Origin of the sequence: Pseudomonas sp. xss_2, from assembly GCF_043104195.1 — a bacterium.
GTDB classification, from domain to species: domain Bacteria; phylum Pseudomonadota; class Gammaproteobacteria; order Pseudomonadales; family Pseudomonadaceae; genus Aquipseudomonas; species Aquipseudomonas urmiensis.
In genome coordinates this window covers 283,743-338,501 of sequence record NZ_JBICKL010000077.1, presented here as the reverse complement: position 1 = coordinate 338,501, position 54,759 = coordinate 283,743, and the positions used below count along the sequence as shown (strand labels likewise).

At 62.2% G+C, this 54,759-nt stretch carries 56 protein-coding genes, 2 pseudogenes and 2 riboswitches (2 of these 60 running past the window's edge); of the genes and pseudogenes, 25 read left to right on the top strand and 33 right to left on the bottom strand.

Features of this window, described 5'->3' with window-relative positions; translation table 11 throughout:
- Positions 1-747, bottom strand: the 5' portion of a protein-coding gene (locus ACF8K2_RS20205; RefSeq protein WP_392467229.1) for a type II secretion system F family protein. 444 nt of this gene lie to the left of the window's left edge; 747 of the gene's 1,191 nt are visible here — the first part of the coding sequence; it begins with the start codon at positions 745-747; its stop codon lies off the left edge, out of view.
- Positions 748-758: 11 nt separating this feature from the next.
- Complete coding sequence (gspG, locus tag ACF8K2_RS20200; protein WP_186554309.1) at positions 759-1,184, bottom strand: type II secretion system major pseudopilin GspG; 426 nt, start codon at positions 1,182-1,184, stop codon at positions 759-761.
- A 185-nt stretch (positions 1,185-1,369) separates the two neighbouring features.
- Here gspG and ACF8K2_RS20195 point away from each other — a divergent pair, with 185 nt between their 5' ends.
- The 4 genes from ACF8K2_RS20195 (at position 1,370) to ACF8K2_RS20180 (ending at position 6,700) form a co-directional block, all read left to right on the top strand.
- Entirely contained in the window at positions 1,370-1,996 is a 627-nt protein-coding gene (locus tag ACF8K2_RS20195; RefSeq protein WP_392467227.1) for a lytic transglycosylase domain-containing protein, read from the top strand.
- A gap of 90 nt (positions 1,997-2,086) precedes the next feature.
- Entirely contained in the window at positions 2,087-3,541 is a 1,455-nt protein-coding gene (locus ACF8K2_RS20190) for an ATP-binding protein (protein WP_186554311.1), read from the top strand.
- 266 nt (positions 3,542-3,807) lie between these two features.
- The gene (locus tag ACF8K2_RS20185; RefSeq protein WP_186554312.1) at positions 3,808-5,301 is read left to right on the top strand and encodes a sensor histidine kinase; all 1,494 of its coding nucleotides are present in this window, start codon (positions 3,808-3,810) and stop codon (positions 5,299-5,301) included.
- On the top strand, positions 5,270-6,700 hold the full coding sequence (locus ACF8K2_RS20180) for a sigma-54 dependent transcriptional regulator (RefSeq protein WP_186554313.1): 1,431 nt from the start codon (positions 5,270-5,272) through the stop codon (positions 6,698-6,700). Before ACF8K2_RS20185 ends, ACF8K2_RS20180 begins: the two co-directional genes overlap by 32 nt.
- A gap of 31 nt (positions 6,701-6,731) precedes the next feature.
- On the opposite strand, the gene ACF8K2_RS20175 is transcribed toward ACF8K2_RS20180, so the two are convergent.
- From ACF8K2_RS20175 to ACF8K2_RS20165, 3 genes are all read right to left on the bottom strand, one after another.
- Positions 6,732-7,025, bottom strand: a complete 294-nt coding sequence (locus ACF8K2_RS20175) for a hypothetical protein (protein WP_392467224.1) — start codon at positions 7,023-7,025, stop codon at positions 6,732-6,734.
- A gap of 131 nt (positions 7,026-7,156) precedes the next feature.
- Positions 7,157-8,509, bottom strand: coding sequence for a GntP family permease (locus ACF8K2_RS20170; RefSeq protein ID WP_186554314.1), 1,353 nt, complete (start codon positions 8,507-8,509; stop codon positions 7,157-7,159).
- Positions 8,510-8,621: 112 nt separating this feature from the next.
- Entirely contained in the window at positions 8,622-9,161 is a 540-nt protein-coding gene (locus ACF8K2_RS20165) for a gluconokinase (RefSeq protein WP_186554315.1), read from the bottom strand.
- A gap of 209 nt (positions 9,162-9,370) precedes the next feature.
- Between ACF8K2_RS20165 and ACF8K2_RS20160 the strand changes: the two genes are divergently transcribed.
- From ACF8K2_RS20160 to ACF8K2_RS20150, 3 genes and pseudogenes are all read left to right on the top strand, one after another.
- A complete protein-coding gene (locus tag ACF8K2_RS20160) occupies positions 9,371-10,390 on the top strand; it encodes a LacI family DNA-binding transcriptional regulator (RefSeq protein ID WP_186554316.1) in 1,020 nt (339 codons plus the stop codon).
- Between the two features lie 85 nt (positions 10,391-10,475).
- Positions 10,476-11,315 (top strand): annotated as a pseudogene (locus ACF8K2_RS20155) (PAS domain-containing protein); the annotation flags it as partial.
- Positions 11,316-11,357: 42 nt separating this feature from the next.
- Positions 11,358-11,852 (top strand): methyl-accepting chemotaxis protein, encoded by a 495-nt coding sequence (locus ACF8K2_RS20150; protein WP_392467266.1) that lies wholly within the window; start codon positions 11,358-11,360, stop codon positions 11,850-11,852.
- Here ACF8K2_RS20150 and ACF8K2_RS20145 read toward each other — a convergent pair.
- From ACF8K2_RS20145 to ACF8K2_RS20115, 7 genes are all read right to left on the bottom strand, one after another.
- The gene (locus ACF8K2_RS20145; protein WP_392467264.1) at positions 11,827-15,093 is read right to left on the bottom strand and encodes a transporter substrate-binding domain-containing protein; all 3,267 of its coding nucleotides are present in this window, start codon (positions 15,091-15,093) and stop codon (positions 11,827-11,829) included. The genes ACF8K2_RS20150 and ACF8K2_RS20145 overlap by 26 nt on opposite strands.
- A 13-nt stretch (positions 15,094-15,106) precedes the next feature.
- Positions 15,107-15,721, bottom strand: a complete 615-nt coding sequence (locus ACF8K2_RS20140; protein WP_392467221.1) for a response regulator — start codon at positions 15,719-15,721, stop codon at positions 15,107-15,109.
- 220 nt (positions 15,722-15,941) lie between these two features.
- Complete coding sequence (locus tag ACF8K2_RS20135; protein WP_264232596.1) at positions 15,942-16,184, bottom strand: DUF1272 domain-containing protein; 243 nt, start codon at positions 16,182-16,184, stop codon at positions 15,942-15,944.
- A gap of 66 nt (positions 16,185-16,250) precedes the next feature.
- Complete coding sequence (gene cobM / locus ACF8K2_RS20130) at positions 16,251-17,003, bottom strand: precorrin-4 C(11)-methyltransferase (protein ID WP_312153719.1); 753 nt, start codon at positions 17,001-17,003, stop codon at positions 16,251-16,253.
- Between the two features lie 30 nt (positions 17,004-17,033).
- A complete protein-coding gene (locus ACF8K2_RS20125) occupies positions 17,034-17,426 on the bottom strand; it encodes a cobalamin biosynthesis protein (protein ID WP_392467262.1) in 393 nt (130 codons plus the stop codon).
- A 17-nt stretch (positions 17,427-17,443) separates the two neighbouring features.
- A complete protein-coding gene (locus ACF8K2_RS20120; RefSeq protein ID WP_186554321.1) occupies positions 17,444-18,133 on the bottom strand; it encodes a CbtA family protein in 690 nt (229 codons plus the stop codon).
- 10 nt (positions 18,134-18,143) lie between these two features.
- The gene (locus tag ACF8K2_RS20115) at positions 18,144-18,329 is read right to left on the bottom strand and encodes a CbtB-domain containing protein (RefSeq protein ID WP_186554322.1); all 186 of its coding nucleotides are present in this window, start codon (positions 18,327-18,329) and stop codon (positions 18,144-18,146) included.
- Positions 18,330-18,427: 98 nt separating this feature from the next.
- A riboswitch (cobalamin riboswitch) is annotated at positions 18,428-18,653 on the bottom strand.
- Between the two features lie 176 nt (positions 18,654-18,829).
- A riboswitch (cobalamin riboswitch) is annotated at positions 18,830-19,030 on the top strand.
- A gap of 99 nt (positions 19,031-19,129) precedes the next feature.
- Between ACF8K2_RS20115 and cobW the strand changes: the two genes are divergently transcribed.
- Genes cobW through ACF8K2_RS20095 form a run of 4 tightly spaced genes read left to right on the top strand, consistent with a single transcriptional unit; the run spans position 19,130 to position 25,657 of the window.
- On the top strand, positions 19,130-20,209 hold the full coding sequence (gene cobW, locus ACF8K2_RS20110) for a cobalamin biosynthesis protein CobW (protein ID WP_392467218.1): 1,080 nt from the start codon (positions 19,130-19,132) through the stop codon (positions 20,207-20,209).
- A gap of 3 nt (positions 20,210-20,212) precedes the next feature.
- Positions 20,213-23,983, top strand: coding sequence for a cobaltochelatase subunit CobN (cobN, locus tag ACF8K2_RS20105; protein WP_392467216.1), 3,771 nt, complete (start codon positions 20,213-20,215; stop codon positions 23,981-23,983).
- Positions 23,976-24,989 (top strand): ATP-binding protein, encoded by a 1,014-nt coding sequence (locus ACF8K2_RS20100; protein WP_392467214.1) that lies wholly within the window; start codon positions 23,976-23,978, stop codon positions 24,987-24,989. The genes cobN and ACF8K2_RS20100 overlap by 8 nt, the downstream gene beginning before the upstream one ends.
- A gap of 53 nt (positions 24,990-25,042) precedes the next feature.
- Entirely contained in the window at positions 25,043-25,657 is a 615-nt protein-coding gene (locus tag ACF8K2_RS20095; RefSeq protein ID WP_225915605.1) for a VWA domain-containing protein, read from the top strand.
- 102 nt (positions 25,658-25,759) lie between these two features.
- Here ACF8K2_RS20095 and ACF8K2_RS20090 read toward each other — a convergent pair whose 3' ends face one another.
- Positions 25,760-26,026 carry a hypothetical protein gene (locus ACF8K2_RS20090; protein WP_003247923.1) on the bottom strand — a complete coding sequence of 89 codons (267 nt, stop codon included), beginning with the start codon at positions 26,024-26,026 and terminating at the stop codon, positions 25,760-25,762.
- A gap of 330 nt (positions 26,027-26,356) precedes the next feature.
- On the opposite strand from ACF8K2_RS20090, the gene ACF8K2_RS20085 reads away from it, so the two are divergent.
- Positions 26,357-27,682, top strand: coding sequence for a sigma-54 dependent transcriptional regulator (locus ACF8K2_RS20085; RefSeq protein WP_186554326.1), 1,326 nt, complete (start codon positions 26,357-26,359; stop codon positions 27,680-27,682).
- 51 nt (positions 27,683-27,733) lie between these two features.
- Here the strand turns inward: ACF8K2_RS20085 and ACF8K2_RS20080 are convergent, their stop codons facing one another.
- The 11 genes and pseudogenes from ACF8K2_RS20080 to ACF8K2_RS20030 form a co-directional block, all read right to left on the bottom strand.
- Positions 27,734-29,935 carry an LTA synthase family protein gene (locus tag ACF8K2_RS20080; protein WP_392467212.1) on the bottom strand — a complete coding sequence of 734 codons (2,202 nt, stop codon included), beginning with the start codon at positions 29,933-29,935 and terminating at the stop codon, positions 27,734-27,736.
- A 136-nt stretch (positions 29,936-30,071) separates the two neighbouring features.
- Entirely contained in the window at positions 30,072-31,352 is a 1,281-nt protein-coding gene (locus tag ACF8K2_RS20075; RefSeq protein WP_392467211.1) for a hypothetical protein, read from the bottom strand.
- A gap of 46 nt (positions 31,353-31,398) precedes the next feature.
- Positions 31,399-32,145 (bottom strand): hypothetical protein, encoded by a 747-nt coding sequence (locus ACF8K2_RS20070; RefSeq protein WP_186554329.1) that lies wholly within the window; start codon positions 32,143-32,145, stop codon positions 31,399-31,401.
- 36 nt (positions 32,146-32,181) lie between these two features.
- Positions 32,182-32,862, bottom strand: a complete 681-nt coding sequence (locus ACF8K2_RS20065; protein WP_186554330.1) for a C39 family peptidase — start codon at positions 32,860-32,862, stop codon at positions 32,182-32,184.
- Between the two features lie 62 nt (positions 32,863-32,924).
- Positions 32,925-34,478, bottom strand: coding sequence for a heme utilization protein (locus tag ACF8K2_RS20060; RefSeq protein ID WP_392467209.1), 1,554 nt, complete (start codon positions 34,476-34,478; stop codon positions 32,925-32,927).
- 50 nt (positions 34,479-34,528) lie between these two features.
- Positions 34,529-35,101 (bottom strand): adhesin, encoded by a 573-nt coding sequence (locus ACF8K2_RS20055; RefSeq protein WP_264232611.1) that lies wholly within the window; start codon positions 35,099-35,101, stop codon positions 34,529-34,531.
- Position 35,102: 1 nt separating this feature from the next.
- Positions 35,103-35,540: a hypothetical protein gene (locus tag ACF8K2_RS20050; protein WP_264232613.1), complete on the bottom strand. Its 438-nt coding sequence runs from the start codon at positions 35,538-35,540 to the stop codon at positions 35,103-35,105.
- 297 nt (positions 35,541-35,837) lie between these two features.
- Positions 35,838-36,389: an AAA family ATPase gene (locus tag ACF8K2_RS20045; protein WP_392467206.1), complete on the bottom strand. Its 552-nt coding sequence runs from the start codon at positions 36,387-36,389 to the stop codon at positions 35,838-35,840.
- Complete coding sequence (gene pnuC, locus ACF8K2_RS20040) at positions 36,386-36,952, bottom strand: nicotinamide riboside transporter PnuC (RefSeq protein WP_392467205.1); 567 nt, start codon at positions 36,950-36,952, stop codon at positions 36,386-36,388. Before pnuC ends, ACF8K2_RS20045 begins: the two co-directional genes overlap by 4 nt.
- 191 nt (positions 36,953-37,143) lie before the next feature.
- Positions 37,144-37,878 (bottom strand): methyl-accepting chemotaxis protein, encoded by a 735-nt coding sequence (locus ACF8K2_RS20035; RefSeq protein ID WP_392467260.1) that lies wholly within the window; start codon positions 37,876-37,878, stop codon positions 37,144-37,146.
- Positions 37,879-38,016: 138 nt separating this feature from the next.
- Positions 38,017-38,688 (bottom strand): annotated as a pseudogene (locus tag ACF8K2_RS20030) (cache domain-containing protein); the annotation flags it as partial.
- Positions 38,689-39,079: 391 nt separating this feature from the next.
- Here ACF8K2_RS20030 and ACF8K2_RS20025 point away from each other — a divergent pair.
- Both ACF8K2_RS20025 and ACF8K2_RS20020 read left to right on the top strand, forming a co-directional pair.
- Positions 39,080-39,910, top strand: a complete 831-nt coding sequence (locus ACF8K2_RS20025; RefSeq protein WP_186554337.1) for an undecaprenyl-diphosphate phosphatase — start codon at positions 39,080-39,082, stop codon at positions 39,908-39,910.
- Between the two features lie 10 nt (positions 39,911-39,920).
- Positions 39,921-40,358: a DUF1294 domain-containing protein gene (locus tag ACF8K2_RS20020; RefSeq protein WP_392467258.1), complete on the top strand. Its 438-nt coding sequence runs from the start codon at positions 39,921-39,923 to the stop codon at positions 40,356-40,358.
- Here ACF8K2_RS20020 and ACF8K2_RS20015 read toward each other — a convergent pair.
- A complete protein-coding gene (locus ACF8K2_RS20015; RefSeq protein WP_186554339.1) occupies positions 40,351-40,710 on the bottom strand; it encodes an MmcQ/YjbR family DNA-binding protein in 360 nt (119 codons plus the stop codon). The two genes, ACF8K2_RS20020 and ACF8K2_RS20015, sit on opposite strands and share 8 nt — an antisense overlap.
- Positions 40,703-41,605 carry a LysR substrate-binding domain-containing protein gene (locus ACF8K2_RS20010; protein WP_186554340.1) on the bottom strand — a complete coding sequence of 301 codons (903 nt, stop codon included), beginning with the start codon at positions 41,603-41,605 and terminating at the stop codon, positions 40,703-40,705. Before ACF8K2_RS20010 ends, ACF8K2_RS20015 begins: the two co-directional genes overlap by 8 nt.
- Before the next feature lie 132 nt (positions 41,606-41,737).
- Between ACF8K2_RS20010 and ACF8K2_RS20005 the strand changes: the two genes are divergently transcribed.
- Together ACF8K2_RS20005 and ACF8K2_RS20000 are read left to right on the top strand one after the other, a co-directional pair.
- On the top strand, positions 41,738-42,349 hold the full coding sequence (locus tag ACF8K2_RS20005; RefSeq protein ID WP_392467203.1) for an FMN-dependent NADH-azoreductase: 612 nt from the start codon (positions 41,738-41,740) through the stop codon (positions 42,347-42,349).
- A gap of 179 nt (positions 42,350-42,528) precedes the next feature.
- Positions 42,529-43,560, top strand: a complete 1,032-nt coding sequence (locus ACF8K2_RS20000) for an alpha/beta hydrolase family protein (protein ID WP_392467201.1) — start codon at positions 42,529-42,531, stop codon at positions 43,558-43,560.
- Here the strand turns inward: ACF8K2_RS20000 and ACF8K2_RS19995 are convergent.
- From ACF8K2_RS19995 to ACF8K2_RS19985, 3 genes are all read right to left on the bottom strand, one after another.
- A complete protein-coding gene (locus tag ACF8K2_RS19995) occupies positions 43,537-44,718 on the bottom strand; it encodes an MFS transporter (protein WP_186554343.1) in 1,182 nt (393 codons plus the stop codon). The genes ACF8K2_RS20000 and ACF8K2_RS19995 overlap by 24 nt on opposite strands.
- 196 nt (positions 44,719-44,914) lie before the next feature.
- Positions 44,915-46,501 (bottom strand): ABC-F family ATPase, encoded by a 1,587-nt coding sequence (locus ACF8K2_RS19990; protein WP_186554344.1) that lies wholly within the window; start codon positions 46,499-46,501, stop codon positions 44,915-44,917.
- A 32-nt stretch (positions 46,502-46,533) separates the two neighbouring features.
- On the bottom strand, positions 46,534-46,884 hold the full coding sequence (locus tag ACF8K2_RS19985) for an integrase (protein ID WP_392467200.1): 351 nt from the start codon (positions 46,882-46,884) through the stop codon (positions 46,534-46,536).
- Between the two features lie 84 nt (positions 46,885-46,968).
- Here ACF8K2_RS19985 and ACF8K2_RS19980 point away from each other — a divergent pair, with 84 nt between their 5' ends.
- From ACF8K2_RS19980 to ACF8K2_RS19960, 5 genes are all read left to right on the top strand, one after another.
- Complete coding sequence (locus tag ACF8K2_RS19980; RefSeq protein WP_264232627.1) at positions 46,969-47,277, top strand: hypothetical protein; 309 nt, start codon at positions 46,969-46,971, stop codon at positions 47,275-47,277.
- 392 nt (positions 47,278-47,669) lie between these two features.
- Positions 47,670-48,032 (top strand): hypothetical protein, encoded by a 363-nt coding sequence (locus ACF8K2_RS19975; protein ID WP_312154449.1) that lies wholly within the window; start codon positions 47,670-47,672, stop codon positions 48,030-48,032.
- 210 nt (positions 48,033-48,242) lie between these two features.
- Positions 48,243-48,539 (top strand): hypothetical protein, encoded by a 297-nt coding sequence (locus ACF8K2_RS19970; protein WP_392467198.1) that lies wholly within the window; start codon positions 48,243-48,245, stop codon positions 48,537-48,539.
- Between the two features lie 106 nt (positions 48,540-48,645).
- The gene (locus ACF8K2_RS19965) at positions 48,646-49,059 is read left to right on the top strand and encodes a hypothetical protein (protein WP_186554349.1); all 414 of its coding nucleotides are present in this window, start codon (positions 48,646-48,648) and stop codon (positions 49,057-49,059) included.
- Between the two features lie 72 nt (positions 49,060-49,131).
- Positions 49,132-49,632 carry a methylated-DNA--[protein]-cysteine S-methyltransferase gene (locus ACF8K2_RS19960; RefSeq protein WP_392467196.1) on the top strand — a complete coding sequence of 167 codons (501 nt, stop codon included), beginning with the start codon at positions 49,132-49,134 and terminating at the stop codon, positions 49,630-49,632.
- Between the two features lie 28 nt (positions 49,633-49,660).
- Here the strand turns inward: ACF8K2_RS19960 and ACF8K2_RS19955 are convergent, their stop codons facing one another.
- The 3 genes from ACF8K2_RS19955 to ACF8K2_RS19945 form a co-directional block, all read right to left on the bottom strand.
- Complete coding sequence (locus ACF8K2_RS19955; RefSeq protein WP_186554351.1) at positions 49,661-49,903, bottom strand: hypothetical protein; 243 nt, start codon at positions 49,901-49,903, stop codon at positions 49,661-49,663.
- Positions 49,900-50,643, bottom strand: a complete 744-nt coding sequence (locus ACF8K2_RS19950) for a carbon-nitrogen hydrolase family protein (RefSeq protein WP_392467194.1) — start codon at positions 50,641-50,643, stop codon at positions 49,900-49,902. The genes ACF8K2_RS19955 and ACF8K2_RS19950 overlap by 4 nt, the downstream gene beginning before the upstream one ends.
- Before the next feature lie 118 nt (positions 50,644-50,761).
- The gene (locus ACF8K2_RS19945) at positions 50,762-51,277 is read right to left on the bottom strand and encodes a DUF3016 domain-containing protein (protein WP_392467192.1); all 516 of its coding nucleotides are present in this window, start codon (positions 51,275-51,277) and stop codon (positions 50,762-50,764) included.
- Between the two features lie 78 nt (positions 51,278-51,355).
- Here ACF8K2_RS19945 and ACF8K2_RS19940 point away from each other — a divergent pair, with 78 nt between their 5' ends.
- On the top strand, positions 51,356-52,051 hold the full coding sequence (locus ACF8K2_RS19940) for a metallophosphoesterase (RefSeq protein WP_392467191.1): 696 nt from the start codon (positions 51,356-51,358) through the stop codon (positions 52,049-52,051).
- Here the strand turns inward: ACF8K2_RS19940 and ACF8K2_RS19935 are convergent.
- Complete coding sequence (locus ACF8K2_RS19935) at positions 52,029-52,649, bottom strand: LysE family translocator (protein WP_186554355.1); 621 nt, start codon at positions 52,647-52,649, stop codon at positions 52,029-52,031. The genes ACF8K2_RS19940 and ACF8K2_RS19935 overlap by 23 nt on opposite strands.
- Positions 52,650-53,444: 795 nt before the next feature.
- On the opposite strand from ACF8K2_RS19935, the gene ACF8K2_RS19930 reads away from it, so the two are divergent.
- From ACF8K2_RS19930 to ACF8K2_RS19920, 3 genes are all read left to right on the top strand, one after another.
- Entirely contained in the window at positions 53,445-53,669 is a 225-nt protein-coding gene (locus ACF8K2_RS19930; RefSeq protein WP_392467190.1) for a hypothetical protein, read from the top strand.
- Between the two features lie 261 nt (positions 53,670-53,930).
- Positions 53,931-54,407: a YbjN domain-containing protein gene (locus tag ACF8K2_RS19925; RefSeq protein ID WP_392467188.1), complete on the top strand. Its 477-nt coding sequence runs from the start codon at positions 53,931-53,933 to the stop codon at positions 54,405-54,407.
- Positions 54,404-54,759, top strand: the start of a protein-coding gene (locus ACF8K2_RS19920) for a peptidylprolyl isomerase (protein WP_392467186.1). 583 nt of this gene lie beyond the right edge of the window; 356 of the gene's 939 nt are visible here — the first part of the coding sequence; the start codon lies at positions 54,404-54,406; the stop codon falls past the right edge of the window. Before ACF8K2_RS19925 ends, ACF8K2_RS19920 begins: the two co-directional genes overlap by 4 nt.

Sequence of the window (54,759 nt, the reverse complement as noted above, 5' to 3'; positions counted from 1 at the left end):
CCGTATTTGCCGCCCCAGCCAGCGCCGTAATGCTGGGTTACGGCGCATCAGCGCCAGCGCCGTCAGCGCGCCAAGCGTGGCCACTGCCAGCGGCAGCATCTGCGCATGCAGGAACAGGCCAATCTGCATCAATACCCGCGACAGCCAGGGCAGTTCAGTGCCCATGCCCTCGAACACCAAACTGAAGCGCGGCACCACATAGCCCAGCAAAAACAGCACCACGCCACCCCCAACCAGCAGCAACAGCAACGGATACACCGAGGCTCCCACCAGTTTCTGCCGGACCAGGTCCAGCCGCTGGCGGTAGCCGATGTAACGGCCCAGGGCATCGCCGAGGGCGCCAGTGCGTTCGCTGGACTGCACCAGCGCCACATACAGGGTTGGAAAAACCTGCGGTTGCTGGCCTAACGCCTGGGACAGCGAGCGGCCTTCATACAGCTGCCGTACCAATTGCTCGAGCACCTTGCGGGACGACCCGCCAGGGGCTTTTTCGGCCAGGCTTTCCAGGGCATCGATCAGCGGCAGGCCGGCATTGAGCAGGGTGCTCAGTTCCTGACTGAACAGCACCAGGTCGAACGCCGGGGCGCGGCGCCAGGGCAGGCCACGCAGACTGCTGGCCTGGCCGCGCAGGCTGACCACCCGCAGGCCTTGCGCCTGGGCCTGGCGGCGCGCCTGCTCGGCATCCTCGGCGTCGATCTGCAGCTCAACGACGCCTTGGCTCCCCAATGCTTTGAGGTGGTAGCGCATAGTCGCTCTCCTTACTGCCAGCTGGTGACTTCGGCGTTTTCCCCATCGCCTCCGGGCTGGCCATCCTTGCCCATCGACAGCAGGTCGTACTCGCCTCCGTTTTCGCCGGGTTGGCGGTAGATATAGGCGCGGCCCCAGGGGTCTTGCGGCACGGCTTTTTGCAGGTATGGGCCCGACCAGCGTGCCTCGCCGCTCGGCGCACTGACCAGGGCCTGCAAGCCTTGCTCGCTATTGGGGTAGTGACCGACTTCCAGGCGATACAGGTCCAGGGCTTTGCTTAGCCCTTCGATCTGAGCGCGGGCCACTTTCGCTTCGGAGCGGCCGAGTTGGCTGAAGTACTTGGGTGCGACGATGCCGGCCAGCAAGCCGAGCACCACCAGCACTACCAACAGTTCAAGCAGGGTGAAGCCTCTCTGGGCGTTGGATCTGCGCTGCATGGTGAAACCCTCCAGTGCGGTTAGGCAGTTCTCGCCAAGCCTTATGCAACTGTCGTGCACGTCTGCCTCGCGGCCTTGCGCCATGGGCCATGGCAAGCGGCACAGTGCTTGCGTGAGAGGTTCAAACCTCGGGTTTTCCGGGGCATATCCCCCACATCGGGGGCCACGACGGGGAGGTGACCGACATGCGTGGAATTATCCTGGGACTGATCTGGCTAGCGGCGAGTGCTGCTCAGGCCGATGTGTATATCTCCATCGATGCCAAGGGCGGCTATGTGTTATCCAACGTGCATCGGCCAGGACGCCACTATGAACGGGTGATCAGCGAAGTCACGGCGCTGTCCGGGCCGGCCAACGCGCAATTGGTCACCGGCCGGCCTTATGCCGACGAGGTTGCCGCCGCCGCGCGTACCCACGACGTGCCTCAGGCTTTGCTGCATGCCTTGATCAAGGCCGAGTCGGGCTACAACCCCAAGGCACGTTCGCCCAGAGGCGCGGTTGGGCTGATGCAACTGATGCCCGATACGGCCAAGGAGATGGGTGTTAAGGATGCGTTGGACCCGGCCGCCAATGTGCAGGGTGGGGCGCGCTACCTCAAGCGCATGCTCAAGTTGTTCGACAATGACATCACCTTGGCGGTGGCCGCTTACAACGCAGGCCCAGATGCCGTGCTGAGCCGTGGCCGGGTAGTACCTCCGTTTGCCGAAACCCGCCGTTATGTGCCTAACGTGCTGCGTGAATACCGAAAGTTGCAGGGTTTGGCTGATGACGCACCGCTAAACGCCCAGATTGGCCGGCAGCAGGGTCTGTAGCGAGACCGGCGCGAAATCAGTCAATTGCCATCATGGTTTCCCCAACACTGGGCTATAACCTCTTACAGGTGCCCAGTTGTGGAGTCCGCCATGGACCTCGTCCCTCGTCCAGACACGCTTGAAGTGCCCGCAAGCGCTGATGGGGGCGCAAGCCGCAAGCCCTTCGACCTGTTGCGCTGGTATGCCTGGGTAAGCCTGGCGATCATCGTCTCGGTTGCAGCCGGACTTGGGCTGATCTCCAGCCGGTTCATCATTGATGAAAGCGTCGAGCGCGATGCGCTGCTCACCGCCCAGTTCATTACCTCCATCGCCGATGCCGAGGTACGCCATGTTGCGATCCCTAATGTGCGCAGCATGGGCGAATTACTCGATCCACGCACCGACCAGGACATGCCCGATGTCGACCCGGATGCGCGGCGCAAGGCCCGCGGCGAGTTTCTCGATCACATCGCCCACTTGCCAGATGTACTGTTGGCCAACATCTACGCACCCGATCGCACGGTGATCTGGTCGAGCAACCCGGCCTTGACCGGCAAGATCATCGAATCGGACGACGACCTGGAGCGCGCTTTCGAATACAAGATGCGCGTCTCAGCCAGCTACCACGACATTGACGATGCGCGCAGCGAGCAGAAGTTTGTCACCCCGCCACAGCAGCTGTTCATCGAAAACTACATACCGTTGTTCGATGCCGACGGTGAGCGGGTCACCGCCATGGTGGAAATCTACAAGGAGCCGCATGACCTGATCGTGCGCATCGAGCACGGGCTGTTGTTGATCTGGCTGGCCATCGCGGTGGGCGCTGGGCTGGTCTATGTCGGCTTGTACGGCATCATGCGCCGGGCCTCAAAGGTGATGGCGGTGCAGCAAAAGCGCCTGATCAGTAACGAGACCTACGTGGCGCTGGGCGAGATGTCCTCGGCGGTGGCCCACAGCCTGCGCAACCCATTGGCCAGCATTCGCTCCAGTGCTGAGCTGGCCCAGGTGTTCGACGAGGGGCCGGCGCAGAAGAACGTCAACGATATCATCAGCCAGGTCGACCGCATGTCGCAGTGGGTGCGGCAACTGCTGCAATCGTTGCGGCCACTGAATGATGACGCAGTCCCGGTGGATCTAACCCAGGCGCTGCAAGAGAGCCTGCAAACGTTCGCCGTGCCGCTGGTTCGGGCGGGGGTGAGCCTGGAGCTCAAGCCGTTGCCGGCGGTGCGGGTGCTCGGCCAGCCGGCCTTGCTGGGGCAGATCTTCAGCAGCCTGATCGCCAACGCGTTGGAGTCGATGGAGCAGGGCGGGCAGCTGCGCGTTGAGGTCGTACGGCGTGATCGGCGCAGCCTGACCTTGCGTATCTCCGATACAGGCAAAGGCATGAGCGAGCAGCAGCAGCGCCTGGCCTTCCAGCCATTTTTTACCACCAAGCAAGGCGGGCTGGGCGTGGGGCTGGTGTTGGTCAAACGGATCATGGAGCGCTTTGGCGGATCAGTCAGGCTGAGCAGTTACGAAGGCAAGGGCACCCGAGTGTCACTGAGTTTTCGAGTCATCCACGATTGAAGCAATGCCTTAGATTCTCTATATAAAGATATGATTTATAAGGATTAATTAATTTTGGGTGAAAAATACCCATTATTGGGGAATACGACTGATATTTAGCATTAGATATGCATCCTAAGTTACTGAAAATAAACATAATAATGAGTTATGAATTCTTGGCTGATTTCTTGCTGCATGAACGTACCGACCAGCGGCCGCTGCAACGCTAGCGGCAAAGTGATATCACCCTGCTACGCACGGTAGCAGTTCAAGGCGGGAATTACGCGATGCAGACGCTGGAAAACAATGCGCCAGACACGTCTTCGACGCCCTCCAGTGAGCTGGCTGTGCCGCCGCGCGAGTTCAATCTGCTGCGCTGGTTCTCGCTGATCAGCCTGTTGATCATCACCGCGGTGGCAGGCAGCCTGGGTTATGTCTCGACCCGCTTCGTGGTGCGAGACAGCGTTGAGCGCGATGCCATGCTCACCGCTCAGTTCATCCAGGCCATGGCCCAGGCGGAAGTGCGCCATTCGCAGCTACCACCGGGCACCACCATGGGCGAACTGCTTGACCCGCGCCTTGACGATCAGCACCTGCAGGTACCGGCGGCGCTGGCCAAGTCCACTCGTGAAGAGTTTCTCGATCACGTCGAGCACCTGCCTGACACCTTGCTGGCCAATGTCTATGCCCGCGACCGGACGATCGTATGGTCGACCAACCCGCAACTGATCGGCAAGCGCATCGAAGTCGACAGTGACCTGGACCACGCATTTCGCTCGCGCAAACCGGTCTCGGCCAGTTATCACAAGGCCGAAGAAGACCGCGAGGAGCAAAAATTCCAGCGTGAACCGCAATACCTGTTCATCGAGAACTACATCCCCTTGTTCGACAGCCAAGGTGAGCAGGTCTTGTCGATGGTGGAAATTTACAAGGAACCGGTAGATTTGATCCGCCGCATCCAGCGCGGCTACGTGCTGATCTGGGCCTCGACCCTGGTCGGTGGGGCGCTGATCTATTTCGGGCTGTTCTGGATCGTGCGCCGCGCCGCCGGCATGCTGCATCACCAGCAGGAACGCTTGGTCGCCAGCGAGACCTACGTGGCGCTGGGCGAGATGTCCTCGGCAGTGGCCCATAGCTTGCGCAACCCGCTGGCCAATATCCGCTCCAGTGCCGAGCTTGCCCAGGAAATTGCCAACGAGCCGGCACGCAAGAACATTGCCGACATCATCAGCCAGGTTGATCGCATGTCGCGCTGGGTGCGTGACCTGCTGGTATCACTGCGTCCAACCAGTGACGAAGCAGAGCCGGTCGACCTGGTTGCAGCCATCGAAGACACCCGCCTGGCCTTCGCCCAGCAGATCGAACGCAACGGCGTGCAGTTCAGCTACGAGGGCGCGGCGCAGTACTGGGTGGCCAGCCAGTCGTTGCAACTGACGCAAATTCTCAACAGCCTGTTCGCCAACGCCGTAGAAGCCATGCCCAAGGGTGGTCGGCTCAGCGCACAGCTGAGTGAGCTGGAAGGGCAGCAGGTGCAACTGCTGCTCAGCGACACCGGCAAGGGCATGAGCCAGCAGCAGGAGCGGATGGTGTTCAAGCCGTTCTTCACCACCAAGCAGGGCGGCCTCGGGGTGGGGTTGGTCCTGGTCAAGCGCATCATGGAACGATTTGGCGGCTCGGTCAGCCTGAGCAGTCGCGAAGAGGAAGGAACCCGGGTCTGCCTGATCTTCAATATTGCAGTGGGAGAGCACCATGGAGCACAGCATCCTGGTAGTCGAGGATGACGAAATCCTCGCCGACAACATCCGCACCTACCTGAACCTCAAGGGGTTCGAAGTGACGGTCTGCCACAGCGCCGAGCTGGCCCTGGAGCAGATCAGTCGTGCCCAGCCGGACGCGGTGCTCACCGACAACTCGTTGCCGGGCATGAGTGGCCACGACCTGCTGCGTAATCTGGTGGCGCAGGCGCCGGAGCTCAAAGTGATCATGATGACCGGCTACGGCAATGTCGAAGATGCCGTGCTGGCGATGAAAGAAGGCGCCTTTCATTATCTGACCAAGCCGGTGGTGCTGGCTGAGCTCAAGTTGATGCTGGAAAAGGCCCTGGCCACCGAGCGGATGGAGCGCACCTTGTCGTTCTATCAAGAGCGCGAGGCGCAAAAGTCTGGCCTGCAGGCGCTGATTGGCGAGTCGGCACCCATGCACAACCTCAAGCACACCCTGCGCCAGTTGCTCGATGCCGAACGGCGCATGGCCAGCGATGACCTGCCGCCGGTGTTGATCGAAGGCGAGACCGGAACCGGCAAAGAGCTGGTGGCGCGCGCCCTGCACTTTGATGGCATGCGCAGCAAGGGCCCGTTCATCGAGTTCAACTGTGCCTCGATCCCGGCCAACCTGCTTGAGGCCGAGCTGTTCGGCCATGAGAAAGGCGCCTTTACCGATGCCAAGGAGCGGCGGTTAGGCTTGGTCGAGGCCGCCGATGGCGGCACATTGTTCCTCGATGAGATCGGTGAGATGGACCTGGTGCTGCAAGCCAAGCTGCTCAAGCTGCTGGAAGACCGCAGCATCCGTCGGATTGGCGCGGTCAAGGAGCGCAAGGTCGACCTGCGGGTGATCAGTGCCACCAACTGCAACCTGGAGCAGATGGTCCAGCAGGGCAAGTTTCGACGCGACCTGTTCTTCCGCCTGCGCATCATTGCCCTCAAAGTGCCCAGGCTGTATGCGCGCGGCCAGGATATATTGCTGCTGGCGCGACACTTCCTGGCCCATCACGGGCGCCGCTATGGCAAGCCCAACCTGCGTTTCTCGGCCGAGGCCGAATCGCTGATGCTTGGCTACAGTTGGCCGGGCAATGTGCGCGAGCTGCGCAATATGCTTGAACAAACGGTACTGCTGGCGCCCAGCGAAGTGATTGCCGCGCATCAGTTGAACTTGTGCCTGACCTTGATCGACGAGCCACAGGCGCAGCCACAGCCCATGCTCAGCGCCTATGAAGCGCCACGGCATGAGGCCGACCCAGGTAGCAGTCTGCCGGAGATGGAGCGTGACCTGGTGTGCCGTACGCTCGACCGCACCGATTGGAACGTGACCAAGTCGGCGCGGCTGCTTGGGCTGTCACGCGACATGCTGCGCTACAAGATCGAAAAGCTTGGCCTGAGCCGTCCAGACAAGCGTCAGTGGTGATGCCAGCGGGGCGCCAAGCGCCCCTGATCAGTCAGGGCTTGCTGCTGCCGCCTTCGCCCTGGCGGCCGGTACCCTCTGAGCCGGTGTCACCCATTCCGGGCAGATCGCGGTTTTCATTGCGCTCGGCGGGCGGGCTGTCTGGATCGTTACCTTGGATCCGTGGATCGGTATCGCGAGGCACAGGTGTCTCGATGGGGTTCAAGGTGCTGTCGACGCCGGGCACAGGTGCCGGATTGTGAGGGTCGTCGGGGTGGGTCGTGCCGGTGCCAGCTGCCAGGGCCAAAGGGGAGGCGAGCAGGGCTGCGAGTAGCAGGGCGTGTTTCATGGGCAGGCTCCTTTGCATCGAGATAGTGGCTGCCTGGGCCAACGTCATCGCGGGGGCGTCGACGTTCGCCAGGCTTCTACCTCAGTTGGGCCATGCCCGATGGAGCGGGGTGCCATCACCCCGATCAACGGTCACACCACTTGGGCCAACAGCATGATGAAGATGATGCCCACCACCGAAAGGATGGTTTCCATCATGCTCCAGGTCTTGAAGGTCTCGGCAACGGTCATGTTGAAGTACTGCTTGACCAGCCAGAAGCCTGCATCGTTGACGTGAGAGAGGATCAGCGAGCCGGCGCCGGTGGCCAGTACCAGCAGTTCGCGGTTGACCCCGGGCACCAGGTCGACCACGGGTGCGACGATGCCGGCGCCGGTAATGGTCGCCACGGTTGCCGAACCGGTAGCGATGCGAATCACCGCCGCCACCAGCCAGGCCAGCATGATCGGCGAGATTTCTGCCTGCACGGCCATTTGCCCGATCACGTTGCCCACACCAGTATCCACCAGCATCTGCTTGAAACCGCCGCCAGCGCCGACGATGAGCACGATCGCTGCGGTCGGCGCCAGGCTCTGGTCGAGCATCTTCATGATTTGTTGGCGCGAGAAGCCGCGGGCCGAGCCGAAGGTGTAGAACGCCAGCAGCAGGGCAGCGAGCAGGGCGGTGATCGGGTGCCCGATCAGGTCCATCCACTGCCGCACGATGTGTTCGGCGGGCAGCACCACGTCAGCGAAGGTCTTGAGCAGCATCAGCACCACCGGCAGCAGCACGGTGATCAGGGTCACGCTGAAGCTGGGCAGGTTGCGCTGGTCGGACTCCTTGGCGATCTGGTCCATCAGCTCCTGGGACGGGTTGCCGGGGATGTAGCGGGAAATGAAGTTACCGAACAGGGGGCCGGCGATCACCGCCGTGGGCAGTGCCACCAGCAGGCCGTAGAAGATGGTCTTGCCGATGTCGGCGTGGAAGATGCCGATCGCCAGCAATGGCCCGGGATGCGGCGGCACCAGGCCGTGCACAACCGACAGGCCGGCCAGCAGCGGGATACCGATCTTCACCAGCGACACCCCGGAACGGCGGGCGACGATGAATACCAGCGGGATCAGCAGCACGAAGCCGATCTCGAAGAACAGCGGGATGCCCACCAGGAAGGCCGCGAACATCATCGCCCAGTGCACCTTCTGTTTGCCGAAGGCGCGGATCAGGGTCTGGGCGATCTGGTCGGCACCGCCAGAGTCAGCCATCAGCTTGCCGAGCATGGTGCCCAGCGCCAGGACGATGCCGACGAAGCCGAGCACACCGCCAAAGCCGTCCTGGAACGACTTCATGACCTTGGCCACCGGCATGCCTGAGGTCAGGCCGAGAAAGCCTGCGGCCAGGGTCAGGGCGACGAAGGGGTGAACCTTGAAATGGGTGATCAGCAGGATGAGCCCGATGATGGTCACCAGGGCATCGAGTAGCAGGAAGGTATCAGTAGCCAGTCCGAACATGGTTCATGAGCCTCGGTCTTGTCTTTGTTTTTAGGCGGAGCATTGGTGCAACTCTAGACGCCATCAAGCGTCGGGGTAGCGCTGTCTTTGGTGAGCCGGAAAAACCGCCCGCTCAGGCGGTCCGCGCCAATGTCCGCTCACCGCAGGGCTTTAGCCAGTCATTGACGGTTTCAGCCAAGGCGGCGACGGGACGGGTAGCGTCCAGCGGCAAGGTCAGGGGTTCGCCATGGGGCGGCTCAAGGGCGGCAAACTGGCTTTCGATCAGGCTGGCCGGCATGAAGTGGCCAGGTCTGGCGAGCACGCGCTTTTCGGCTTCGGCAGGGGTCAGCTCGAGGAACACGAAGCCCAGGTCCGGCACAGCGTGGCGCAGGGCATCGCGATAGCGGCGCTTGAGCGCAGAGCAGGTGAGGATTGGCCGTTCGCCGGATTTGAGCGTGGCCTGCAGCTCTTCTCCCAGGCGGATTAGCCAACCGGCACGGTCGTCATCGTCCAGGGGAATGCCGGCGCTCATCTTTTCGATATTGGCGGCCGGGTGGAAGGCATCGCCCTCAATCAGGCGGCCGCCGCTTCGCGTAGCAATAGCGGCGCCGATGCTGCTTTTACCGCAGCCGGCCACGCCCATTACCACAATCGCGGACAGGGGAGAGTTCATCAGTACCTCCTGCGGGGTAAGATAGCGCTGTCTCAGCTCTGGCAAGGAGTGATTGCGGGCGCCACCCTCCCGGGTGTTATTAGTCTTGTCTAACGCAGTATGGCCGTTGGACACAGGCTTGCTACCAAAGATTACATTGCCTGTGTCCTGGGACAGCGCTACCTTAGTGGCCGTTCCCTATCCTGGCAAGTAGTAAAATTACAACATTCATGTCCCGCACCGGCTCCCGTACTACAGGTCGCCCGACCCTGGCTGAAGTGGCCAGGCTTTCCGGCGTATCGCCCATTACCGCATCCCGTGCCTTGCGCGGCGTCAGTACCGTGGCCCCAGAACTGGTGGAAAAGGTCCTCAGCGCTGCCGCCAGCCTGGGCTATATCGCCAACCCGGCGGCCCGCGCGCTGGCCTCGGCGCGTAGCCACTCGGTGGTGGTGCTGATTCCGTCGCTGTCCAACCAGCTGTTCATCGATACCCTGGAAGCCATCCATGAGGTGATGCGTCCACGCGGTCTGGAAGTGCTGATCGGTAACTATCACTACGATATTGCCGAAGAAGAGAACCTGATTCGCAACTATCTGGCTTATCAACCCTGTGGGGTGCTGCTCACTGGCTTTGATCGCAGCGAAGCGGCAAGGCAGTTGCTGACCGCCAGCCGAGTGCCCTGCGTGCACATGATGGAGCTTGGTGGTGACGCCGGCGCGGTGTCGGTTGGTTTCTCGCAGCAACAGGCCGGGCGCGCTGCTGCGCGGCACCTGATCGAACGCGGCCGGCGGCGTCTGGCGTTCATCGCTGCGCAGCTCGATCCGCGGGTGCTGCAGCGTGCCGAAGGGTTTCGCCAAGCCTTGGCTGAAGCCGGCATGCAGGCGCCTGAGCTGGAAGTGCTGGCGCCGCAGCCGTCGTCGATTGGCCTAGGCGGGGAGCTGTTTAGCCGCTTGCTGGCCCAGGCGCCGGATGTCGACGGGATCTTCTTCTGTAACGACGACCTGGCCCAGGGTGCAGTCTTGCAGGCATTGCGCCAAGGCATCGAGGTGCCGCGGCAAGTGGCGATGGTCGGTTTCAACGACCTGCCGGCCTCAGCGCATATGGTCCCGCCCTTGACCTCGATTCGCACGCCGCGCGCTGCGGTCGGACGGGCGGCTGCGCAGGCACTGCTGGCCATGCTCGACGGCAAGCGCGTGGCCAGCGAGCAGCAGGATCTGGGCTTCGAGTTGGTGGTGCGCGAAAGCAGCTGATGCGCATGCTCTGCTTCGTTCGGGCTGCGTTGCAGCCCGTTCACGCGGCGCACGGTTAATCCTAAAGTGATAGCAGATTGCTTGCATGGCGTCGGCGCCGATCTATGCTCAGGGCATCCCGTGGATGAAGGAGCCCGGCGTCATGTTCGAATACCATCGCAAGTCCGACCTCGTCGAGATTCAGCGTTGCCGCCAGGCCTTGGCGGGTATGGAGGCGAAGTTGGCGGCGGTCAGCCGTTCCATGGCCATGATCGAGTTCGCCCCTGACGGCACCATCCTCGGCGCCAACGACAACTTCTGCAAAGCCATGGGCTATAGCGCTGAAGAGATCAGCGGTAAACATCACCGCCTGTTCTGCGACCCGACCTATGCCAAAACTGCCGAGTACCAGCAGCTGTGGCGTGAACTGGGCCAGGGCAAGGCGATCAGTGGCACCTTCGAGCGGGTCGACAAGGCTGGCCGCGAAGTGTGGCTGGAAGCCAGCTACATGCCGGTGCTCGATGAGCGCCAACAGGTTACCAGTGTGATCAAGGTGGCGTCCGATATCAGCCGGCGGGTGCAGGAGGAGCATGAAAGCGAAAGCCTGCTCAAGGCGATCGGTCGCTCGATGGCGGTCATCGAGTTCACCCCGCAAGGCCGGGTGATCAAGGCCAACCAGAACTTCCTCGACACCATGGGCTATCGGCTCGAAGAAGTCGTCGGTCGCCATCATGGCCTGTTCTGCCTGGCGCATGAGCGCGAGTCGGCTGAGTATCGGGAGTTCTGGGCCTCTCTGAACCGCGGCGAGTACCACTCCCATCGTTTTGAACGGGTCAACAAGCGCGGCGATACGGTGTACCTGGAGGCTTCGTACAATCCGATTTTCGACAGCAAGGGCCGGCTGTACAAGGTAGTCAAGTTCGCCAGTGATATCACGGCTCAGGTCAGCACCCAGCAGAGTGCCGCCGACGCCGCCCATGCCAGTTCCGTGCAGACCGACGCCTGCGCCCGCAAAGGCAGCGATGTGGTGCAGCAGACCGTGCAGGTGATCGAGCAGATTTCCCAGGAGTTGAGCGATGCCGCGCGCACTATCGATGCGGTGAGCAAGCAGTCGGAAGTGATTGGCCAGATTGTCCTGACCATCCGGGGTATCGCTGATCAGACCAACCTGTTAGCGCTCAACGCCGCGATCGAGGCGGCCCGTGCAGGCGAGCACGGTCGTGGCTTTGCCGTGGTCGCTGACGAGGTGCGCAGCCTGGCGGCGCGCACGAGCAAGGCTACCTTGGAGATCGTTGATGTGGTGCGCCAGAACCACGACCTGTCGCTGACTGCGGTGGCCAGCATGCAGTCGAGCCTGTCGCGCACTGGGCGCGGAGTAGCGTTGGCCAATGAGGCGGGTACGGTGATCCAGGAAATTCAACAGGGATCGCGGCATGTGGTCGATGCCATCAGCCAGATCAGCTCGACGTTGCAATTGCATTAAGGTTTTCGCGCAGCTCTCGTTGCAGCGTCTGCAGGCTGGCCTCCAGGCGCTGGAGCAGCTTCAAGGTGGATTCGTGGTGGCTGATGGCCTGTTCCACGGCCTCGCAATCGCGCACCACGCCCCTGACTTTAAGCATCTTTGCTCCGCCTTTGATCCGGTGCACCAAGGTCCGCACAGCGTCTTCGCGCGGCGCTGGGCCTAAGGCGCGTAAGCCTTGCAGGTCTTCGCTGGCGCTCTGTGCCAGCTGCTCTAACAGGCGTCTGATCAAGGTGGCGTCATCTTGGGTCAGGTGACGCAGTTCATCGAGGTTAAAGCCGCTGCTGCTTAACCCAGGCTCTACCTCGGGCGGTTGGACCAGCGGCAGGTGCGCCTTGATGGTTTGCAAACCGATAGGTTTGAACAGGCAGTCGTCCATGCCACTGGCCAGGCAGCGTTCACGTTCTTCGACCTGGGCATTGGCGGTGACGCCGAGGATCCGGCAAGGAGGGCGGTTAGTGAGTTTTTCCGCAGCGCGTATGCGCTGCGTCAGTTCATGGCCATCCATCACCGGCATGCTGCAGTCGGTGATCACCAGGTCAAACTGGCCTGTCTGCCAGAGGCCGAACGCCGCCTGGCCATGCTCGGCGAGCGTCACCTGATGGCCCAAAGTGGAGAGCTGCTTGTCCAGCAACAGCAGGTTGGCTGGGTAGTCGTCAACCACCAGAATGTTCAGCGGCCCGCCCTGCTCGATGGGTTCAGCTTCGGCTGGCTCGACCTCGGCAGGCGCCTGGGCGGTTGTCAGTTGCAGTGTCACCTCGACTTTGGTGCCCATGCCCTCGACGCTTTGCAGGGTCAACTTGCCGCCCATCAATTCGGCCAGGGTGCGGCTGATTACCAGGCCTAAGCCTGCGCCCTGGCGCGCACGTGGTCCGTCTACCTGGGCGAAGCTATTGAACAACTTGGCCTGGTCGGCGGGGCTGATGCCCACGCCGCTATCTTGCACACAGAGCGTGACCTGTACGGGCTGGTTGGCTTGCCCGGCAGCCGCCGACAGGCGCACCAGAATTTCACCGCGATCGGTGAACTTGATCGCGTTGCTCAGCAGGTTGGACAGCACTTGCTTGAGGCGCAATGGATCGGCCTGCAGCCAAAGCGCCTGCTCGGGCAGCTCGGTGCGCAGGTGCAGGCCCTTGATGCGGGCATTGCCATCGAACACCCGAACCGTTGCGCGGACCAGCTCGACCAGATCGGTCGGTGCCGGTTGCAAGGTCATGTGACCGGATTCGATGCGGGAAATATCGAGGATATCGCCGATCAGCTCGAGCAGGCCGACAGCCGAGTCATGCGCAGTCTGTAAGGTGTGGGGGTCGCTTTGGCCATTTTGGGCGTCCTCCAGTGCCAACTCCAGCAAGCCGATCACCGCATTCATTGGCGTGCGGATTTCGTGGCTCATGGTGGCCAGGAAGGTGCTTTTGGTCTGGCTGGCCTGTTCGGCGTCGTCCTTGGCCTGGCGCAGTTGTTCGAGCAGGCCGCGGCTCAGTGCCAACTGGGCCTGCAGTGCACCTTGAGCCTCGGTACGTTGATGGATCAATTTGCGCAGGTAGCTGTTCCAGAACACCACGCCTGCCAGCAGCAGCGCGGCAAGGATCAATACCTGCAAAGCCAGGGTGCGGTAATTGCGCCACGGGCTGTCACTGACCAGAGTACTGCTGCGCCAGCGGTTGACCAGTTGGTCCATCTCGTCGGGGGGAATGCTGAGCAAGGCTTTGTTGAGGATGCTTTGTAACTCGACCAGCTCGGGTGCGACGGCGAACGAAGCGCTCGCTGGATCGTCGCTTTGCAGGCCGGCAATTCGCAGCTTGCCTTTGAATACCTGGCCAATGTAATAACCGGCATTGATCAGGCTGCTCAAGGCCACATCGGCTTCACCATTGGCTACCGCTTCCATCAAGCCCAATGGGGTGTTCACCTCGACAAAGCGGGCATGGGCATACTGGGCCTGGAGCAAGGCGCGCTGGGGCGAACCGCGGATCAACGCGACCCGCTTGCCTTCCAGCGAGCGCGAACCTGCCGGCCACGCCATATCCGCGCGGGTCACCAAGACCCGCGGGCTGACCAGGTATGGGCGGGTGTAGCGTAGGCGGGCGGCTCGGTCGCCGCCGTAGCCCAAGGCGCCGATCATCTGCGCCTCACCTTGGGCGACCTGTTCGACCATCGCCTGCACCGAGTCGACTTCGACGCAATTGAACTGCAGGCCGGTGCGCAGGCTGATTTGCCGGAGCAGGTCCATGGTGATGCCGGTAGGGCGTTGCTGGCTGTCGTTGAAGGTCAGCGGGGCCAGGGAGGGATTGACCAGCACGCGCACCACCGGGTGGCGGGTAATCCACTCTTGTTCGGCGTTAGTCAGGGCCGCCACCCGGCGCTGCATCAGCAGGCTGGTATTGCCGCTGCTCCAGCGACGCAGAATATTCAGGCGTTCGCTGTCGGTGATTCTATCGAGCGCATTATCCACCAACCGGCGCAACTGGGTGTTTTCATTGGCCAAGGCGAAGGCAAAGAACTCAGCAGGCAGGGGCGAGAAGTGATCTACCCGAATCTGCCCTTGGTAGCTCTTGCCGATCAAGTAGTCGGTGCTGATGGCATCGCCCAGGTAGGCATCCACCTCGCCCAGCGCCACAGCCGAGAGGCCTGCCAGGGTCGAGCGATAGAGCGACAGCTGCGCCTGGGGATAGTGCGCGCGCACCATTTCGGTTGGCAGGTAGTGATCGACCATCGCCAGGCGCAGGCCGGCGAGCGCGTTGCTTTGATTGAGGGTGTGCCCTTGGCGGCTGACGATCACCGGCAAGTCATCGGCATACGGCTGGCTCAGGCTCAGTTGGGCCTCGACCGCTTCGAAGGCATTGGAGCTGCCCAAAAGATCGATGCGCCCTTCATGCAGGGCGGCGATCGCCTCGTCGCGGCTGGGAAAGCGCCGTACCTCGACGGGAATGCCCAGCTGTTCGGCTATAAGTCCCGCGTAATCGGCGCTCAAGCCCTCATAGTCAGCCTGATCAATGTTGATTTCAAAAGGCGGATAGTCAGGGCGAGAGCTGCCCAGCACCAACACCTTGCGCTGATCGAGCCAGTCACGATCTTGCTGATCCAGCACCAGCGGCGGGGCCGCGCTTGCCGAGCGGGCCAGTAGCTGGCGGACTTCGCCTTCGGCATGGGCCAGCGTGGCGAGGCTGATCGCCAGCATCATTGCCAGTAGAGCGCCCCTGATCATGTGCGCAGGTTCAGTTGACGTTATTGCGCTTGGCAAGGTCGACCATCTCAACCAGCGATTCGGATTTGAGCTTGTCCATGATCCTTCCGCGGTAGGTACTGATGGTCTTGGCACTGAGGTTCATGCGTTCGCCGATCGACTTGTTGTTTTCGCCTCGGCTCAAGCGACGCAGAACTTCCATCTCTCGGTTGGAGAGGCTGCCCAGGCGCACGTTTTCGTTTTCCAGCGAGTTGCTGTTGACCGACATCTGCGGAAAGGTCGAATAACCCTTGACCAGTGCCTTGAGGGCGAACACCAAGGACTCGGTGTCTTCATCCTTGTTGACGAAGGCGGCGATGCCTGCATCCAGGCAGCGGCGTACGTAGAGATCGGCGGGTTGTCCGGTCAGCACCAGAATTTTTGGCGCAGGTTCCAGCAACTGCAAACGCTTGATCACTTCCATGCCGTCCAGGCCCGGCAGGCCGATATCGAGAATCACCACTTGGGGCGAGAGTTTGCGCGCTAGTTGGACCGCTTCTATGCCGTTGCCGGCCTCACCGATCACCTGGAAACGTTCACGCTGCAGCAACATGCCTACGGCCATCCTTACGGTTGGGTGGTCATCGACCATCAGCACGGTTGTCATTGGGAAACTCCTGTCGGAAATTTAGTCCGTTTCCTGAATCACCCAGGAATACGTCTGTAGGGCCTGCCCGGCAGCGCGCAAGATACGTCGATTCAGAATCCTTGGTAATGGCGAGTATAGGTGCGTTGAAAAAACGCGGAGGGTCTGTTGAAAAAGCCTACAAAAAAGAGCGGTTTTGCACGCCCCGGCAAGCGATTTGGCTCACCGTAGCGTGTAGGGATCAGGCGCAGGCGGGGTGCGGTTTTACGATGCGTTGCGTCGAAGCGGGATTATTACTCAGCGCCGTGCCGACGCGGCTGGGCCTGGCCAGCAGCTGGCCCGAGCAATTTGGGCAGCGCCCCTGAAAACGCTGCTCGGCGCAGGCCTGGCAGAAGGTGCATTCGAATGAGCAAATCAGCGCCTGGGTGCTTTCGGCGGGCAAGTCGACATCGCAGCATTCGCAGTTGGGGCGTAGCTCAAGCATGGGCATGACTCCGGAGGGCGAGAGGTAGACCGCAGTCTGCTACGCCAGCAGCGCGCCTGGCAACGCTCAGTTGCCAGGACGATACAGGTGGGCATGGCCGGCCCGGTACAGGGCCGAGTCGCTGAAGGGGGCATCGCCCAGCACATGGCCAACCAGGATCAGCGCGGTGCGCCGGAAGTCCTTGGCCGAGGCGCGTTCGACGATGTCCTGCAACGTGCCCTGAACCCAGTCCTGATCTGGCCAGGAGGCCCGATGAATCACGGCAATCGGGCAGTCGGGGCCATAGTGCGGTAGCAGCTCGGCGACGATCCGAGGCAAGTGCTTGACGCCCAGGTGGATGGCCAAGGTGCTGCCGTGGCGGGCCAGGTCCGCCAGTTGCTCGCCAGCGGGCATCGGTGAGCGGTCGCCGTAGCGGGTGAGGATCACAGTCTGGGCGACCCCGGGCAAGGTCAGTTCGCAGCCGAGCAGGGCGGCGCTGGCGGCGGTGGCGGTGACGCCCGGGATGATCTGGTAGTCGATGCCCAGCTCGCGCAGGCAGCGGATCTGCTCGCCAATGGCCCCATACAGACTTGGATCGCCGCTGTGCACGCGGGCCACATCCTGGCCTTTGGCATGGGCTGTACGGATGGCGCTGATGATCTGCTCCAAGTGCAGCTCGGCGCTGTTGATCAGTGTTTCGGCGCGGTGGCCTTCGAGCACGGCGGCCGGTACCAAGGAGCCGGCGTAGATGATCACCGGGCACTGGCGGATCAGGCGCTGGCCTTTGACCGTGATCAGTTCCGGGTCGCCGGGGCCGGCGCCGATGAAGTAGACCGTCATGAAAAATCCTTGCAGATGAAATAGGCGCGATTATCGGCCACTGGCGAAGGCGAGGGTAGCGCCGCCGAGAATCTGCCGGGCAAGTACCAGTCGCGCAGCGCCCTGGGCCTGGGCAGCCAGGGCCAGGGCGCTACTTTCGGCAACGCCCCAGCAGCCGCTGTGGGTGAAGGCTGCAGCGGAACGATGGGACAGTTGCGCTTCGAAGCGTTGCAGTTGCAGTGGGGTGAACACCCGCAAAGGCAGCGCGAGTTGCCTGGCCAAGTCAGCCAGGCCAGCCTCGTCGGCTTTCAGCTCGATGCTGGCGATGCCCTGCACTGCACTCAGCGGCAGTTGCAGCTGTGCCAGGCCTAGGCGCAGCAGGGTTTCAAGGTTCTGCCGCGAGCAGCCCTTGCGACAGCCAAAGCCGGCATACAGCACCGGCAGGGCAGTGGCGCTAGGCATCAGGCCTGGCGGGAGCGGCGGAACAACCAGGCGCTGAGCAGGCCCAGGGCCACCCAGAACGCTGCGTTGGTCAGCCAGGAGGCGATCTTGAACTGGGTTTCCAGCGCCTCAGGGGCGAGGCTTTGATGAACCTCTGGCTGCGGCGCGCCGATCACGTGTGGCACCACCAACAGCAGCACACCCACCAGTTTGAGCAGCCAGTGCTGGGCGAACACGATCAGCGCCAGGCCCGTGGCAGTGGCGGCGGCAGTGCCAATCCACCAGGCCTGGCGCTGGCCAAGATCGGCCGCAGCGGTGCCCGGCAACTCAGGTGGCAGGCCCAGGGTCGGCGCCAGGCAGAACACCGCGAAACCGGCCAGGCCCCACAATGCGCCGGTGCTCACCCGATTGGGTTCGCGCAGGCTATACAGCGCGGCCAGAATCAGCGCGAATCCGACCGCGACCACCAGGTTGCCGCCCGTGGTCGACAGCACGCGCTGCCAGCCATCCTCAGGCGCCCAGGCTTCGGCACTATGTTCATGAGGTGCGTGCGCTTCGCCGGCATGCTCATGCTGCTCGGCAGGTGCTGCGGTTTCGAAGGTTTCCGCTTGAAGAATCAGCGGGCTGACCCACACGCTTTGCAGCAGGGTCAGCAACAGGGCTGCAAGCAGGCCGCTGAAGCCGGCGGTACGGGCAATGCGCTTGATCATGCGAGGCTACTCAGTGGCAAGGAAAGGCGGCGCTGTGGCGGGTGTCGTGGGCAGCGTTGTGCACCGCTTCGATGTGCGAGAAACCGGCAAAGTAGATCAGGCACAGGCCGAGCAGGCTGGCGCCGGCGGCGATGATCACGCGCTGGCTGAGGCTGATGGGGGTGGCGATACTGTGCTTGGCGCTGGTGATGGGCATGACGCTTTCCTCTGCTTGTTATAGGCAACGGGCAAGCGCGGCAGCCCCGGACGTGATTCGTCCAGGGACATGCGACAGCGCCCGCCCACCGCGGGGTGTTCATTGCTACGTAGGCAGGCCGGTCTCCGGGCTTGCGAGGTGGAGCAGGGCTCCAGCAGAGGCGTCACCTTCCCATGCCAGACAACTCGGCACAGTGGTCAAGACGCTTCCTCGCTTACCGTTGCGGGGGCAGCACCGGCCTTGTCGTGGGCATGGATGAAGAGCCTACGACGCACCGGTTTCCCGTTTCACCCCCGTGGGGGCACCTGAACGCAAGGCGTTAGCAAACCACACCTGAGCTTCAGGCTACAAGCTGTAAGCGATGCGATGGCTGGCAAAGTCGGCTGTTTTTTTGTGTATTGAAGGACGACTGGATGTCGTTTGTTCTGGCCTCATCGCGGGGCAAGCCCGCTCCCACGGGATCTAGGTGCGTATCTACTTGCAGCTTATAGCCGTGATGCGTAGCCTTGCCGCTTCGAGGTTCTGCGCCTGTAGGCGCAGCTAAGACGGGAACGCGGTACAAGCCGCGGCTGCCCCCGCAACTGTAAGCACTGAACAGGATCGACACAGCCACTGCGCCCCGGCGCGGGAAGGCGTCATCCAACCGGCCTGGCGCCGGAGCGGTGCGAGCCAGGAGACCTGCCTCGTAGCGATTTCGACTTTTAATCCGGGCGGGGTGATCCGGTGGCGAACGAGCCTGGCCAATCGGCCTGAGGCTTTCGTCCTGCATGCCCGCGCCATCCTGCCAAGGGCATCGAGACATGAAAACACTGGCCAAGCTTCCCGTCACCATCGTCACCGGCTTCCTCGGCTCGGGCAAGACTACCTTGCTGCGGCACATGCTCGACAACGCCCAAGGCCGGCGCATTGCCGTTATCGTCAACGAATTCGGCGAGCTGGGCATCGACGGCGAGATTCTCAAGCAATGCAGCATTGGCTGCACCGAAGAAGAAGCCAGCGGCCGCGTCTACGAGCTGGCCAACGGCTGCCTGTGCTGCACTGTGCAGGAGGAGTTCTTCCCGGTGATGCGCGAGCTGGTGGCGCGCCGTGGCGACCTTGACCACATTCTCATCGAAACCAGCGGTCTGGCCCTGCCCAAGCCATTGGTGCAAGCCTTCCAGTGGCCAGAAATCCGCAACGCCTGCACGGTCGACGCGGTGATCACGGTGGTCGACAGCCCGGCCGTCGCGGCTGGCACCTTCGCCGCCTACCCAGACCAGGTGGATGCCCAGCGCAAGCTCGACCCCAACCTGGACCACGAATCACCACTGCATGAACTGTTCGCCGACCAGTTGGCCAGCGCCGACCTGGTAGTGCTGAACAAGGCCGACCTGATCGACGCCGAAGGCTTGGCCAAGGTTCGCGCCGAGGTCGCCGAGGAGTTGCCAGCGGCCGTCAAAGTGATCGAGGCGAGCAGTGGTCGTCTGCCACTTGAGGTGCTGTTGGGCGTGGGGGCAGAGTCTGAAGCGCACATCGATGGGCGTCGTACTCACCACGATTCGCACCACGACGACGGCGATCATGACGATCACGATCACGATCACGACCACGATGCCTTCGATTCCATCTCCATCGACTTGCCCGAGGCTGACGAAAGCCTGCTGCTCGACGCCCTGACCCAACTGGTGGTCGAGTTCGGCATCCTGCGCGCCAAGGGCTTCGCGGCGATCCCCGGCAAGCCGATGCGCCTGCTGATCCAAGGTGTCGGCACCCGTTTCGACAAACACTTCGACCGCGCCTGGCGTGCCGATGAACCGCGCATCACCCGCCTGGTGCTGATTGGCCAGGATTTGCACGCCGCTGAGCTCGAAGCGCGCCTGCGCCAGGCCCTGGGCGCCTGACCCATGCACTTGCTGCGGACCCAGCCCGGCGGCTTCGTGCCGGACGACAGCATCGCCGACCTCGGCCAGACCCCGGCCGAGCTGGTGATTCTCTGCAGCGGTGATTCGCACCTGGCGCTGCTGGCGGACACCGCCGAGCAGTTGCCCGGCGACTACCCCAGCGTGCGCCTGGCCAACCCTATGCAGGTGCAGAACCATGCCTCGGTCGATCTGTATGTCGACCAGGTGCTGCGCCACGCCAAGGTGATTCTGCTATCGCTGCACGGTGGGGTGGGTTATTGGCGCTACGGGGTCGAGCAGTTGGTCGAGCTGGCCAGTCGCGGCGTGCAACTGATCCTTGTGCCCGGCGATGATCGTCCCGACCCGCAGTTGACCGACCTGAGCACAGTGCCGGCAGCACAGGCCGAACGGCTTTGGCACTATTTGCGCCAGGGCGGTAAGGCCAATGCGCTGAACCTGTTCAATTGCCTGGCCAACCTGTGGCTTGGGCGTAATTACTCCTGGGACGAGCCGCAGCCGCTGCCGCGCACCGCGGTCTACCACCCGCACGAGGCCAGTGCCCAGCCAAGCGACTGGTTCGCCGATTGGGACCCGCTCCAGCCGGTGGCGCCGCTGCTGTTTTATCGCTCACATTTGCAGGCGGCCAATACCGCCTTCATTGACGTATTTTGCCAGCGCTTGCAGGCCGCGGGCCTGAATCCGCTACCGATCGCGGTCGCCAGCCTGAAAGAGCGCGGCTGCCTCGATCAGGTCGAGGCCTGGATGGATGAGGTCGAGGCCGAAGTGGTGATCAATACCACCGGTTTCGCCTTGTCCAGCCCCGAGCAGCCCAACCTGCGGCCGTTACGCCGGGATGTGCCGGTGTTGCAAGCCATCTGCGCCCAGGACAACCAGCAGGGCTGGGAAACCAGCGAGCAGGGCCTGGGCGCGCGCGATTTGGCCATGCACATTGCCTTGCCGGAACTCGATGGGCGGATCATCACCCGCCCGGTCAGCTTCAAGGACTTGGCCTGGCGCAGCGAGCGCAGCCAAGCGGATGTGGTCTGCTACCGCGCCCACCCGGAGCGGATGGACTTCGTTGCCGAACTGGCCAGGCGCTGGGTTGAACTGGCGCGTTTGCCCAATGGGCAGAAACGCGTCGCCCTGGTGCTGGCCAACTACCCAACCCGCGACGGGCGCATTGGCAATGGCGTAGGCCTGGATACGCCGGGGGCTGCGCTGAACATCTTGCAGGCGCTGCGGGCCGAGGGCTATCCGCTAGGGGAATTGCCTGAAACGGGCACCGCGCTGATTCATCAGCTGTTGGGCGGTGTCACCAACGACCTGGATCACCTCGACCAACGCCCTTGCGCACAGAGCTTGAGCCTGGCCGATTACCAGCAGGCGTTCGCCCGCTTGCCCGAGGCCAATCAGCAGGCGGTGCTCGAACGTTGGGGGCCACCGGAACAAGACCCCATGTTCCGCAGCGGACGGCTGATGGTAGCGGGTTTGCGTTTCGGCCTGACCTTCGTCGGGATCCAGCCTGCGCGGGGTTATCAGGTCGATCCGAGCGCGGTGTATCACGACCCCGACCTGGTCCCGCCGCACGGCTACCTGGCCTTTCACTTCTGGTTGCGCCATGCCTATGCAGCCGACGCGGTGATCCATGTCGGCAAGCATGGCAACCTCGAATGGCTGCCTGGCAAGGGCGTCGGCCTGTCGGCGCAGTGCTGGCCGGATGCGCTGCTGGGGCCGTTGCCGAACATCTATCCGTTCATCGTCAATGACCCGGGTGAGGGCGCTCAGGCCAAGCGCCGGACCCAGGCGGTGATCATCGACCACCTGATGCCGCCGCTGACCCGCGCGGAAACCTACGGGCCGTTGCGTCATTTGGAGCAATTGGCCGACGAATACTACGAAGCCCAGTTGCTCGACCCACGCCGGGCGCGTGAGCTGCAGCGGGACATCCTCGAGTTGCTCAAAGCCAACCACATCGACCGTGAGTTGCAGCTAGAAGGCCAGCTGGATGACGCCGCCGTCTGGTTGCCACGCCTTGACACCTACCTGTGCGACTTGAAGGAGTCGCAGATTCGCGATGGCCTGCATGTGTTCGGCCAGTCGCCCGAGGGGCGTTTGCGCATTGATACCCTGTTGGCGTTGCTGCGGGTCGCCCGAGGCGATGGCAAGGGCGGCAATGCCAGCCTGATCCGCACCTTGGCCCAAGCCCTGGCGTTGGGCTTCGATCCGCTGGACTGCGATCTTGGCCTGGCCTGGCAAGGGCCACGGCCGCCGCTGTTGCAGGCGCTCGGTGAAAACCCATGGCGTACCCAGGGTGATACCCGTGAGCGGCTCGAACATCTGGCCCTGGCGCTGATCGAGCAGGCGCTGGCGGGGCAACTGACGCTTGACGCTGATGCGCAATGGCAAGGGGTCAACGAGGTACTGCGCGAGCTGGTCGACTCGGTAGCGCCGAACCTCGACGCCTGTGGCGCGGCGGAGCTTGACGGCCTGCTCGCGGCGCTTGCAGGCCGCTTCGTGCCAGCAGGCCCCAGTGGCGCGCCCAGCCGCGGGCGCCTGGACGTATTGCCCACGGGGCGCAATTTCTACACGGTGGATGTGCGCAACCTGCCCACCACCACGGCCTGGCGGCTGGGCTTCGCCTCGGCCAACCTGATTCTGGAGCGGCACCTGCAGGAGCACGGCGACCACCTGCGCCAGCTGGGGCTGTCGGTCTGGGGCACGGCCACCATGCGTACCGGCGGTGACGACATTGCCCAGGCCATGGCCTTGATGGGCGTGCGTCCGGTCTGGGCCACCGGCAGTCAGCGGGTCGATGATTTCGAAATCCTGCCCTTGAGCGTGCTGGACCGGCCACGGGTGGACGTGACCTTGCGGGTCTCCGGGTTCTTCCGTGATGCGTTCGGCAACCTGATCCGCCTGTTCGATGCTGCGGTGCAGGCGGTGGCAGCGCTCGATGAGCCCGCCGACCTCAACCCCCTGGCGGCGCGCGTGCGAGCGGAGCGAGAAGCCTTGCAGACACAAGGCCTTGACGCCGAACAGGCGGCGCGACAGGCCGGTTGGCGGGTGTTCGGGGCCAAGCCTGGTGCCTATGGTGCCGGGGTGCAGAATGCCATCGACGGGCGCTTGTGGCAGGGCCGCGAAGACCTGGCCGAGGTTTATCTCAACCATGGTGGCTATGCCTATGGTGGCGCTGACGAGGGCACCCCAGCCCGCACCCAGTTCGCCACACGCCTGGGCCAGGTCCAGGCCGTGTTGCAGAACCAGGACAACCACGAGCACGACCTGCTTGACTCCAATGACTACTACCAGTTCCAGGGCGGCATGCTGGCAGCGGCCGAGACCTTGGCCGGCTCGACAGTGGCCAGCTATCACGGCGATCACAGCCAGGTCGATCGGCCGCGCATCCGCACCCTCAGGGAAGAGCTGAACCGGGTGATCCGTGCCCGCGCGCTAAACCCAAAGTGGATCGACGGCGCCAAGCGCCATGGCTACAAGGGCGCCTTCGAATTGGCCGCCACGGTGGACAACCTGTTCGCCTTCGACGCCACCACACACCTGATCGACGACCATCATTATCAGTCGCTGGCCGAGGCCTATGTGCTCGATCCAGCGACCCGTGACTTCATGCGTGAGCACAACCCAGAAGCCCTGCGCGACCTCACCGAGCGCCTGCTTGAAGCCCAGCAACGGGGCCTCTGGCAAGAGCCGGGCGCGTACCGCGAAGCGCTCGAAGAGCACCTGCTCGAGGGCGAGGAAGATTCGTTAAATGACTGAACCCGTGCAATTTCCCCTGGCCGCCGTAGTCGGCGCCGAGCCACTCAAACTGGCCCTGTGCCTGACCGCGATCGACCCCAAGATTGGCGGCGTGCTGATCGAAGGCCCGCGTGGCATGGCCAAAAGTACCTTGGCCCGTGGCCTGGCCGACTTGCTGGGCAATGCCGAGCACAGCCCGCCGTTCGTCACCTTGCCGCTGGGGGCGACTGAAGAGCGCCTGGTCGGCACCTTGGATCTGGATGCCGCACTGGGGCAGGGCAAAGCCCAGTTTTCCCCAGGGGTGCTGGCCCATGCCAATGGCGGCGTGTTGTACGTCGATGAGGTCAATCTGCTGCCTGATCCTCTGGTGGACCTGCTGCTGGATGTTGCCGCCAGCGGCACCAACCGTATCGAGCGCGACGGCATCTCTCATCGGCACGACGCCCGTTTCGTGCTGATCGGCACGATGAACCCGGAGGAGGGTGAACTGCGTCCGCAATTGCTCGACCGCTTCGGCTTGAATGTTTCCCTCGATGGCCTGCCCGAGCCTGCGGCGCGTCAACAGATCATTCGTCGGCGCCTGGCGTTCGACAGCGATCCGCAGGCCTTCTGCGCCGAGTGGGCAAGCGCTCAGGCGCAGCTGCGCGAGCGTTGCCAGAACGCTCGCCAGCGGCTTGAGCAGATTGCCTTGGACGACCAAGCCTTGGCCTGGATTACCGAGCGTTGTTTTGCTGCGGGAGTGGATGGCCTGCGCGCTGACCTGGTCTGGTTGCGAGCGGCGCGTGCCCATGCTGCCTGGCGCGGCAGTGAGGCTATCGAAGAGCAGGATGTCGACGCTGTTGCAGAATTCGCCCTGCGCCATCGTCGGCGAGAAGCGCCGGCGGCCAATCCGCCGAGTGCAGCGCCTGCTGCTGGCGGTGCCGATAGCAAGCCTGAGGGCGGGCAGGGTGACTGGGGGGCGCTACCGCCACAACCGGTGGCAGCTGGCCCGCGGCGCGAGGTGCCGAACTGGGCAAAAAAGCCCTGAGCATCCGCCAGCCCAACGCTGCGGCGGCGGATGCCAGACCCCGCGTCGGCAAATTGACAGGCGCCCCGCGTGGACGGGGTCGCAGTGCCGCATCTGGGCGGGTCGCCTGGTTACCGACCCTGCTCAAAGGCAAGCCCCGCCTGCGTCAGGACTTGGCCTGGCAGCAGCGTCAGGCCCAGCAGCCAGAGCTGTGGCTGGTGATTGTCGATGCGTCGGCTTCGACCCGGCGCCATCAGGCGTTGGCTCAGACTAAGGGGTTGTTGGCGCAGTTGTTCGATCAAGCTTACCGCCAGCGCGCCCGGCTAGCCTTGCTCACCGCCAGTGGCCGTGGCCCGCAATGGCAACGGCATGGCCTGAAGGCCTCGGCGGCGCTGCAGTCATGGTTACACGCACTGGGCGCCGGGGGTGGTACGCCATTGATCACGGCGCTGGAGCAGGCACGGGACTGGTTGCAGCTACGGCGTAAACGCCATCCCCACGAGTTGCAGCGCTGCCTGGTGTTTACCGATGGGCGTCTGCAGCACTGGCAGCCAGTGCTGCCAATGCCCTGTGCGACCTGCCTGGTCGACATGGAATTGGCGCCAGTGCGGCTGGGGCGTGCGCACGTGTTGGCCACGCAGCTGCAGGCCGACTATCAACATATCGACCAGTTAAAACGACTGAATTGATATAACTCGCTGTTGTGCGACCTAATGTCGCACGCGCAGAAGTTAGTCGATGGAAGTTGCTGTAAGTGCGTGGTTTAACACGCACTTACACGCGAAGAAGGCTTACTTGGGCATCGACCAGGGTTGCAGGTCATAACCTTTTTCACACAGCTCGGCGCGTACTTCTTCGATCAAGCTGGCCCACTGGGCCGGGTCGGAGTAAATACGTGAGGAGACTTGCTTGGCGCCGATACGCGTGCTGGTCCGGTCGATCACTGCCAGGCTCAGCTCACCAGTACCGTTAGGTGCATCCCAGGCTACGCACTGGAACGGTTCGAAGGCGTGGTCGGCGATCAGCAGTGCTTCGTTGACACGGAGCGGGGCATTCATGGTTCGGTCTCTCTTTGGTCCCAAACAGCGAAAGTAAGTCCGCGAGGCTGAAAAGTTAAGTTACGCAGCGCGGGGTTATTGGTACTGATGCTCCGGGGCCGGGTTGAAGTCACATGGCAGTTGAAATTTTTTATCCGCGCTTGGTTTTAGTGGCGGGCTATCCGGCGTGTGACGCCGACAACTAAATAAAATTCCCGTACGGCTAGAACATGCCGTTAACTGGCAGACAAACGGTAGGGGGTTCTGACGCTTTCGTTGCTACTGTTAATTCGGGCGCTGCAACTTACTGTTTCTACGAAAAAAACCAATCATTGGCGCCAAGGAACGGTCATGCTCGAACCCGCACCGCAACGCCGCTTGTTGATCGTCGACCCTTGCGACGACTGCCTCCGTCTATTGCCTGGCTTGCGTAGCGCCGGCTGGGATGTTCACGGCTGCACCCTGGGCTCGGCACTGGAGCACCCCTGTGATGTCGGTTTGCTGCGCTTGCAGGCCTCGCATCTGCGCCATCCCGAGGCGGTCAAGGACATGATCAAGCGCAGTAATACCGAATGGATCGCAGTGCTCAGCGCCGAGGAGCTGCGCATGCAGAACGTGGGCGACTTCGTCTGCGAGTGGTTTTTTGACTTCCATACCCTGCCATTTGACGTCTCCCGGGTGCAGGTGACCCTGGGGCGTGCTTTCGGCATGGCGCGCCTGCGCGGTAAAGGCGCAATCAAGGTAGACGAGCCTGAGCACGAATTGCTCGGCGAGAGCCGGCCAATTCGTGAGCTGCGCAAGTTGCTCGGCAAGTTGGCGCCCACCGAATCACCTGTGCTGATTCGTGGAGAAAGCGGCACCGGCAAGGAGCTGGTGGCGCGTACGCTGCATCGCCAGTCACATCGGCGCGAAAAGCCGTTTATCGCGATCAACTGCGGGGCCATCCCTGAACACCTGATCCAGTCCGAACTGTTCGGGCATGAGAAGGGCGCGTTTACCGGCGCTCACCAGCGCAAGCTAGGCCGGATCGAGGCAGCCCATGACGGCACGCTGTTCCTTGACGAGGTGGGCGATCTGCCGTTGGAGTTGCAGGCAAATCTGCTGCGCTTTCTACAGGAAAAGCACATTGAACGGGTCGGCGGTAGCCAGCCGATTCCGGTCGATGTACGGGTGTTGGCGGCGACCCACGTGGACCTGGAAAAGGCCATCGAGCATGGGCGTTTTCGCGAAGACCTGTACTACCGGCTCAACGTGTTGCAGGTGGTGACCGCCCCCCTGCGTGATCGGCATGGTGACCTGTCGATGCTGGCCAACCATTTCTCGCACTTCTATAGCCTGGAGACCGGACGCAGGCCGCGCACTTTCAGTGACAATGCCTTGGCCGCCATGGGCCGGCACGACTGGCCGGGTAATGTGCGTGAACTGGCCAATCGGGTGCGGCGTGGCTTGGTCCTGGCAGAGGGGCGGCAGATCGAAGCGCAGGACCTGGGTTTGCAAGTGGTCGAGCAGGAAGATCAGCCGCTGGGCACACTGGAGGATTACAAGCACCGTGCCGAGCGCCAGGCACTGTGCGATGTGCTTAACCGGCACAGTGATAACCTGAGTATCGCGGCGAAGGTGTTGGGCGTTTCGCGGCCGACGTTCTATCGCCTGCTGCACAAACACCAGATTCGCTAGGTATGTCAGTGCCTGGCGCCTGGCCGGCACTGACTCAACAGAGCTGATCGGTCAACTCGACTGCGCGATATGCCCATCTGAGCGCTCTTCGGCTGGCTCTTCATCCCCAGGCAACGCGGTAATCACGCTGAAGTCACTCACCTCGACCTCACCGCCACCATAGCCCAGCAGATGGAAGGAGAACGCCTTGCGCATGTTGGGGTTGTCGAAGCTGAACTCCATGTCCAGCGGCTGATCGGCAGTGACCAGGATTTCATCCGGCAAGCCCAGCGGCACATCCTGTTCCAGTTCCTTGGCCTTGAGCTGGATGTGCGCAGTGCGCTGCGGGTCAAGTGAACGCACCTTCACCCGCACGCGGGTATGCGAGCCTTCAGGCATTTCCAGGTACTGCGCGCCAATCAGGTTGTCCGCCCAGTCATCGTGAATGCGTGCCTGCAATTGGATCGGCGAGGGCCCGCCGAACTGGTAACGCAGGTTAAGCGGTGTGCGCAACAGCGACTGATCAAGGACGCCGGCCAGGGCGCTGATCTGCTCGCCGACGGCAGCTTGCCCAGGGCCGAGGTACTTGGCCTGGTCGGCAATGAAGCCCTCGCTGGCGTAGCGGCGACAGCGCTGCTGGAAATCGCACTCGGTAAATACCCCCTGGCCGTTGTGGTAGCGCAGCATGCCATTGGTGTAGGCGATCATTTCCCGGCCGCTGTCATAGTCGCGGTACAGCGAGCGCCCGCCCAGCGCATCGGGGATTGGCAGGGCGAAGTAGTCGAGCAAGGAGGCGGCCAGGTCGATATGGCCATAGGTGCCACGTTTGACTCGTGGGAGTTCGGCCTGCTCCGGGGCCAGGGTGAGGTTGAAGCCCCAGGACGAGGCCAGGCGCACGCCATCGATGCCGTGGGACTCATCGGAGGTGACCACCACCAGGGTGTCCTTGAGCACGCCCTGGCGCTCCAGGCTATCGAGGAACGCACCAATGGCGTCATCCAGATAGGCGACCGCCGCTTGTTTGGGGGTGTCGTAGCGTTGCAAGTACTGCTCGGGTGCCGAGTAGGGCTGGTGGGTGCCAACGGTCAGCAGGGTCAACATCCAGGGTTGATCCTGCTTGCCGAGTTGACCGATGTAGTCCAGTGCACCTTCGAAGAAGGCGCGGTCATCCTTGCCCCAGGGGAACTCCAGGTAGTTGGCGTTGCTGAACCACTCCAGGCCATGCACCGAGTCAAAGCCGATGTGCGGCATGATGCGGTCCTTGGCCATGAAGCGCAGCCCGGCGCCTTGCAGGTAGTGGGTGGTGAACCCCGCCTGACGTAGCTGCGCGGGCAGGCAGGCCTGGTTGCGCTGGTTCTGGGTGAGCAGTTCGACACCCTTGGGGGTGCCGTTGGCCAATTTGTCGTAGTCGCCGCAGAGCATGGCATACAGGCCGCGGATTGTCTGGTGGGTGTGCAGCACGTAGTCGGGGGTGTTCATGCCGCGCTCGGCCCACCGGCTGAGCTTGGGCATCAAGTCTTCGTCGAAGCGGCTATCGAGGGCTTCACGGTTGGCTTGCACATAGGCGCCGGGAATGCCTTCGAGGGTAATTACCAGCAGGTTGCGCGCCTGCCCGGGGTCGGCCAACAGTTTCTGGCCGCTAAGGTCAGACTGGGTCAGGCCAACACTGGGTAACGGGGTAACTGCCTGAGTCTGGCCCAGCCAGCCCTGAGCCTGGCGCTGCAGGTTGCCCACCCCGGCCGACAACAGTTGGTGCGAGAGGTTGTACTGACGCCACTGGTCGGCGTCGGAAGGGGCCAGGTGCTGGCTCGCCCAATGCAGGCCGAACAGCATGAGCGGTACCGCCAGCGCCACGCGCGGTAGCGCGGCTAGCGGCTGTGCCCGGCTGCGCCAGGCGCTGATCAGCCACGCCAGCAGGCCGGCGCCGAGCACGGCTGGCAGCCAGGGGTGGGCCAAGCCGCCGCCGGTGGAGTTTTCCATGAACTGCGGGTCGAACAGATAACCCAGGTCGGCACTGTTCGGCAGTCGGCCCACCGCGCTCACCAGCTCGGCCGAGGCCACCCACAGCGCAGCCCATGCCAGCAGCACCGGCAAGGCCAGCCACCATGGGCGACGCAACAGCAGCAACACCAGCAGGCTGCCCAGGGCGAGGTCCGACAAGTAGCCGAGCGGGTTGGACCAGCCCAGCAGGGCACGCGCACCCAGTGGAAGCACCAGCACCAGGGTCGCCAGGGCGACAAGCCGGGTCCGCGGGTGGCCGAACAGGTTTTTCACGAAAACTTTCCTTATTGCCATTAAAACGTCACACATCCGTGCTCGATGATAACAGGCCAGGGTCAGGAAAGCGGTTGGCTACAAGCCTGGTTACCAAAAGACGGACCCGCCAAGCAGGTCCGTACGCTTGGCAAACTCAGAAGTAATAAGGGAATTTCAGGCTGAAGGAGAAGTCTGGCGAGTCGTCGGTCAGGCCAATCGAGAGGTTGGGCACGATGGTTAGGTTGTCGGTTGCGGCGAAGGTCATGCCGATGTTGAAGTTTGCCGCGTTGTAGTCGCTGTTGGGCACGTCCTGCCAGTCGCCGCCATCGGGTTTGATCTTGCTCTTGGTGGCAAATTGGTCGGACACCGAGAATGACATACTCATTTTTTCGTTCAAGGCAAAGGCAATACCGGCACCGATCTGCCAAGAGTCACCGAGCTTCACGTCCCCTGCGACTTTACTGTTGACCTGCGGGCTGATGTCGCTGAACGAGTCCTGCATGTTGTAGGTGTAGGACAAGCTGGCAAACAGCACCGCCGGGTCGAAGGTCTTGACCAGCGAGATACCCGGGGTGATCGACCAGACACCATTGCCGGTCGGCAGGCTTTCAGGCACCGACAGGTTATCGTTGGTCGGGTCGTTGACCAGCTTGATGCCGTAGGGGTCTTTGCCGGTAGGCGCCTTGACCCGCAGTGTGGCCACCGCATCGGGCCAGTTTTCCGACTCATCGAGGAATTTATAGGCGACCCCGAAGTTGACATCGCCAATGGTCGGGTCGCGGGTGACGGTGGCATCGGAGGTAACTGGGCCTGCACCACCGGCGCCGCCAGATGAGTAGGTGGATTCGCGGTAGACCACCGGTACGTTGACGTCGAATTGCCAGCGCTGATCGAGGTTGTAGCGGGCCGTCAGGTCCAAGGTCCAGTTATCGGCCTTGATCCGGTCAAGGTTGATATTGCCCAGGAATATCGAGTCCAGCGCCAGGAAACCATTGAGCACCAGGGCTCGGGTATCGTAGTGGGTGTAGGTCAGGCCGGTTTCGACGCTGAACTTGCCGCCGCCGAAGAAGCCACTGGCCTCGTCATACAGGTTCGATACGCTTTGCGCAGGTTCGGAATCTTCCTTGAGCGATTGGCCGTATGAGCTGCCGCTAGTGCCTGGCGCGCCTGCGGCAACGCTCTGGCCGCCCCGTACGGTTTCGGCAGGGGATTTGGTCAGGCGCTTGGGTGCAGGGGGTGCGGGTGCTTCCTCAACCTGGCGAACGCGCTGTTCAAGCACCATCAGCGCGTGTTGCTGGGCTTCGTAACGTTGTTTCAACTCCATCAGTTCTTGTTTTAGGGCTTCGACTTGAGGGTCGGGTGCTGCATAGAGCAATGCGGCTGGAGTCAGGCTACCCAAACAGACGATAGCTCTGAAGGTTAACGATCGGTGCATGGGTTAGCCGTCCCTTCTGACTACATTTGATGAGACAGAGCGTAGATCAGAATCCGAGAGTACGAAGGCCTTTGAGCTGGTCTAGGTTGCCGCTCACCGACCCGGCTGCCGAGACGTTGTCACGCAGCACGACATTGAGCGAAGTGAGGTTTCTGACCTGATTGCCGGCGCCGAGCAACGTGGTGTTCTGCATCAGCCCACCCTGGCCCAGGCGTTGGAAGGTGCTGCCCTGGTTATTGTTGGCATTGATGTTCAGTTGCACGCCGGTGCCGCTCGAAGACACGCTCAGCGCGCCTGCAGCATTGGCCCCGAGTACTTTGCTGCCAGCGGCCAAGGCCTCGCCCTGGGGCTGCGTAGTGGGCGCTTTGTTGCCTTTGCTGACATTGATATCAACGCCGTTGTAGGCCAGGTTATGGTCGCCGGCAGCCCGCACGATCTGGGTCACGCCCTCGGTGCTATTGAGCCCCTTGCCGCCGGTTACGCTGCCCGTGCCGGGGCCTTGGCCACGCGGTGTGCCGCTGCCTTTTTGGTTGATCATCGACACGTAGAACTGCGGCTTGATGGTCGATTGCTGGATTTGCATCGACGAGGTGGCGCCAATCACTTCGCCGTTGGCATTTTGCCAGGTGCTGGTCATGACAACCCCGAAACTGATGATCCGCCCTGGCATGACATAGCGCCCGCGCAAGTTGGCCAGCTCCTGATCCTTCAGCTCAATGGGTTTGAACGTCTCCGCCTGGAGCGGCAGGCTGGCGGCCAGGCACACCACGGCTAGCCAGGTTGAAGTCTTCATTGGATGCTCCCGGAGCGTGGTGCTCCCTTGTCATTATTAGAAGAAGTCGCTTTGGATGAATCCGAAATCCATCAACTCTGCGTCTTGCACCGGGGTGAAGTTGTTGATGCGACCTTTGACGGTCAGCGGAATGGGCGGGTCGAGCAAGGCATTGCTCTTGTCGTACCCCTGGCCGATGATGGCAAAGATGATGCCGTTCCAGCCTTTGATGAAATCTTCGACTTTGAAGCGCTTGTGACCCAGTACCGGATCACCGATATACACCCAGCCGTTGTCGACTTTTTGCATGACCACAAAATGCTTGTAGCCGCGGATGTCCATCAGGACCACGACGGGAATGCGGATACTGTGCAAGGTGTCGACGGCTACCCGGTAGCCGCGGGCGCGCATGCCGAGGGTTTCCACGTAGCGTTTCATGTCGAGCATGGAAAATCCCTGCACGCGGACCAGATCCTGATCGGCGTTAGCCAGCATGCCTTCGATGATCTGCTGTTCATCGACGTCCAGCCAATAGGCTTGGCGCAAGATGGTCGCCAGCGCGGCGGCGCCACAACTGAAGTCGGTTTTCTGTTGCACCAGATCGGCGAACTTGCGTTCGCGCACACTCTGGATGGGTTTGAATATCACCGCGCCACCCGGCAAAACGGAAAGTGGCATTTGCGCGGCTTCTGCTTGGCTTGCCAGGCAAAGCAACAGCGCCAAGGCGATAATACGCATGTTCGACGTCCCCCTGCGGATGCTGAAAAAGGCCCCCCGAAGGGGGCCTCAGGCCACAGTACTTAGAACGAGGTGTTGGAGATGGCCAGCGAGTTGCTTTGCTGGTTGCCGACACCCGAGGCCACGTTGACGCCCAGGTTGCCGCTGCCGCCATTCACCGAACCGCTCAGGGTTGCAGTGTTGGTCACAGGGTTAGCCCAGCCGATTGGAGTCAACACTTGGTACGAGATGGTGTTGCTCAGCTCATACGAGTTGGCTTCGCTGTAGCTCTTCGAAATGTCTTTCGAAGACTCGTTGGCCTTCTCGTAGGACTTCTCGAACGAGCTGGAGGCGGTCTTGTCGTACGAGGACTCACGAGACTTATCGTACGAAGAGTCACGTGCCTTGTTGTACGACGAGTCACGCGATTTGTCGTACGAAGAATCACGCGCCCTGTCGTAGGAGTAGTCACGAGACCTGTCGAACGAGGAGTCGAACGACTTCTCGAACGAAGCGTCGTAGGCGCTTTCATGCGACGTATCGATCGACGCATTCAACGAAGCGTCAAGCGAACCGCTGGCACTCTGGCTGCGAGTGCGATCGCCAAAGCCGTTGTTGACGGTGGTCGACCGGGTAGCCTCGGCGGCTGCCGTCAGGGTAGCGTCCAGCGAAGCGCTAGAGCTCGAGCTGGCGCTGCCGCTAGCCGAACCGTTGGCACTGGCGCTGTTGGAACCACTGGAGTTGGCGCTGCCCGAACCGCTGGCGCTGGAGCTGTTGGACCCACTGGCGGTCATGCTGTTGGAGCCGCTGGCAGTCATGCTGTTGGATCCGCTGGCACTCCAGCTGTTGGAGCCACTGGACGCCGAGTTTTTCGAGCCGCTGACACTGCCGCTCGAAGACGAGCTGCGATTGTCGCTGGACTCGAAGGTGCCTTCGCGCGAGAACGAGCCGCTCGAAGTCTTGGTCAGGGTCAGCGTATCCAGCCGGGTTTCACGATCGGCATAGTTGTTGACGGTCAGACCAGGGCCACTTTGATTGGCAGAAGCGGTGGCCACGGCGTTGCCAATGGGCGCATTGGTGTTAGCAATGGCCATGGTGTTTTTCTGTTGGTTGAGGTCGCCACTGGCGATGTTGACACCAACGTTGCCGTTGGCGCCGCTGGCTGATCCGCTCATGACCGCAGAGCTTTGGGTGGACCAGTTGGTGACCCGGTTGTTGTTGCTGACCTGGCGGACGTCGGCAGTGGCAGTGGCGGTGCCAAACACGAAGCTGTTATCCAGGCTTGAGTCGGAGGCCGCGTTGGCGATGGCGGCGGCGTTGTCTTGTTGGTTGCCGTTACCGGCTGCCACGTTGACCCCGACGTTGCCTGCGGCGCCTTCAGCGGAGCTGCTCATTTCAGCTTCGTTGACAGTCCCTTCGTTCCAGATGCGGTTGCCGGTACTGCTTTGACGATCGGTAGCTTCGGCAGTGGCGCTGATTGGGATGATGATCGGACGAGGGTTGTTGTTGCCGTTGTTGTGGCCGTTGTTATGGCCATTGTTGTGGCCGTTGCCACGCCTATCGTCAGCTTGTACAGCTACAGCCATGATCGCAGCAATTGCGAAAACCAGAGGCTTGATTGCCATCGAGGGTTTCATGGTGATTCTCCGTACTTTATTTTAGGTTAAGTGTTGTTATTACCTGTGGGTCAGTCCGCGACCCGGACGCTCAGGGTGTTAGCCGTTCGGTTTCCCACCCCGGCGCTCTGATTCAACTGGATCACCCCACGACTACCGGTGAAGGCCTGGTCACTCGTGGTGATCTGGCGATAGCCGGGTGCAGAGGCAGTTGCATCGGAGTTATTGATCAGCGCCACGTTTTGTTGCAGCAGGACGCTGTCATCAATGGTTTGCGGTTGCGCACTAATGCTGATGCGCAATGCGTTGGCTTGCTGGTTGCTGGCCCCCGCGCTCTGGTTGACGCCCAACGCGCCAGTGCCGTTGCTGAAGGCATCGCCCTGGATGCTCGACTTGGCATCGCGCGAAGGGTCGACCTCGCTGCGCAGGCGTTGGCGAATTTGCGTGGTAGCGCTGGCGTTATGGCCAATGGCGAAGGCTCGGGCGTTGGCTTGTTGCTGAAGGTCGCCGGCCGCCTGGTTGACGCTAAGATTGCCCTGGTACTGCGCACCGGAACGGTCAATGGTGGCGGTGTCGATGATGGGGCCTTGGGCAAAGGCCGATGCACTGCAAAGGCTGGCCAGAATCAGCAGCGTGTGCTTCATCTCATTGGCCTCCGCCGAGGATCTTCAGTGCGCCCATGCCACGCTGGACGTTCGAGTTGACCATGTTGGAGATGCCATTGCCCGAGCCTGAAGCGCGTCCACCGGCCAGGTTAGGCAACTGGTTCTGGTTGTTGATCTGCCCGCCCAGGTTGTTGGTCTGTTGGGTGATCATGGTGCTGATGCCAGAACCGCTGCTGATACCGGCAAAGTCGCCATCGCTGAGCTCATTGGTTTGCTTGAGAATGTGAGCGGAGGGATTGGTATTGACGGTGACGGGGCTTGGATCGGGGATCAGCGGTGGGCGCATGGCGTTGCGAGGCTGCACATCGCGGGTGATCACGATAACCCCGTTTTCGGCTTGGACTGGCAGACTGAGACTGGGCGCCAGGGCACAACTGAGTAGCAGCAGGCGATAGATGCCTTTATCGAATTTCCCCACGATGGCAATTCCTTCTTCAGAGCGCTGGTCCTAGTCAGCGTTGCGAGGAATAGAGCAGAAGCTGTGCCGGTTTTGCTTATTGCAGTGCAATCAACAGCTTGTGCGGTGGAATGGGGAGCGCCGGGATTTTGCTGTATCAGCGCTGAGACAATTTTTCCTGAAATACCCGCGCAGCCCAGCACGGGCGGTGCCTGAGCGGGCTTTGCCGGGGGTGTATTACCGGCTTAACACTAGCCCCATAACTGGCGAGGGAGGCCCAACTGCGGGGACTATGGCCCAGTGAGATGTATCAGCGGCTTAACACTCGGTGGGGCACGCTGCGGCTTTGCCGTTCAGTAAACGCTGCACCGCAGCGAGCACGGCAGCGCTGCGCTGCGGCCAATCACCGCCAATTACCTGCACCGGCTGCTGATGGCGCTGCAGCCAGGCATGGCTGTCGCTGAAGAACGCCTGGCGTTCGCGCAAATCGGGCTGACAGCGCTGACCATCACCGACCCAACTGACGCCCTGCGGGTCGAGCAGCAGGTGCAGATCGTAATGGCGTTCAAGCAGTGCTTGCTCGATCCATGCCGGACAATCGTTGAACAGTGCCCGGCTCCACAGCAGGTTGCTCAACAGGTGGGTGTCGAGGATCAACAACTCAGGCTGATGGGCGCGCGCGGCGTCTTCCCAGGCCAGTTGACCGCGAGCAATCGCCGGAATATCGGCGTAGCAGGTATCGCGCCCTTGCTCTTCGATAAAATGACGCACGTATTCGCCGACCAGTTCACCACCAAAGTGCGCCTGGATCTCACTGCTGAGCCAGCTCTTGCCGCTGGACTCCGGACCGCACAGCACCAGGACCTTCATGCGTTGCCCAGCGCCGGGTCACGGCGCCACTCCAGCCAACCACGCACCGCGATCACGGTTAGCACGACGAACAGTCCGGCGGTGAAGTACAGCTGCTGGTGCAGGTATTGGCCGACATAGACCACGTCGACCACCAGCCACAGCGGCCAGCATTGCACGCGCTTTTGTGCCATCCACACCTGTGCGACCAGGCTGAAACCGGTCAGGGTAGCGTCCAGCCAGGGCAGGGCGGCATCGGTCCAATGCGCCATGGCAGCGCCTAGCGCCATACTCAACAGCAGGCCCACGGCCAGCCCGGCGATTATCTGTGGGCGCGCCAGGCGCGATACCTGGCGGGCATCCTCGACCCGCTCGGGGCGCGTCCATTGCCACCAGCCATAGAGCTGCAGCAGGGCGTAGGTGGCCTGCAGGAGCATCCCCGAGTACAGCTTCACCTCGTAGAAGAACCAGCCATAGAGGGTCACCATCACCAGGCCGATTGGCCAGCACCAAGGGTTTTGCTTGACGGTGAGCCACACGGCAATGACGCCGAGCACGGCGGCGATCAGTTCAAGGCCGGACATCGGCGATCCTTGGCGGCAGGGAAAGGGCGCGATTGTAGCCTGTGGGGGCGGACAGGAGTAGCGCTCAGTGCAGGCCACGACGCGGGTAAACCTACAGGGTGTGTCGCGCGCAATTGCTGCGAACGACACCAACCCTGTAGGCGCGGGCCTGCCTGCGAAGAGGCCGGCAGCGGCGGCCTCTGCCGACGCTGTTATACCCTGAACTGCTTCAACAACTGCTCCAGTTCCTCGCTTAGGCGTGCCAGCGCCATTCCCGAATCCGTCGATTGCCGCGCCGCTTCGGCCGTTTGCAGCGACAGTCCGGCCGTCTCGGTGACATTGCGGTTGATCTCCTCGACCACATGCGACTGCTGCAAGGTAGCGCTGGCGATAGACGCGTTCAGTGCCGTGAGGTTGTGCAGTACCTGGCTGATGGCATCCAGGCTGGTGCCTGCTTCACGGGCTTGCTCGACGGTCTGGCGTGACGCCTCGCTGCTGGTGTCGATGGCTCGCACCGCCGCTTCCGACTGGCCTTGCAGGTGCTCAATCATGGTCTGGATTTCGGCGGTCGATTGCGCGCTGCGCTGGGCCAGCAGGCGCACTTCATCGGCCACCACCGCGAAGCCGCGGCCTTGCTCGCCGGCCCGAGCGGCTTCAATGGCGGCGTTCAAGGCCAGCAGGTTGGTCTGCTCGGCAATCGAGCGAATCACCTCTAGCACGCCGCCGATCTTGTTGCTGTGCCCCGCCAGTTCACGAATGACCTGGACCGCTTGATCGATGGTGGCAGACAACCGGTCGATCTGCTCCAAGCTGCCGTGAATCGCCTGTTGGCCATGGCTGACCTGCTCCTGCGCGGCGCGCATCTCGCTGGCTGCCTGTTCGGCGTTCTTGGCTACGTCCTGGACGGCATAGGTGACCTCATTGACTGCTGTCGCCACCTGATCCATCTGCAACGACTGCTGGGCGCTGCGCTCTTGAGCTTGGCCGGCGTTGTCGCCGACATGGCCGGCAGATTGGGCCAAGGCATGGGCGGTGCCCTGCAATTGACCAACCACCCCCTGCAGCTTGCCGTTGAAGCGGTTGAAGTGCTCGCCAAGGTGGGTGATCTCGTCGCGACCATGGGTGTCCAGGCGCTGGCTCAGGTCGCTTTCGCCACTGGCGATAATGCTCATGGCCTGTACCGCTTCCTGCAACGGGCGGGCAATGCTACGGGCGATCAGCATCACCAGCAGCCCCATCAACAGGGCGATACCCAGGCCCAACAGGCAGGCATCGCGAACCTGGCGGGCGAACTCGGCCTGCACGTCATCGACGTACACCCCCGAACCGATGATCCACCCCCAAGGCTTGAACAGCTGGATGTATGAGGTCTTGGCCACCGGCTCGCTGGCACCCGGCTTAGGCCAGCGGTAGTCGACGGGCCCGGCGCCCTGGCTGCGGGCCAGGGCGACCATTTCGTTGAACACGGCAAAACCATCCGGGTCACGGATGGCCGCCAGGTCCTGGCCATCGAGCTTGGGGTTGGCCGGGTGCATGATCATCTTCGGCGCCAGGTCGTTGATCCAGAAGTAGTCGTTCTGGTCGTAGCGCAGGCCGCGCACCACTTGCAGGGCTTGCTGCTGGGCGGCGTCGCGGGTGAGCGTACCGTTGGCTTCCAGGCCTTGGTAGTAGGCCAGCACCCCCGCTGCGGTTTCGACCACATGGTGGGTCTTCTCGGCCTTGGCTCGGTACAGGTCAGCATGGATCTGGCGCAGCATCAGCAACCCCAGTACCAGCAACATCGCCACTGCCACTAGCAGGATCAGCCACAAGCGGCGGCTGATCGACATCGACCTCAAGGTCTTCATTTATAAGCTACTCCCGCGTTGTTCTTGTTATTGAGATGCATCCAAGCATGCTTTGCCGTTGCTCCCCCAGTCGACCAATGGCTAGGTGTCCGGCAGGACAATCCATGATGTTTGCGCGCGAGCCTTCGGCGGGCTGCTCTGATAGCATCTCGGCCGCTTTGGATGAAACCTTTAGGCATCCGGAACAATTCAACTGGCATTGCGCCTGACAGTCGCTGTAAAACTGCCGGGCCGCGTGCGGCAATCACCAGCAAATCAAGAACAAGGGGCGTGCCACGAGCTGCGTCCCATCGGGGGAATGATGGATTTTTGGAGTGCCTTTCAGGCAATCATCTTAGGCGTCGTCGAAGGACTGACAGAGTTTCTGCCGATCTCCAGTACCGGGCACCAGATCATCGTCGCTGACCTGATCGGTTTTGGTGGCGAGCGGGCCATGGCGTTCAACATCATCATCCAGCTGGGCGCGATCCTGGCGGTGGTGTGGGAGTTCCGCCGCAAGATCTTCGATGTGGTGCTGGGGCTGTCCAGCCAAGCGCCGGCGCGTCGCTTCACGGCCAACCTGCTGGTGGCGTTCATGCCGGCAGTGGTGCTGGGCGTGCTGTTCGCCGACTACATCCACGAGTACCTGTTCAACCCGATCACCGTGGCGGCCGCCTTGGTCGTGGGCGGGGTGATCATGCTCTGGGCCGAGCGGCGTGAGCATCGTATCGAGGTCGACCATGTCGATGACATGCACTGGAGCCATGCGCTGAAGATCGGCCTGGTGCAGTGTGTGGCGATGATCCCAGGGACTTCGCGTTCCGGCTCGACCATCATCGGCGGTTTGCTGTTTGGCTTGTCGCGCAAGGCCGCGACCGAGTTCTCGTTCTTCCTGGCCATGCCAACCATGGTTGGCGCTGCGGTGTACTCGGGCTACAAATACCGGGAGCTGTTCCAGCCGGCCGATCTGCCGGTATTCGCCATCGGTTTCGTGGTGTCGTTCATCTTCGCCATGATCGCCGTGCGGGCGCTGCTCAAGTTCATCGCCAACCACAGCTATGCGGCCTTCGCCTGGTACCGCATCGTCTTTGGCCTGATCATCCTGGCGACCTGGCAGTTCGGCTGGGTCGACTGGGCGACGGCGCAGGGCTGATATGGCGCGTATGCACACTGCGGCCAGACGCGGCAATGGCGCTGAACAGGGCGTGCGCCATGCACGCCTGAAGCTGCTGATTCTCGCCGTTCTGTGCCTGTTGCCTGGCCTCGGTGCGGCGCAGATGGCCTGGAGTGGGCAGTCGTGGTTGCCATTGGCGGCCTATCCAGCCGCCAGCTTGATCAGCCTCATGCTCTATTGGCAGGACAAACAGCAGGCCCGCAGCCAGGCCTGGCGCACGCCGGAAAAGGTCCTGCATGCCAGCGAACTGTGCGGCGGCTGGCCTGGCGCCTTGCTGGCCCAGCAGCTGTTTCGGCACAAGACACGCAAGGCCTCCTATCAGCTGAGCTTCTGGGCCATCGTCGCCGTGCACCAGCTGTTTTGGTTCGATCATCTGGCGCTGCAAGGGCGCTGGCTAGGCGCGGCGGTAGCGCCGTTGTTCAGATAAGCAGCCCAAGGCGCAATCGCTTGGGCAGGCGCTGCACCACCAACTGGTGGGAGCGCTGCAGCAGATCGCACAGCGCGGTTCGGCCCATGGGGTAGGGCGGGGCCATGCTGATCCAGCGGGCTCTGGCCAGGTAGGGAGCCGGGCGCACGCCCGGAAGGTCGACATACCCCAGGAACAGCTCGTCATCGACCTTGAACGACAACCCTGCACCCGCCAGGTCGAGCACGGCAAACATCTTGTTGCCGGCCACCGAGAACACCCGGATCCCACCCCACTTGTAGTCTTCTCGCGCTCCTGGCAGGCCCAGGCAAAACTCGGCCACCTGCTCAGGGCTCATGCGTTGCTCAGACATAGCGCTCTCCACAGGCCTCGAACGAGGCCGCCAGATGGTCGATCCACACCCGCACCGCCGGCAGCACGCCCCGCCGGTGTGGGTACACCGCCTGCAGCCAGCCGCCCGGCAGCGACCAGTCGGGCAACAGGCGCACCAACTCACCGCGCTCCAGCTCTTCTTCGCAGTACATGCTCGGCAGCGCTGTGAAGCCCAGCCCGGCCAGCACCGAGGCCTTGCGTACGACAAAGTCATCGATGGCCAGGCGCGGCTCCAAGGCCAGGTCCTGCTGACGCCCACCAGGGCCAAACAAGCGCAGATGCACCAATCGATCAGCCTCGGCCGCGCCCAACACCGGTAGGCTGGCCAGCTGCGAAGGCTCACTGATGCCGTCGGCAAAGCCTGGCGCGGCAACCAGATGCATCTGCGCCTGGCGCAAGCGGCGGGTGACCAAGGCCGGGTCCTCGTCGCCCAGGTCGCGCACCCGCAGGGCCACGTCGATGCCTTCGGAAATCAGGTCGACCCGGCGATTGAGCAGGACCATGTCCAACTGCACCAGCGGGTGCAACTCCAGAAAACGGCTGATCACCTCCGGTAAAAAGGCATGCGCCAAGGCCACCGGGCACGATACCCGCAAGCGCCCGCGTGGCTCACTGGTCATGCTGGCGACGGCTTCATCAGCCATCTCCGCTTCCAGCAGCATGGCCTGGCAGTGATGCAAATAGCGCTCGCCCACCGCCGTCAGCTTGAGTTGACGCGTGGTGCGTTGCAGCAAGCGGGTGCCCAGGCGCTCCTCCAGCTCGGCGATGCGCCGCGACAGGCGCGATTTGGGGATACCCAGTTGGCGGCCGGCGGCGGCAAAGCCACCAGCCTCGACCACGCGGGCAAAGTAAAACAGGTCGTTGAGATCTTGCATGTGCAAACCCATTGTTCCATCAGTAGGACAAACTAATGCATTTTTGCCGACTTATCAGCTATTCGATGGTTGTATAGGATTCTCTCCATCGTGATCGCCCACTACCGCGGTCGTCATTCACAGGAGAGTCCCATGAAACTGTTGCATATCGATTCGAGCATTCTGGGCGACAATTCCGCCTCCCGTCAGCTGAGCCGCGAAGTGGTAGAAGCCTGGAAAGCCGCTGATTCGAGCATCGAAGTGGTCTACCGCGACCTGGCCGCCGATGCCATCAGCCACTTCTCCGCCGCCACCCTGGTTGCCGCTGGCACCCCAGGCGAAATGCGCGATGCCGCCCAGGCTCACGAAGCCAAGCTGAGCCAGGAAACCCTGGATGAGTTCCTCGCTGCCGACGCCGTGGTGATCGGCGCGCCGATGTATAACTTCACCGTACCGACCCAGCTCAAAGCCTGGATCGACCGCATTGCTGTCGCTGGCAAGACCTTCCGCTACACCGAAGCCGGCCCAGAAGGCCTGTGCGGTAACAAAAAGGTGATCCTGGTTTCCACCGCAGGCGGCCTGCACGCTGGCCAACCGACCGGTGCTGGCCATGAGGACTTCCTCAAGGTGTTCCTCGGCTTTATCGGCATCACCGACCTGGAAATCGTCCGTGCCCACGGCCTGGCCTATGGTCCAGAGCACCGCAGCCAAGCGATCGACGCCGCTCAGGCGCAGATTGCCGGTGAGTTGTTCGTCGCTGCCTGAATGCAGTGATGTGCTGACGCCATCGCGGGGCAAGCCTGCTCCCACGCCGCTTCCTTTTAGAGGGCGGTAGCGGGAGCTGGCTCGCGCCGCGCTGGGTTGTTTCATCCAGTTTTCATCTGCTGGCCGATGCCGGGGCTTATGCTGGCGCTATCCTTCCGTTTGGCGGGGAGACGCCTGCGATGAACCGAACCCCTGTGTTGGTATCGTGCCTGTTGTTGGCCGGCCTGTTGGCTCGCGCTGACGCGGCGCCGTGGGTTGCAGGGTTGCATCATCTGCAACTGGCCGACCCGCTGGACGCCCGCCCGATGCAGGCCTTGGCGTTCTATCCCTCCACAGGTCAAGCACATCACATCCGCCTTGAAGGCTATCCGCTCACCGTAGCCGAGGACGCTCCGGTCGCGCTGGGGCAGTTCCCTTTGCTGGTCGTGTCCCACGGCAATACCGGTAGCCCTTTGGCTCTGCACGATTTAGCCAGCGCGCTGGCGCGTCGGGGATTCGTGGTGGTGGCGCTGACCCACCCGGGCGACAACGCCAGTGATCACAGTCGCCTGGGTACCTTGAGCAATCTCTACGGCCGGCCATTGCAAGTGAGCGCAGCGATCAGCGCTGCGCGTGCGGACAGCGTGCTCGGCCCCTATCTAAACGACGGCAAGGTGGGCGTGATTGGTTACTCGGCGGGGGGCGAGACGGCCTTGATCGTGTCTGGCGCCCAGCCCGACCTCGATCGTTTGCACCGTTACTGCCTGGAGCGCCCTGGTGATGCCGATGCCTGCAAGACCCACGGCGTGCTGATCGCTGATCGCAGCGAGCTGACCGCCCAGGCCGACCCCAGGGTTGGCGCATTGGTGCTGATGGCGCCGTTGAGCTTGATGTTTGGCCGGCACGCCTTGAGCGGCGTGCATGTCCCTGCGCTGATCTACAGCGGTGACAACGATCAGTTGCTGGCGCTGGATCGCAATGCCCAGGCTCTGGCGCGCAAGCTGCCGGTCACCCCCGACTATCGGTTGTTGGCAGGGGCGGGGCATTTCATTTTCATGGCGCCCTGCGATGCCGAGCAGCATGCGCGCATGCCTGTAGTGTGCAAGGATGCCGAGGGCGTCGACCGTCGGCAGATTCATCACTCGCTACAGCGCGAAACCGCCGATTTCTTTAGCCAGACTCTGGGGGCTCCAGAGCCAGGCGAGCGCTCAGCGGCGGCGAGCGAGCACTAGGGTCAGGCCCACCCCAGACAGCGCCAGCAGGGCGGCCACGCCGAAGATCGAGGCATAGCCCAGGTGCACCGCCACTGCGCCCATCACCGGGCCGGCAATTGCCAGGGCAAGGTCGAAAAACACCGCATACGCCCCCAGGCCAGCGCCACGGCTGCTGCTCGGCACCTGTTTGATCGCTTCCACGCCCAGGGCTGGATACACCAGCGACAGGCCGAATCCGGTCAAGCCCGCGCCAACCAGCGCCCAGGCAGGCGAGGGCGCAAGCCAAAGCAGGCTCAGCCCTAGCACTTCCGTCGCCATACAGCTCACAGCCACCGCATAACCGCCAAAGCGATTGACCGCATTGACGAACAGCAGCCGCGAAATGATGAAGCACACGCCGAACGCGCTCAGGCACAACGCCGCGCCCGCCCAGCCGCGCTCCAGGTAATACAGGGTGACGAAGGTGGTCAGCGTGCCATAGCCAATCGAGGCCAGGGTCAGGCCCATTCCACAAGGCGCTACTCGGGCGAACGCCGACCAGAACGGCAGGCGTTCGCCGCGTACTACCACGACGTCTGGCCGCTTGCGCAGGGCCAGCAGCGCCAGTGCCGCCAGGATCAGCAGGGCCGGCCCCAGCACGCTGAAGTCCAGGCCATCGACCATCAGCACGCCCACCGGCGCGCCGATGGCGATGGCGCCATACGAGGCGATGCCGTTCCAGGAAATCACCCGTGCGGTGTGCTCGGCGCCCACCTGGCTGATGCCCCAGCTCAAGGTGGCAACGCCGATCAAGCCTTGGGCGATGCCCAACAGCAAGCGCCCACCGAGCAGCAGTGCCAGGCTTAGCCAGGGCAGGCTCAGGGTCCAGGCCGAGAACAGGGTCAGCACCCCGCAACCGGCGATGCCAAACAAGCCGTAGCCAATGGCTCGCTTGCCACCCAGGCTGTCTGCCACCCGCCCGGCGAACGGCCGGCTGAGCAGTGTCGCCAGGTACTGCAGGCCGATGGTCACTCCAGCGATCACCGCGCCAAAACCCAGTTGGTCGTGCACATAACTGGGCAGCACCGCAATCGGCAGGCCGATGCACAGGAAGGCGATGAAGGTATAGAAGACGATCGAGAGGATCTGCTGGGTGATGGCAAAGCTATTACTGGGAGCGGGTTCTTGCGCGGTCATGGGCTCGTTCGCGGGCGGGCGGTTGGGCGTGCAAGCATCATGGCCGTAGTCTGGGATAAATGAAAGCAGGCTAACGAATTATTCGTCGGCTCGCGCTGGCCGCAGGCCGAAACGACCGCGGGGCAAGCCCACCCCCACGCACTGCGTGAGGGCCGGCTTGCCCCGCGATTGCTGGCTACTGAGTCAGTCGCTCAGCTCAGACCACCACGCCCTGGCTACGCAGGTAGTCGTCATAGGTGCCGCTGAAGTCGACCACGCCTTCAGGCGTCAGCTCGATGATCCGCGTAGCCAACGACGACACGAACTCGCGGTCATGGCTGACGAACAGCAGGGTGCCTGGGTAGTTTTCCAGCGCCAGGTTCAGTGCCTCGATCGATTCCATGTCCAGGTGGTTGGTCGGTTCGTCCATCACCAGTACGTTCGGCTTTTGCAGGATCAGCTTGCCGAACAGCATCCGGCCTTGCTCACCACCGGAAATCACCTTGACCGACTTGAGGATCTCGTCGTTGGAGAACAGCATCCGGCCCAAGGTGCCACGGATCATCTGCTCGCCCTGGGTCCACTGGCCCATCCACTCGAACAGGTTGACGTCATCTTCGAAGTCGTGGGCGTGGTCCTGGGCGTAGTAGCCCACTTCGGCGCTATCGGTCCACTTGACCGCACCCGCGTCGGGCTGCACTTCACCGACCATGGTGCGCAGCAGGGTGGTCTTGCCGATACCGTTAGGGCCGATGATGGCGACGCGCTCACCGGCTTCGACGGTGAAGCTGAAGTCCTTGAACAGCACTTTGTCGTCGAATGCCTTGGCCATCTTCTCGATGGTCACCGCCTGACGGTGCAGCTTCTTGTTCTGCTCGAAGCGGATGAACGGGCTGACCCGGCTCGATGGCTTGACCTCGGCCAGCTGGATCTTGTCGATCTGCTTGGCCCGCGAGGTGGCCTGCTTGGCCTTGGAGGCGTTGGCCGAGAAGCGGCTGACGAAGGTCTGCAGCTCGGCGATCTGCGCCTTTTTCTTGGCGTTGTCGGCCAAAAGTTGCTCGCGCGACTGGGTTGCAGCAGTCATGTACTCGTCATAGTTGCCCGGGAACAGGCGCAGCTCGCCGTAGTCCAGGTCAGCCATGTGGGTGCACACGCTGTTGAGGAAGTGCCGGTCGTGGGAAATGATAATCATGGTGCTGTTACGCGCCGTGAGAATGGTTTCCAGCCAGCGGATGGTGTTGATGTCCAGGTGGTTGGTCGGCTCGTCGAGCAGCAGCACGTCCGGATCCGAGAACAACGCCTGGGCCAGCAGCACGCGCAGTTTCCAGCCCGGCGCGACTTCGCTCATCGGGCCGTAGTGCTGTTCCAGTGGAATACCCAGGCCCAGCAACAGTTCGCCGGCGCGCGAGTCGGCGGTGTAGCCGTCCATTTCGGCGAACTCGGTTTCCAGTTCAGCGACGGCCATGCCGTCTTCTTCGCTCATCTCAGGCAGCGAGTAGATACGATCACGTTCGGCCTTGACCTTGAACAGCTGCTCATGGCCCATGATCACGGTGTCGATCACAGTGAAGTCTTCGTAGGCGAACTGGTCCTGGCGCAGCTTACCCAGGCGGGTGTTCGGCTCAAGCATCACCTGGCCGCCAGACGGCTCCAGATCGCCGCCGAGGATCTTCATGAAGGTCGACTTGCCGCAACCGTTGGCGCCGATCAGGCCGTAGCGGTTGCCGTTGTTGAATTTGACCGAGACGTTCTCGAACAGCGGCTTGGCGCCGAATTGCATGGTGATGTTAGCGGTAGAAATCAAGTGCTTGTCCTGCGGGGATTCCAGAGGTGTATTTAGGCCCTGTCGTCAGTCTTGGGCCAATTTTGGGCCAATTCGACGCGGGGCGGCAGCTTCTCCAGCTCCCTCCAGTCCGAGGAGGAGCTGATCCATTTCGCGTAGGTAGAGAGCAACATCTCGACGCTGTGGCCAAGCTGGCTCGCGATGAACGCGGGGTTCATCCCAGGCATCAGGCACATGGTTGCGTAGGTGTGGCGGGTGTCGTACTGACGGCGTTCACGGATGTTCAGCGCCTTCAGCGCCGATTTGAAGTGGCCGATTGTAACACTTGGCTCGTTGATCCACAGCCCACCTTTGCCAGGTTGGAACACGAAGCGACTGGTCGGGTGTGCCGACTTGGACGCCATGCGACGAAGGGTAGCCTATCGAATCGTGGCGATTGATTGGCGCCACTCATTTGATATCGTTGGGTTCCGCTTACAGGAGGTTCTATGTCAGGAAAGTTTGTCACGCGCTGGTTCTACGCATCACTGGAATCAGGAACCAAGCCAGCCGGGCTCTTCGGGAACAAGGTCGAAGTTGTGCACAATCAGAAGGTCGTGGATTTTGATGAGTACGCGGCGCACTTACAAAAAATGTACGAAGACTTTGATCACGCCGGCTACGACGTTATCAACGTGGTGCCGATTGCGATGGGGCAGTCCGAGTCATGCACACAAACGACTGGCAATTACGTAGGGGATGTCGGATTCTCGATCACCCGCGGCGCGGTCGTCGTTGGCAAGCGCCGAGATTCCTAGGGTCTGTATGAAAAGTCTTGAGACGAAGGTCAGGCAAGGCGAAAACAGCCGAGGGAGCGGAGTTTACGGGTTGTAAATGAGCATTCCGAGGCTGTTTTCAACGCAGCATCACCGAGTATCAAGGCTTTTCGTACAGAGCCTAGGCAACACTCGCGAGTTCCGATACCGTCGGCCATGGATCATCGGCTCGCGCCAGTGCTGCCATCGGCGGCGGGCTAACGCTGTTGCCACACGTACGCACCTGCTCGGTCTTGGTGAACGGCAGTCAGCAGCCGTGCTCCACTTACCTCGTTGTCGCTCTCCTTCGTCTACCCAGCCTGTCTGTATCAAGACTTTACTGAGACGGCCAGGCTGCTAAAATACCGGCCCTTTGAAACCTTGAGACGGATCTTATGCGCAACTTTCTTGCTATGTCCTTTGGCGGTCTGACGCCTAGCTATTACGCGCGTCAATTGTTTTTCGGCGCACTCTTCGCGGCCTTTTTCATTTATATGAAGTCACGTGCTCCCCTCGGGCTTGACTTCGCCACCGTTGCCATTTCCGTGGTGAGCACGTTGCTCTATCCCTACTCAAGGTTCGTGTACGAGAGCGCGGTGGGTTTCATCATGGGGCGCAACGTATTCTTCGTGAACGCGTTGTTCATGCTGGCTGTCAAGTTCTTCACGATGTTCGTGTGCTGGTTCCTGGCGATCTTTATCGCCCCGCTTGGACTGCTGTACCTCTATTGGCACCACAGTCGCCAGCCGTCCAACTAAACCTTCGCAGCCCGGCGAACGAGTCGGGCTTGGTCGTTTTTCAGCCCTGGCAAATGCCGGGGCTTTTTTATGCAACAGTGCCTTGGGCCGAGCCCTGTGGCAGCGTCATCGCGCTGATCGACTTGGTGGCTATCTGTGGCTGGGATTGGCGCGTTGTCCTTAGGTGGGCTATTGCTGAAGCTTCTGCACTGGAGCGAATCAGGAGGTTGTATGAGGCATGTTCTGTTGGGTGCACTGCTGGCTTGCCTAGCCGGGCTGGCCCAGGCGCAGATTCCACTGGTCAACGCCACATGCCCTGGCGACATCGAAGTGCACGTCGACGAAGGCGGGCCGATCTACATCAACGGCAAGGAGGCCAAGCTGAAGAAGTTCAACGACAACTATTTCGAGGCCAAGGGTAGTGGTGTGACTATTTCCCTGACCGTCAGCCCCGATGGCTCGCCGAGCGTCTCCTACACCGGTAAAGGCGGCGCCAACGGTGTGTGTGAATTGACTGAAGAGGATTGATCGCGCCTACGCCTAGCCATGTCGTAAGGTGGCTGTGCGGGCAGCTAGCAGCTACAGTCCTGGCCAGGGCAGGAAACGCCCAAGTCAGGAACAGGGAGGTGGTGGGGTGGTTGCGAAGCTCTTGGTGACCGTTGGCATAGTCTTCTACGCCGTCATCGTGCCGATTCTCGAGGTCAATGACAGCCATGTCTTCAATCAGGCGTGGGCGCCGCATGCGCGCCTGCATGAGACCTGGCAATTGTTCACCAATACCGCGCTTGGGGTGTTCAGCGTCTGGCTGGTCTGGGTCAAGGATAATCTGCGCCTGGCCAGCCTGCTGACCGCCTTCGTCACCGGCGGCTTCTTGATGGCGTACTGGTTGCGTGATGGCTACGGTGGCTCGATGGTGCTCTCGGACGGCTCAGAGAAGATGATCCTGGGGGTTAACCTGGGGCTTTTTGCCTACACCCTGGCGATCGCGCTGGTGGGTATCGCGTTGGGGCTTGAGCGGCGCAAGCGAGATTCGCGTGCTGAAACCTGAGCGCTGCCCAGGTGCCGTTGCAGGCATTTGCAGGTAAAGTTCGCCGAACACGTTGTTACCTAGGTATTGGTCATGTCTTGCGCATTCACCCTCATGCAATCGCCCGTTGGCACCTTGACCCTGGTTGCGCGGGGTAATCGGCTGGCCGCGGTGTTATGGCAGGAGGAGCGGGAGAATCGTGTGCGTCTGGGCGAGCTGCAGCGCGACGACGAGCATCCGCTGTTGCAAGAGACTGCACGTCAGCTAGGCGAGTATTTTGCCGGCCAACGGCAGCGCTTCGAGCTGGATTTGGACTTTGTCGGCACCGAATTCCAGCGCCAGGTGTGGGCGGCGCTCTTGACCATTCCGTTCGGCGAAACCCGCAGCTACAGCGAAATCGCCCGACAGATCGGCAACCCCAGTGCTGTACGTGCGGTCGGCGCGGCGAATGGCCGTAACCCCATTTCGATCATCGCCCCTTGCCATCGGGTGATCGGCGCCTCGGGCAGCCTGACCGGCTTTGCCGGTGGTCTGCCGGCCAAGCAACTGCTGCTGGCCCTGGAGGGGCGGCAAAGCCTGGCGCTGGATTTCTGATCCGCCAGCGCGGGGCACGGCCAAGCCCTCAACTAAGCCAATAGGCCAACAGGCAAATCACCAGTGCTAGGGCGCTACCGGCCATCAGGCTGTATTGGCGATGGGCGCGCCGGGCATGCTGCTCGACTTCGCGCAAGTATTGGCCAGGCGTTGGCGCATCCGGCCGATGGCGCAGCCCTTGGGCAATATCGGCAAGTTGGCCGCGAATCAGCAGGCCCACCAGCCAGTAGCTGCAGGTGTAGCTGGCCAGGATCAGCAACAGGTATCTCATGGCCCCAACTCGGCCAATGGCACGGCCTGGGCCTTGCCCATGAGGGTGTCGAGCACGATCAGTCCTGGCGACACGTCATCCAGGGCGGCCAGCAGGTTGCCTTGGGCATCCCAGGCAGCCGATCCGCCCGCGCCGACAAAGCTATCGGCAGGGCCTATGCAGTTGGCCAGCAATACCTGCATGGCGAAACGCCGGGCGACTTCGGGGTAGTGTAGGTAGCCCTCCTTTATGCCTTTGGCAGTCTTGGCCACGCTGACCAGGTAAAGCTCGGCGCCCAGTTGGCACACCTGCTGTGCGTGCTCGAAGAACATCGACTCATAACAGATCGCCGGCGCCAGCCGAAGGTCGTCAGCCGCAATCAGCAGCGGTTGATCGCCAGCGACGAAGAACGGCAGCTCATCGGCATGCAAGCGTTGCTTGGCATACCCCAGGCGAGGCAGATCAGGGCGCAGTACAGCCATAGCGATTTGCACGCCCGCCGCTGTCGCCAGCGGTAGCCCGAACGCGATGACCACCCCGTGGCGGTCGCTCACCGCCTGCAAGGGGTCGACGAGCGTCGTGTCCAGCGCCTGGGCCAGTTCGCGAGCCAGGCTCGGCTCATAACCGCTCAGGGACAGTTCAGGAAACACCACCACCTGCGCGCCGTGGCGCACGGCCTGCTCGACGCAATGGACATGGCGCAGGAGATTGGCTTGCAGGTCGCCCTTATCAGAGGCAAGTTGGACAGCGCACAGCTTCATTTTGGATCCATCCTGGTGACGGCTGAGCGCCGAGGATACTCTCGCCCACAGCGTGCACACCAGTGCACGCAGGCCAATTCCACGCAAGGAAGATCAACATGAGCCAAGTGCTAGCCATTCAAGAGGTCGGCTTGGGCGCAAAGCGCTGGCGGAACCAGTCGTCGAGCATGGCTTTTTCGGCAAACAAGCGGTCGCTGCTGCTGACCTGGCGGCCCGGACGACTCAAGTACATCTTGTCGCTGACTCGCTCTTGGGCCTGCTGATCGGGTTTTCCCGGTTGGCTCAAGGTGTAGTTCAGCTCGATGGTCGGCCAAGTGATCTCGCGCATGAAGCGCACATCGTAGGCGTAGCTGTTCCATGGCTCGTAGCGACCCGCCAGGTCGATGTCGCGGATGTCGATGCGCAGCTGCTGACCGGGCTGCAGGTAGCGTCGACCGAGTTTTTGCAGATGAGCGCTGAGCGCCTTCATCACCTGATCATCGGCGCCACGCTCGTAGCCTTGGCTGTTGAGGCTGGCATCGCGGAATTTTTCCGGATGATCGAAACGCACCTCGACCTGCGCGGTCGGGGTGCCTTGTGCCATGCTGTCGAATGCCAGCACCATCAGTACGGCACAGGCAAGTACAGAACGCATGATGCACCTCCGCTTTTGCTGACTGCGTGTGCTTTCATTCTACGCCTGGCGTTGGCGCAGTAGCAGAGGAACGATGCCATGACGCTTTTTCGCCGGCTAGCAGCCAATAGCAAAGGGCGCGACCTGGCCGTGGGCGATATCCACGGGCACTTCGCGCGCTTGCAGCGATGCCTGGATGCGGTCGGTTTCGATCCGCTAGTCGACCGCCTGTTCAGTGTCGGCGACCTGGTCGATCGCGGGCCGCACAGTGAACAGGCGCTGCACTGGTTGGCCCAGCCCTGGTTTCATCCGGTGCAGGGCAATCACGAAGCCTTGGCCGTTACCTATCTGCGCGGTGGGCGCTTGGATCTGGACATGTACCGCGCTGCCGGCGGTGGCTGGTTTCTCGATTTGCCCAGCAGCGAGCAGCTGCGCTTTGTCGAGGTGTTCGCCAATCTGCCGCTGGCCCTGGAGGTACCGACCGAGGCGGGCTTGATCGGCCTGCTGCATGCCGACAGCCCGTTCGCCGACTGGCCGACCCTGCGTAGGCGGCTTCAGGCCGAGGATGACCCGCAGGTGCGCGAAGTCTGCCAATGGTCGCGACGTCGGCTCAAGCAGGACGACACACAGCGAGTGCAAGGCCTGGCAGCGCTGCTGGTCGGCCACACCCCGGTGCTACAGGTCAAACAGTTGGGCAATGTCTGGCACCTGGACACCGGGGGCTGGAGCAGCGGCCACTTCAGCCTGCTGGACATGAACCGGCTGGTGTTGCTCAGCCCAGCGCCAGGTGAATGAGTACGGCGCTGGCCAGCAGGATCAGCATGATCCCCGAGGCGCGCTCGAGCCAGGGCAGGGCGCGGCTGAAGCGGCGCAGTACCCGGCGATTGCCGATGCTCATTGCTACCAGCAGGTCCCACAGCAAGACAATGGCGCACATCCAGCAGGCGTAGGCGATTTTCCAGCCAGCGCTGCTGCTGGCCAGCATGCTCGCCAGGCTTGCGTAGAACAGCGCGTTCTTCGGGTTGAGAATGCCCGAGGCAAAGCCCATTGCCAGGCTTGCCAACCAGCCCGGGGTCGCCCGTGCTGCGCTGGCTTGAAGGTTATCCAGGGCGTTCTGCCCGGCATGACGCAGGAACACTTTGCCGATGTACAACAGATAGGCGCAGCCAGCCAACTGCAGGGCCATGAACAGCGCACTGCCTTCGCGCAGTATTGCTACCCCAGCGAAGGCTGCGCCGATGAACACGCCATTGGCCAGCGCGATGCCCAGGCAAGCACCGCTGGCCACCCGCCAGCCAGCGCTGGCTGAGGTACGTGCTACCAGGAAGAAGTCCGGGCCGGGTGAGAGCAGGGCGAGAAAGTGGGCAGCGGCGACAATCAGAAATTGCTCCATGGACTAGGGTGGCTCCGGTGGCGAAAGCCCTAGTCTCAAGCGCCATCGCTTGGGCGTATTGAAGAATATTGCACGCAGCGGCCAGGCGCTGCGACGCAAAGCCTTTACTCCAAGCGTAACGATTGCACCGGCTGCTTGATTGAGGCTCCCGCAGCTTAGCCCTAAGGTCACTCCACGACAGCACAAACTTCTTCATTCTCATCCAGAGCGAACACAACGTTCGCTCAAATGATCGCCACTAAGAACAAGATTGCTGTGAGCATGCGCATCGGTTCACTCCCTTGAACGAGACCGCCTCAGGAGTGGTGGCGGTAGGTCAGTTGATGGGGAACCTGCAAGGCACGTGTACTGACAAAATGTCAGTTGGACAGGCGCTGCACTGACCACGCAAATGTTTCTGAACATGCCCCCACCTTGAAACCCTTCCCCGAGCCCGGTAGTCTCTGTCGGCTGCTGTAAATCCAGCAGCCGGGTTTGGTAGCCCGCGATCAATCAAGGCGCACAAGCGCCCGCTCTGCGATACAGTTGGCGCTTTTTTGTGCCCAGCTGTTTCGTTTTATGGCGGCTGTGCGTAGGGCGCCTCCGTGCGCGCCGGTTTCCTTGATTCCCGGTCTACCAACCTGCGTACAGCCGTCACCCATTCGTTTGGTAGCGATTTGTGACGGCTCCATTGAATCAAGGAGCGACACAATGACAAAAGGCTTACCCGATCCCCCACCGCGCGCCACTACGGCATCTTGCAACTTCGGTAACTGCGAATGCAGTCATCCGCCGCTTTTCGCTGTTCGCTCAGGCGTGGATTTCGAAGATGCGCTAGTGCATTTGTCGACGCTGCTCAAGGGCGCATATGCCGCCAATCTCAAGGCGATGGAGCTGGCGACGGGGAACTGTCGCGATTTGTTGTTGAGCAATGATCACGGCCTGGATTCGGCCAAGGCCGTGGTCGAGGCGTTGCTCGATGGCGTGGAGTTGCAGCAGTTGGCGCGGCAGGGGCGGGCGGCGCAGATGCGCACTTTCTGATATCTGGTTAGCGCCAGAGCTGGCCTCATCGCGGGGCAAGCCCGCTGCCACGCCAGTCGGTGTTCGGCTTTGCCCACGTGGGAGCGGGCTTGCCCCGCGATGAGGCCGGCCTGGTCGATAGAGAAACCGTTGTCGATCAGCAAGGGATTATTCCCAAGGTAGTAAGGCCGGTGCTGGGTGCAACAGCTACGCTAGAGCGCATTGCCCAGGTAGCGGGCAATCTCTGAGCTATGCATTGCCTCATCACAAGGAAGACGACACATGACCGAAGTCACCCTGATCGAAACCGTTAGCGCCGACTCCCTCACCCAGTTGCTGCAAGATGCCGGTTGCCGGGTCAACCGCAGCGAGCAGAACGCTGTGGTGCAGTTGCTCAGTGCCAGCCAGGGCGTGGGCTATGCCGTGCGGTTTGGTAATCGTGCGCCGAACAAGGAAGGCGAGTTCCTCGATTTCACATTCAGCTGCGCCTTGCGTATCCAGGGTGAGCTGCCCGGGGGGCTGGCCGAGCGCTGGAACGCCAGCCGCCGTTTTGCCCGGTTGTCGGTGCAGGGCGAGTTCCTGGTGATGGAGATGGATGTGGTAGTCGCAGACGGTGTCAGCGAAAAACACCTGCTGGGCAGCCTGCTGCTGTGGGACCGCCTGCTGCAAGAGTTCATCGTCTACCTGCGTGACTACAGCCGCAACGTGGCCGACCAGACCCCAACCGAGGCAGGCACTGCAACGGCGCGCGCCTCTTGAGCGCGCGCACCCTGTGGGCCGGCGCCGGGGCGCTGGCCGTGATTGCTGTGGCTGTGACCTTGGCGCTACGCCCGGGGGATGAGCCAGTGGCAGCGGCGCGTACTGCGCCGGCTGCCGACAGCGGGCCGACCTTGGCGCGGCTGGGCGATCAACAAGTGGGCAGTGATGAACTCAAGGCACTGCTGGCGCTATTGCCTGAGGATGCGCGCAACCAGTTGCGCAATGATCGGCCAGCATTGGAGGCATGGATTCGTGCACGCCTGGCAGAGAAGGCGCTATTGCAGCAGGCCCAAACCCAGGGCTGGCCGCAACGGCCTGAGATCTTGACCCAGACCCGCGCGGCGACCGAGCA

Excerpts from the sequence above, each read along its gene's own strand:
- gspG (WP_186554309.1), bottom strand. The coding sequence starts at position 1,184 with ATGCAGCGCAGATCCAACGCCCAGAGAGGCTTCACCCTGCTTGAACTG.
- ACF8K2_RS20195 (WP_392467227.1), top strand. The coding sequence starts at position 1,370 with ATGCGTGGAATTATCCTGGGACTGATCTGGCTAGCGGCGAGTGCTGCT.
- ACF8K2_RS20190 (WP_186554311.1), top strand. The coding sequence starts at position 2,087 with ATGGACCTCGTCCCTCGTCCAGACACGCTTGAAGTGCCCGCAAGCGCT.
- ACF8K2_RS20185 (WP_186554312.1), top strand. The coding sequence starts at position 3,808 with ATGCAGACGCTGGAAAACAATGCGCCAGACACGTCTTCGACGCCCTCC.
- ACF8K2_RS20180 (WP_186554313.1), top strand. The coding sequence starts at position 5,270 with ATGGAGCACAGCATCCTGGTAGTCGAGGATGACGAAATCCTCGCCGAC.
- ACF8K2_RS20175 (WP_392467224.1), bottom strand. The coding sequence starts at position 7,025 with ATGAAACACGCCCTGCTACTCGCAGCCCTGCTCGCCTCCCCTTTGGCC.
- ACF8K2_RS20170 (WP_186554314.1), bottom strand. The coding sequence starts at position 8,509 with ATGTTCGGACTGGCTACTGATACCTTCCTGCTACTCGATGCCCTGGTG.
- ACF8K2_RS20165 (WP_186554315.1), bottom strand. The coding sequence starts at position 9,161 with ATGAACTCTCCCCTGTCCGCGATTGTGGTAATGGGCGTGGCCGGCTGC.
- ACF8K2_RS20160 (WP_186554316.1), top strand. The coding sequence starts at position 9,371 with ATGTCCCGCACCGGCTCCCGTACTACAGGTCGCCCGACCCTGGCTGAA.
- ACF8K2_RS20140 (WP_392467221.1), bottom strand. The coding sequence starts at position 15,721 with ATGACAACCGTGCTGATGGTCGATGACCACCCAACCGTAAGGATGGCC.
- ACF8K2_RS20135 (WP_264232596.1), bottom strand. The coding sequence starts at position 16,184 with ATGCTTGAGCTACGCCCCAACTGCGAATGCTGCGATGTCGACTTGCCC.
- cobM (WP_312153719.1), bottom strand. The coding sequence starts at position 17,003 with ATGACGGTCTACTTCATCGGCGCCGGCCCCGGCGACCCGGAACTGATC.
- ACF8K2_RS20120 (WP_186554321.1), bottom strand. The coding sequence starts at position 18,133 with ATGATCAAGCGCATTGCCCGTACCGCCGGCTTCAGCGGCCTGCTTGCA.
- ACF8K2_RS20115 (WP_186554322.1), bottom strand. The coding sequence starts at position 18,329 with ATGCCCATCACCAGCGCCAAGCACAGTATCGCCACCCCCATCAGCCTC.
- cobW (WP_392467218.1), top strand. The coding sequence starts at position 19,130 with ATGAAAACACTGGCCAAGCTTCCCGTCACCATCGTCACCGGCTTCCTC.
- cobN (WP_392467216.1), top strand. The coding sequence starts at position 20,213 with ATGCACTTGCTGCGGACCCAGCCCGGCGGCTTCGTGCCGGACGACAGC.
- ACF8K2_RS20100 (WP_392467214.1), top strand. The coding sequence starts at position 23,976 with ATGACTGAACCCGTGCAATTTCCCCTGGCCGCCGTAGTCGGCGCCGAG.
- ACF8K2_RS20090 (WP_003247923.1), bottom strand. The coding sequence starts at position 26,026 with ATGAATGCCCCGCTCCGTGTCAACGAAGCACTGCTGATCGCCGACCAC.
- ACF8K2_RS20085 (WP_186554326.1), top strand. The coding sequence starts at position 26,357 with ATGCTCGAACCCGCACCGCAACGCCGCTTGTTGATCGTCGACCCTTGC.
- ACF8K2_RS20075 (WP_392467211.1), bottom strand. The coding sequence starts at position 31,352 with ATGCACCGATCGTTAACCTTCAGAGCTATCGTCTGTTTGGGTAGCCTG.
- ACF8K2_RS20070 (WP_186554329.1), bottom strand. The coding sequence starts at position 32,145 with ATGAAGACTTCAACCTGGCTAGCCGTGGTGTGCCTGGCCGCCAGCCTG.
- ACF8K2_RS20065 (WP_186554330.1), bottom strand. The coding sequence starts at position 32,862 with ATGCGTATTATCGCCTTGGCGCTGTTGCTTTGCCTGGCAAGCCAAGCA.
- ACF8K2_RS20060 (WP_392467209.1), bottom strand. The coding sequence starts at position 34,478 with ATGAAACCCTCGATGGCAATCAAGCCTCTGGTTTTCGCAATTGCTGCG.
- ACF8K2_RS20055 (WP_264232611.1), bottom strand. The coding sequence starts at position 35,101 with ATGAAGCACACGCTGCTGATTCTGGCCAGCCTTTGCAGTGCATCGGCC.
- ACF8K2_RS20045 (WP_392467206.1), bottom strand. The coding sequence starts at position 36,389 with ATGAAGGTCCTGGTGCTGTGCGGTCCGGAGTCCAGCGGCAAGAGCTGG.
- pnuC (WP_392467205.1), bottom strand. The coding sequence starts at position 36,952 with ATGTCCGGCCTTGAACTGATCGCCGCCGTGCTCGGCGTCATTGCCGTG.
- ACF8K2_RS20035 (WP_392467260.1), bottom strand. The coding sequence starts at position 37,878 with ATGGATCAGGTGGCGACAGCAGTCAATGAGGTCACCTATGCCGTCCAG.
- ACF8K2_RS20025 (WP_186554337.1), top strand. The coding sequence starts at position 39,080 with ATGGATTTTTGGAGTGCCTTTCAGGCAATCATCTTAGGCGTCGTCGAA.
- ACF8K2_RS20020 (WP_392467258.1), top strand. The coding sequence starts at position 39,921 with ATGCACACTGCGGCCAGACGCGGCAATGGCGCTGAACAGGGCGTGCGC.
- ACF8K2_RS20015 (WP_186554339.1), bottom strand. The coding sequence starts at position 40,710 with ATGTCTGAGCAACGCATGAGCCCTGAGCAGGTGGCCGAGTTTTGCCTG.
- ACF8K2_RS20010 (WP_186554340.1), bottom strand. The coding sequence starts at position 41,605 with ATGCAAGATCTCAACGACCTGTTTTACTTTGCCCGCGTGGTCGAGGCT.
- ACF8K2_RS20005 (WP_392467203.1), top strand. The coding sequence starts at position 41,738 with ATGAAACTGTTGCATATCGATTCGAGCATTCTGGGCGACAATTCCGCC.
- ACF8K2_RS20000 (WP_392467201.1), top strand. The coding sequence starts at position 42,529 with ATGAACCGAACCCCTGTGTTGGTATCGTGCCTGTTGTTGGCCGGCCTG.
- ACF8K2_RS19995 (WP_186554343.1), bottom strand. The coding sequence starts at position 44,718 with ATGACCGCGCAAGAACCCGCTCCCAGTAATAGCTTTGCCATCACCCAG.
- ACF8K2_RS19985 (WP_392467200.1), bottom strand. The coding sequence starts at position 46,884 with ATGGCGTCCAAGTCGGCACACCCGACCAGTCGCTTCGTGTTCCAACCT.
- ACF8K2_RS19980 (WP_264232627.1), top strand. The coding sequence starts at position 46,969 with ATGTCAGGAAAGTTTGTCACGCGCTGGTTCTACGCATCACTGGAATCA.
- ACF8K2_RS19975 (WP_312154449.1), top strand. The coding sequence starts at position 47,670 with ATGCGCAACTTTCTTGCTATGTCCTTTGGCGGTCTGACGCCTAGCTAT.
- ACF8K2_RS19970 (WP_392467198.1), top strand. The coding sequence starts at position 48,243 with ATGAGGCATGTTCTGTTGGGTGCACTGCTGGCTTGCCTAGCCGGGCTG.
- ACF8K2_RS19960 (WP_392467196.1), top strand. The coding sequence starts at position 49,132 with ATGTCTTGCGCATTCACCCTCATGCAATCGCCCGTTGGCACCTTGACC.
- ACF8K2_RS19955 (WP_186554351.1), bottom strand. The coding sequence starts at position 49,903 with ATGAGATACCTGTTGCTGATCCTGGCCAGCTACACCTGCAGCTACTGG.
- ACF8K2_RS19950 (WP_392467194.1), bottom strand. The coding sequence starts at position 50,643 with ATGAAGCTGTGCGCTGTCCAACTTGCCTCTGATAAGGGCGACCTGCAA.
- ACF8K2_RS19945 (WP_392467192.1), bottom strand. The coding sequence starts at position 51,277 with ATGCGTTCTGTACTTGCCTGTGCCGTACTGATGGTGCTGGCATTCGAC.
- ACF8K2_RS19940 (WP_392467191.1), top strand. The coding sequence starts at position 51,356 with ATGACGCTTTTTCGCCGGCTAGCAGCCAATAGCAAAGGGCGCGACCTG.
- ACF8K2_RS19935 (WP_186554355.1), bottom strand. The coding sequence starts at position 52,649 with ATGGAGCAATTTCTGATTGTCGCCGCTGCCCACTTTCTCGCCCTGCTC.
- ACF8K2_RS19925 (WP_392467188.1), top strand. The coding sequence starts at position 53,931 with ATGACCGAAGTCACCCTGATCGAAACCGTTAGCGCCGACTCCCTCACC.